The sequence below is a fragment of the Actinophytocola sp. genome, from assembly GCF_036555685.1.
GTDB lineage: Bacteria > Actinomycetota > Actinomycetes > Mycobacteriales > Pseudonocardiaceae > Actinophytocola.
The window spans coordinates 1-53019 of the sequence record NZ_DATBKY010000024.1; the positions used below are offsets into that span (position 1 = coordinate 1).

Annotated in this window: 47 protein-coding genes; 20 read left to right on the plus strand and 27 right to left on the minus strand. The window is 72.1% G+C overall.

Annotation, left to right across the window (positions count from 1 at the left end):
- Positions 1 to 67, minus strand: a 67-nt coding sequence (locus VH969_RS34435; RefSeq protein WP_414638414.1) for a hypothetical protein, incomplete at its 3' end; no start/stop codon positions are given.
- Positions 68 to 142: 75 nt separating this feature from the next.
- Between VH969_RS34435 and VH969_RS02350 the strand changes: the two genes are divergently transcribed.
- Positions 143 to 886 carry an Rv0361 family membrane protein gene (locus tag VH969_RS02350; RefSeq protein ID WP_331969557.1) on the plus strand — a complete coding sequence of 248 codons (744 nt, stop codon included), beginning with the start codon at positions 143 to 145 and terminating at the stop codon, positions 884 to 886.
- Here VH969_RS02350 and VH969_RS02355 read toward each other — a convergent pair.
- Positions 883 to 2004: a site-2 protease family protein gene (locus VH969_RS02355; protein ID WP_331969560.1), complete on the minus strand. Its 1122-nt coding sequence runs from the start codon at positions 2002 to 2004 to the stop codon at positions 883 to 885. The genes VH969_RS02350 and VH969_RS02355 overlap by 4 nt on opposite strands.
- A gap of 99 nt (positions 2005 to 2103) precedes the next feature.
- On the opposite strand from VH969_RS02355, the gene VH969_RS02360 reads away from it, so the two are divergent.
- Positions 2104 to 2982, plus strand: coding sequence for a RecB family exonuclease (locus tag VH969_RS02360; RefSeq protein WP_331969563.1), 879 nt, complete (start codon positions 2104 to 2106; stop codon positions 2980 to 2982).
- Between the two features lie 81 nt (positions 2983 to 3063).
- The gene (locus VH969_RS02365) at positions 3064 to 3843 is read left to right on the plus strand and encodes a thioesterase family protein (RefSeq protein ID WP_331969566.1); all 780 of its coding nucleotides are present in this window, start codon (positions 3064 to 3066) and stop codon (positions 3841 to 3843) included.
- 107 nt (positions 3844 to 3950) lie between these two features.
- Here VH969_RS02365 and hisG read toward each other — a convergent pair whose 3' ends face one another.
- Genes hisG through metH form a run of 4 tightly spaced genes read right to left on the minus strand, consistent with a single transcriptional unit; the run spans position 3951 to position 9329 of the window.
- On the minus strand, positions 3951 to 4796 hold the full coding sequence (gene hisG / locus VH969_RS02370) for an ATP phosphoribosyltransferase (RefSeq protein ID WP_331969569.1): 846 nt from the start codon (positions 4794 to 4796) through the stop codon (positions 3951 to 3953).
- A gap of 21 nt (positions 4797 to 4817) precedes the next feature.
- Positions 4818 to 5081: a phosphoribosyl-ATP diphosphatase gene (locus tag VH969_RS02375; RefSeq protein WP_331969572.1), complete on the minus strand. Its 264-nt coding sequence runs from the start codon at positions 5079 to 5081 to the stop codon at positions 4818 to 4820.
- A 19-nt stretch (positions 5082 to 5100) separates the two neighbouring features.
- Positions 5101 to 5781 (minus strand): HAD family hydrolase, encoded by a 681-nt coding sequence (locus VH969_RS02380; RefSeq protein ID WP_331969575.1) that lies wholly within the window; start codon positions 5779 to 5781, stop codon positions 5101 to 5103.
- Positions 5778 to 9329, minus strand: coding sequence for a methionine synthase (gene metH, locus VH969_RS02385; protein ID WP_331969578.1), 3552 nt, complete (start codon positions 9327 to 9329; stop codon positions 5778 to 5780). The genes VH969_RS02380 and metH overlap by 4 nt, the downstream gene beginning before the upstream one ends.
- 52 nt (positions 9330 to 9381) lie before the next feature.
- Here metH and VH969_RS02390 point away from each other — a divergent pair, with 52 nt between their 5' ends.
- Complete coding sequence (locus VH969_RS02390) at positions 9382 to 10290, plus strand: PAC2 family protein (protein WP_331969581.1); 909 nt, start codon at positions 9382 to 9384, stop codon at positions 10288 to 10290.
- A gap of 41 nt (positions 10291 to 10331) precedes the next feature.
- On the plus strand, positions 10332 to 11465 hold the full coding sequence (locus VH969_RS02395) for an MFS transporter (protein ID WP_331969584.1): 1134 nt from the start codon (positions 10332 to 10334) through the stop codon (positions 11463 to 11465).
- Here VH969_RS02395 and mshC read toward each other — a convergent pair.
- Positions 11445 to 12683: a cysteine--1-D-myo-inosityl 2-amino-2-deoxy-alpha-D-glucopyranoside ligase gene (gene mshC / locus VH969_RS02400; RefSeq protein WP_331969587.1), complete on the minus strand. Its 1239-nt coding sequence runs from the start codon at positions 12681 to 12683 to the stop codon at positions 11445 to 11447. The two genes, VH969_RS02395 and mshC, sit on opposite strands and share 21 nt — an antisense overlap.
- A gap of 122 nt (positions 12684 to 12805) precedes the next feature.
- On the opposite strand from mshC, the gene VH969_RS02405 reads away from it, so the two are divergent.
- Both VH969_RS02405 and VH969_RS02410 read left to right on the plus strand, forming a co-directional pair.
- Positions 12806 to 13972, plus strand: a complete 1167-nt coding sequence (locus VH969_RS02405; protein ID WP_331969590.1) for a S8 family peptidase — start codon at positions 12806 to 12808, stop codon at positions 13970 to 13972.
- Positions 13969 to 14205 carry a hypothetical protein gene (locus VH969_RS02410; protein ID WP_331969593.1) on the plus strand — a complete coding sequence of 79 codons (237 nt, stop codon included), beginning with the start codon at positions 13969 to 13971 and terminating at the stop codon, positions 14203 to 14205. The genes VH969_RS02405 and VH969_RS02410 overlap by 4 nt, the downstream gene beginning before the upstream one ends.
- Position 14206: 1 nt before the next feature.
- On the opposite strand, the gene VH969_RS02415 is transcribed toward VH969_RS02410, so the two are convergent.
- A complete protein-coding gene (locus tag VH969_RS02415) occupies positions 14207 to 15196 on the minus strand; it encodes an aldo/keto reductase (RefSeq protein WP_331969596.1) in 990 nt (329 codons plus the stop codon).
- Between the two features lie 67 nt (positions 15197 to 15263).
- Here VH969_RS02415 and VH969_RS02420 point away from each other — a divergent pair, with 67 nt between their 5' ends.
- On the plus strand, positions 15264 to 16013 hold the full coding sequence (locus VH969_RS02420; protein WP_331969599.1) for a DUF427 domain-containing protein: 750 nt from the start codon (positions 15264 to 15266) through the stop codon (positions 16011 to 16013).
- A 107-nt stretch (positions 16014 to 16120) separates the two neighbouring features.
- Here VH969_RS02420 and VH969_RS02425 read toward each other — a convergent pair whose 3' ends face one another.
- The 6 genes from VH969_RS02425 to VH969_RS02450 are packed head-to-tail and all read right to left on the minus strand — an operon-like array spanning position 16121 to position 24131.
- Positions 16121 to 16945, minus strand: a complete 825-nt coding sequence (locus tag VH969_RS02425; protein WP_331969602.1) for a peptidoglycan-binding protein — start codon at positions 16943 to 16945, stop codon at positions 16121 to 16123.
- Between the two features lie 57 nt (positions 16946 to 17002).
- Positions 17003 to 20902: an ATP-dependent RNA helicase HrpA gene (gene hrpA / locus VH969_RS02430; protein WP_331969606.1), complete on the minus strand. Its 3900-nt coding sequence runs from the start codon at positions 20900 to 20902 to the stop codon at positions 17003 to 17005.
- Positions 20903 to 20951: 49 nt separating this feature from the next.
- Positions 20952 to 21572 (minus strand): L-threonylcarbamoyladenylate synthase, encoded by a 621-nt coding sequence (locus VH969_RS02435; protein WP_331969609.1) that lies wholly within the window; start codon positions 21570 to 21572, stop codon positions 20952 to 20954.
- A gap of 10 nt (positions 21573 to 21582) precedes the next feature.
- Positions 21583 to 21969, minus strand: a complete 387-nt coding sequence (locus tag VH969_RS02440) for a DUF3037 domain-containing protein (RefSeq protein WP_331969612.1) — start codon at positions 21967 to 21969, stop codon at positions 21583 to 21585.
- Entirely contained in the window at positions 21953 to 22741 is a 789-nt protein-coding gene (locus tag VH969_RS02445; RefSeq protein WP_331969615.1) for a HipA family kinase, read from the minus strand. The genes VH969_RS02440 and VH969_RS02445 overlap by 17 nt, the downstream gene beginning before the upstream one ends.
- A 31-nt stretch (positions 22742 to 22772) precedes the next feature.
- Positions 22773 to 24131: an MFS transporter gene (locus VH969_RS02450; RefSeq protein ID WP_331969618.1), complete on the minus strand. Its 1359-nt coding sequence runs from the start codon at positions 24129 to 24131 to the stop codon at positions 22773 to 22775.
- 79 nt (positions 24132 to 24210) lie between these two features.
- On the opposite strand from VH969_RS02450, the gene VH969_RS02455 reads away from it, so the two are divergent.
- From VH969_RS02455 to VH969_RS02470, 4 genes are all read left to right on the plus strand, one after another.
- A complete protein-coding gene (locus VH969_RS02455) occupies positions 24211 to 24732 on the plus strand; it encodes a winged helix-turn-helix transcriptional regulator (protein WP_331969621.1) in 522 nt (173 codons plus the stop codon).
- Between the two features lie 217 nt (positions 24733 to 24949).
- Positions 24950 to 26368 carry an MFS transporter gene (locus tag VH969_RS02460; protein ID WP_331969624.1) on the plus strand — a complete coding sequence of 473 codons (1419 nt, stop codon included), beginning with the start codon at positions 24950 to 24952 and terminating at the stop codon, positions 26366 to 26368.
- 14 nt (positions 26369 to 26382) lie between these two features.
- On the plus strand, positions 26383 to 26967 hold the full coding sequence (locus VH969_RS02465; protein WP_331969627.1) for a TetR/AcrR family transcriptional regulator: 585 nt from the start codon (positions 26383 to 26385) through the stop codon (positions 26965 to 26967).
- Complete coding sequence (locus VH969_RS02470; RefSeq protein ID WP_331969630.1) at positions 26964 to 27419, plus strand: NUDIX hydrolase; 456 nt, start codon at positions 26964 to 26966, stop codon at positions 27417 to 27419. The genes VH969_RS02465 and VH969_RS02470 overlap by 4 nt, the downstream gene beginning before the upstream one ends.
- 163 nt (positions 27420 to 27582) lie before the next feature.
- Here VH969_RS02470 and VH969_RS02475 read toward each other — a convergent pair whose 3' ends face one another.
- From VH969_RS02475 to VH969_RS02495, 5 genes are all read right to left on the minus strand, one after another.
- Positions 27583 to 30012 (minus strand): NAD(P)/FAD-dependent oxidoreductase, encoded by a 2430-nt coding sequence (locus tag VH969_RS02475; protein WP_331969633.1) that lies wholly within the window; start codon positions 30010 to 30012, stop codon positions 27583 to 27585.
- Positions 30009 to 30881, minus strand: a complete 873-nt coding sequence (locus VH969_RS02480) for a ferredoxin (RefSeq protein WP_331969636.1) — start codon at positions 30879 to 30881, stop codon at positions 30009 to 30011. Before VH969_RS02480 ends, VH969_RS02475 begins: the two co-directional genes overlap by 4 nt.
- Positions 30878 to 31588, minus strand: coding sequence for a DUF4142 domain-containing protein (locus tag VH969_RS02485; protein WP_331969639.1), 711 nt, complete (start codon positions 31586 to 31588; stop codon positions 30878 to 30880). The genes VH969_RS02480 and VH969_RS02485 overlap by 4 nt, the downstream gene beginning before the upstream one ends.
- Before the next feature lie 48 nt (positions 31589 to 31636).
- Positions 31637 to 31822 (minus strand): hypothetical protein, encoded by a 186-nt coding sequence (locus VH969_RS02490; RefSeq protein WP_331969642.1) that lies wholly within the window; start codon positions 31820 to 31822, stop codon positions 31637 to 31639.
- 152 nt (positions 31823 to 31974) lie between these two features.
- Positions 31975 to 32421 carry an alpha/beta fold hydrolase gene (locus VH969_RS02495; protein WP_331969645.1) on the minus strand — a complete coding sequence of 149 codons (447 nt, stop codon included), beginning with the start codon at positions 32419 to 32421 and terminating at the stop codon, positions 31975 to 31977.
- Positions 32422 to 32472: 51 nt separating this feature from the next.
- On the opposite strand from VH969_RS02495, the gene VH969_RS02500 reads away from it, so the two are divergent.
- Entirely contained in the window at positions 32473 to 33792 is a 1320-nt protein-coding gene (locus VH969_RS02500) for a hypothetical protein (protein ID WP_331969648.1), read from the plus strand.
- On the opposite strand, the gene VH969_RS02505 is transcribed toward VH969_RS02500, so the two are convergent.
- Both VH969_RS02505 and VH969_RS02510 read right to left on the minus strand, forming a co-directional pair.
- Positions 33789 to 34718: a hypothetical protein gene (locus VH969_RS02505; protein WP_331969651.1), complete on the minus strand. Its 930-nt coding sequence runs from the start codon at positions 34716 to 34718 to the stop codon at positions 33789 to 33791. The genes VH969_RS02500 and VH969_RS02505 overlap by 4 nt on opposite strands.
- Positions 34719 to 34974: 256 nt before the next feature.
- Positions 34975 to 35319 (minus strand): hypothetical protein, encoded by a 345-nt coding sequence (locus tag VH969_RS02510; protein ID WP_331969654.1) that lies wholly within the window; start codon positions 35317 to 35319, stop codon positions 34975 to 34977.
- 398 nt (positions 35320 to 35717) lie between these two features.
- Here VH969_RS02510 and VH969_RS02515 point away from each other — a divergent pair, with 398 nt between their 5' ends.
- The 3 genes from VH969_RS02515 to VH969_RS02525 are packed head-to-tail and all read left to right on the plus strand — an operon-like array spanning position 35718 to position 39537.
- A complete protein-coding gene (locus tag VH969_RS02515) occupies positions 35718 to 36320 on the plus strand; it encodes a toll/interleukin-1 receptor domain-containing protein (protein ID WP_331969657.1) in 603 nt (200 codons plus the stop codon).
- Positions 36317 to 38377, plus strand: coding sequence for a hypothetical protein (locus VH969_RS02520; protein WP_331969660.1), 2061 nt, complete (start codon positions 36317 to 36319; stop codon positions 38375 to 38377). The genes VH969_RS02515 and VH969_RS02520 overlap by 4 nt, the downstream gene beginning before the upstream one ends.
- On the plus strand, positions 38371 to 39537 hold the full coding sequence (locus tag VH969_RS02525) for a hypothetical protein (protein WP_331969663.1): 1167 nt from the start codon (positions 38371 to 38373) through the stop codon (positions 39535 to 39537). Before VH969_RS02520 ends, VH969_RS02525 begins: the two co-directional genes overlap by 7 nt.
- Positions 39538 to 39555: 18 nt before the next feature.
- Here the strand turns inward: VH969_RS02525 and VH969_RS02530 are convergent, their stop codons facing one another.
- The 6 genes from VH969_RS02530 to VH969_RS02555 all read right to left on the minus strand — a co-directional run bounded on the left by VH969_RS02530 (position 39556) and on the right by VH969_RS02555 (position 45937).
- Complete coding sequence (locus VH969_RS02530; RefSeq protein ID WP_331969666.1) at positions 39556 to 40155, minus strand: dihydrofolate reductase family protein; 600 nt, start codon at positions 40153 to 40155, stop codon at positions 39556 to 39558.
- A 29-nt stretch (positions 40156 to 40184) separates the two neighbouring features.
- Positions 40185 to 40586: a VOC family protein gene (locus VH969_RS02535; RefSeq protein ID WP_331969669.1), complete on the minus strand. Its 402-nt coding sequence runs from the start codon at positions 40584 to 40586 to the stop codon at positions 40185 to 40187.
- 96 nt (positions 40587 to 40682) lie between these two features.
- Entirely contained in the window at positions 40683 to 42086 is a 1404-nt protein-coding gene (locus VH969_RS02540; protein WP_414638415.1) for a (Fe-S)-binding protein, read from the minus strand.
- 150 nt (positions 42087 to 42236) lie between these two features.
- A complete protein-coding gene (locus VH969_RS02545) occupies positions 42237 to 43391 on the minus strand; it encodes an FAD-binding oxidoreductase (RefSeq protein ID WP_331969675.1) in 1155 nt (384 codons plus the stop codon).
- A 1-nt stretch (position 43392) separates the two neighbouring features.
- On the minus strand, positions 43393 to 44886 hold the full coding sequence (locus VH969_RS02550; RefSeq protein WP_331969678.1) for an FAD-linked oxidase C-terminal domain-containing protein: 1494 nt from the start codon (positions 44884 to 44886) through the stop codon (positions 43393 to 43395).
- A 112-nt stretch (positions 44887 to 44998) separates the two neighbouring features.
- The gene (locus tag VH969_RS02555; protein WP_331969681.1) at positions 44999 to 45937 is read right to left on the minus strand and encodes a hypothetical protein; all 939 of its coding nucleotides are present in this window, start codon (positions 45935 to 45937) and stop codon (positions 44999 to 45001) included.
- Between the two features lie 233 nt (positions 45938 to 46170).
- On the opposite strand from VH969_RS02555, the gene VH969_RS02560 reads away from it, so the two are divergent.
- From VH969_RS02560 to VH969_RS02575, 4 genes are all read left to right on the plus strand, one after another.
- Positions 46171 to 46722 carry a dihydrofolate reductase family protein gene (locus tag VH969_RS02560; protein WP_331969684.1) on the plus strand — a complete coding sequence of 184 codons (552 nt, stop codon included), beginning with the start codon at positions 46171 to 46173 and terminating at the stop codon, positions 46720 to 46722.
- Between the two features lie 235 nt (positions 46723 to 46957).
- Entirely contained in the window at positions 46958 to 47968 is a 1011-nt protein-coding gene (locus VH969_RS02565) for an SDR family oxidoreductase (RefSeq protein WP_331969687.1), read from the plus strand.
- Between the two features lie 46 nt (positions 47969 to 48014).
- A complete protein-coding gene (locus tag VH969_RS02570) occupies positions 48015 to 51170 on the plus strand; it encodes an FAD-binding and (Fe-S)-binding domain-containing protein (RefSeq protein ID WP_331969690.1) in 3156 nt (1051 codons plus the stop codon).
- A 21-nt stretch (positions 51171 to 51191) separates the two neighbouring features.
- A complete protein-coding gene (locus tag VH969_RS02575) occupies positions 51192 to 52985 on the plus strand; it encodes a thiamine pyrophosphate-requiring protein (protein ID WP_331969693.1) in 1794 nt (597 codons plus the stop codon).
- Positions 52986 to 53019 lie beyond the last annotated feature (34 nt).

Below are 53019 nucleotides of genomic sequence, written 5' to 3' on the forward strand. Positions count from 1 at the left end.
CCTTGGGATCGGTCAGCTGAACGCGATCCCCCTCCCGGAACGGTCCGCTCGCCCTGACCTCCGTCACCCTGCTCCCTTCGCCAAAGTCCGCGTGACACTACTCTGTCGGCGGCGTGCCACTGTCGATCACACGGGGGAGATCATGACGTACCCGCCGCAACCGCCCGGACCACCCGGCCCGCAGCAGCCGCCCGGCCCGTACAACCAGGGCCCCTACAACCACGGCCCGTACCAGGGACCGCCGCCCGGGCCGCACTGGGGACCCGGCCCGCAGGGCGGCTACCCGGTCGGGCCACCGCCGAAGAAGCCCCGCAAGGGCCTGATCACCGCGCTGGTGCTCGTCGCGATCCTCGTCGTGGGCGGTGGTGGCGTGGGCGTCTACCTGCTGCTCACCCGCGACGACCCGCGCGGACAGGGCTCGGGTGGGGGCGGCGGTGAGGGCGGCGTCCGGGCCGCGGCCCAGACCTACGTCCGCGAGATGGAGAACGTGCTCAACACCCCGCTCGCCGACGTCGACCTCGGCAAGCTCGAACCGGTCACCTGCGCCGCCGACTTCTCGAAGATGGACGCCGAGATCAAGCAGGCGAAGGACTTCGGCGAGAGCAGCAGCGCCTCGCAAGGGGCCGGGGACCGGGTCCAGGTCCGGATGAAGAACTTCGAGCGCACGTCCGACGGCGCCACGTTCACGATGACCCGGCGCGAGGTCGGCGACGACGACGCCGACAGCGTCGACATGACGGTCGCCAAGGAGGGCGGCGACTGGAAGGTCTGCGGGGTCTACGAGGGCGAGAACGACAGCGGCCCGGGTGGCGACGGGCAGGACGGCGGCGAGGACGGCGGGCCCTCGAGCGGCGAGCTCCCGCCCAACCCCATCCCGACGACCTAGCCCAGCCGGCCGCTCAGCCCGGCCTTCAGGTCCTCCCGCCGGAGCACGCCGGCGGGACGGCCGTCCTGGTCCACCACCAGAAACTGCCAGGCGGCGGTCTCCTCGACGCGCTCGACGATGTCCTCCCCCGGCTCGGAGTCCAGCAGCACGGACTCCGGCCGGATCGGCTCGGCGGCCTGCTCGGCGGGTGCCATCGGGGAGCGTTCGGCCAGCCGCTCGGCGGCGTAGGGGTCGAGCAGGCCCGCGGCCACGCCGTCCGCGCGGACCAGCACCACTCCGCGGCCGGCGGCGGCGCCCAGCGCGTCGGCGACCGGGCTCTCCGCGGGCAGTTGCAGGATCGGCCGGGTCAGATCGGCGAGCCGGAGTCCCTCGGGCCAGCTGCGACGCTGGTCGGAGGCGAGCTCGCCGCGTGCCCCGGAGGCGACGAACCAGGCGGTCAGCGCGCACACGCCGAGCCGCAGCCAGCGGTCCGGGGTCTCGGTGGCGAGGCCCCACAGCGCCCACAGCATGAGCAGCCCGGCGACGAGCCAGCCGCCGACCACCGCGGCCTTCGTGCCGACGCCCCGCTCCCCCGACACCGCCCACACGCCGGCGCGCAGCATCCGCCCCCCGTCCAGCGGCAGGCCCGGGAGCAGGTTGAACACGGCGACCGCGACGTTGGCCACCGCGCACTCGAGGACCAGCAGCCAGAACGGCCCCTGCGCCGGCACGATCAGGAGGATGACCCCGCACAGGGCGGCGAGCACCGCCGAGACCGCCGGCCCGGCCGCAGCGATCACGCCCTCGTGCGCGGGCCGTCGTGGGGTACGCGTGATCTCGGCCAGCCCGCCGAGGAGGAAGAGCCGCAGCCGGCGCACGGGAATGCCCAGGTTCAGCGCGACGACGCAGTGCCCCAGCTCGTGGGCCAGCACGGACGCACCGAGCAGGATCGCGAACGCGGCCGCCAGCAGGATCGACACCACGGCGGTCGCGTGCGGCAGGAAGCGGTCCACGAGCGGCGCGTAGAGCACGACGACCGCGACCGAGCCGATCCACCACGACGGCGACAGGAGCACGGGTACCCCGCGGAACCGGAACAGCAGCAGGCCGCCGTCGCGGTCCGGGCTCCACGTACTCACCGTTGCAGGGTATGGGTCCCGGTGTGGGTCTGTCGTGATGGCCCGACACGCGTGCCGCGGCTCCCCGGAGTGTCGGTGCCCTCGCCTAGGGTCTGTGCCATGACCGAGACCGCCGAGCTCCCCGACACCGCCGACGTTCCGGCGCCACGGAGACCGGCCCTGTCGCCGTCCCGCGCCGGGGATTTCAAGCAGTGCCCGCTGCTGTACCGGTTCCGCGCGGTCGACCGGCTGCCGGAGACCCCGTCGCCGGCGCAGGTACGCGGCATCGTGGTGCACGCGGTGCTCGAGGAGCTGTTCGGCCTGCCCGCGGTCGAGCGGACGCCGGACCGGGCGCACACGTTGCTGTCGCCGGTGTGGCGGCGGCTGCGCGAGGAACGGCCGGAGCTCGCGGAGCTGTTCAGCGACGACGAGATCCTGGCGGGCTGGCTCGAGTCGGCCAGCCGGCTCATCGACGGCTACTTCACGCTGGAGGACCCGCGCCGGCTCGACCCCGAGGCGCGCGAGCTGCTGGTGGAAACCGAGCTGAGCTCGGGCGTGCTGCTGCGCGGGTACATCGACCGCCTCGATGTCGCGCCGACCGGCGAGATCCGGGTGGTCGACTACAAGACCGGCACGGCGCCGCGGGAGATCGGCGAGGCCAAGGCGCTGTTCCAGATGAAGTTCTACGCGCTGGTGCTGTGGCGGCTGCGGGGCGCGGTGCCGCGCCAGCTGCGCCTGATGTACCTGGCCGACCGCCAGTCGCTGACGTACACGCCGGACGAGGCGGAGCTGACCCGTTTCGAGCGGACGCTGGACGCGGTGTGGCAGGCGATCCTGCGGGCCGGGAAGAACGGCGACTTCCGGCCCAACCGCAGCCGGTTGTGCGACTGGTGCGCGCACCGGTCGCTGTGCCCGGAGTTCGGTGGCACGCCGCCGGCCTACCCCGGCTGGCCGGAGCCGGACGCGGGCGAGGAGACACCGCTGGACCGCGCGGACTGACCGTCTCCGCGGGATGCAAAGCGTGGGTTGCGAAGGGTGCGTGGCGTCCCGAGCCGCGAGACACCGGCTAGCTTGGCGTTCATGAGCGATGCGTTCTACGAGCCCCTCGGCGAGGGCCGGTTCACCTCGACGGTGCACTCGACCGGGCCGTGGTCGCCGCAGTCGCAGCACATGGGACCGCCGAGCGCGTTGCTGGTGCGGGCGCTGGAGCGGCTGCCCTCGGCCGCGCCGATGCTGCTGGCGAGGTTCACGGTGGAGATCCTCGGCCCGGTGCCGGTGGCCGAGGTCGCGGTGACGGCCGGCGTCGAGCGGCCGGGCCGGACCGTGGAGTTGCTGAGCGCGGAGCTGTCGGCGGGTGGCCGGCCGGTCGCCCGGGCCCGCGCGTGGCGCCACCTGCGCTCGGACACCTCGGCCGTGGCGGCTCGGGTCGACCCGCCGCTGGCGCCGCCGTCGGCGGGTGAGCCCATGCACCGCCCGGAGAACTGGGGCAAGGGCTACCTGGACGCGATGGAGTGGCGCGCGCTGTCCGGCCACCTGGGCGAACCGGGCCCGGCGACGGTGTGGGCCAGGCAGAACGTGGCGCTCGTATCGGGCGAGGAGCCGACCGGGCTGCAGCGCCTGTTCGTGGTCGCGGACTCGGGCAACGGCGTGTCGGGCCGCCTCGACCCGCACGAGTGGCTGTTCATCAACTCGGAGCTGACCGTCCACCTGCACCGCGAGCCGCGGGCCGAGTGGATAGCGCTGGACGCCGCGACGGCCATCGGCCCGGACGGGGTGGGCACGGCGTTCACCGTCCTGCACGACGCGGACGGTCCGGTTGGCCGGGGCGCGCAGGCGCTGGTGATCCGCCCGCAACGCTGAGGAAACTCCACTGTGGACCGCAGCCACGTGTGCGGCGGCGCGTCTCGAGCGAACAAGACCGGGCGGACCCACCGGGGAGACCGGCGCGGACGCCGGAGAACGGCCCCTCAGAGGCGGCAGGAGCGGATGTCCGACGCCAGGATCGCCTTGGCTCCCAGGGCCGCGAGCCGATCCATGACCACGTTCGCCTCGTTGCGCGGCACCATGGCCCGAACCGCCACCCAGTCCGGCTCGTTCAGCGGTGCCACGGTCGGCGACTCGAGCCCGGGAGTGACCTTGACGGCCTCCTCCAGGAGGGCCTTGGGGCAGTCGTAGTCCAGCATCATGTACTGCTGCGCGAAGACGACACCCTGCAGCCGCGCCGCCATCTGGTCCTTCGCCGGCGAGCCGTCGGCCGAGGTGCCGGTCAGCAGGACCGCCTCGGACTCGCAGATCGGGTCGCCGAAGGCCACCAGGTTGTGCTGGCGCAGCGTCCGCCCGGAGCCGACGACGTCCGCGACCGCGTCCGCCACGCCGAGCTGGACGGAGATCTCCACCGCGCCGTCCAGCCGGATGACCTCCGCCGAGATGCCGCGCTCGCGGAGGTCCTCGCGCACCAGCCGCGGGTACGACGTGGCGAGCCGCTTGCCGGCCAGGTCAGCCGGCGTCCACGAACGGCCGGCCGGCGCGGCGTAGCGGAAGGTCGACGTGCCGAAGCCCAGCGCGAGGCGCTCGGTCACCGGCGCGCCCGAGTCCAGCGCGAGGTCCCGGCCCGTGATGCCGAGGTCCAGCTCGCCCGACCCGACGTAGATGGGGATGTCCTTGGGGCGCAGGAAGAAGAACTCGACGTCGTTGCCCGGATCGAGCACGGTCAGGTCCCGCGAGTCGTGGCGGCCGCGGTACCCCGCCTCGGCGAGCATCTCGGCGGACGGTCCGGCCAGCGCACCCTTGTTGGGCACGGCTACCCGCAGCATGGTGTCTCCCAAATTTGAGGCTCAGAGGTGGCGGTACACGTCATCGAGGGCGAGGCCGCGGCCCAGCATCAGCACCTGCACGCGGTACAGCAGCTGCGACACCTCCTCGGCAAGGCGCTCGTCGGACTCGTGCTCGGCGGCGATCCACACCTCGCCCGCCTCCTCGAGCACCTTCTTCCCCTGCGCGTGCACCCCCGCGTCGAGCGCGGCGACGGTGCCGGAGCCCTCGGGCCGCTGCTCGGCCCGCTCGCGGAGTTCGGCGAACAGCTCGTCGAACGTCTTCACGGACGATGATCCTGCCATCTCACCGCGCCCGCGCCACCAGCGCGGTGAGCTCGGCCACCGTGAGCCCCGCCAGCGACGACCGGAAGAACCGCCGCTCCCCCGGCTCGACCTCGACCTCGCACGGCACGACGAGCACGGCGCACCCCGCGTCCGCAGCCGACGCCGTGCCGGTCGGCGAGTCCTCGATCGCCACGCACGCGGCCGGGTCGACGCCGAGCAGGCGCGCGGCCAGCAGGTACGGCTGCGGGTGTGGCTTGTTCAGACCGCCGACCTCGTCGCCGCACACGGTCACGTCGAACAGCGACCGGCCGATCGTGTCCAGCGCGATCTCGGTCAGGTTCCGCTCGGTCGAGGTCACCAGCGCCATCGGGAAGCCGGCCGCGCGGACCATGGCGAGCGCGGATCGCGCGCCCGGCCGCCAGGGCAGGTCGCCGCGGAACACCTCCGCCATCCGCCGGTCGATCCACGCCGCGCCGTCGGCCAGCTGTTCCGGGGTCGGCGCGTCGATGCCGACCTCGCCGTAGACCAGGTCCAGCGTCCGCTTCACGTTGGTGCCGACCATCGCCTGGCGGGTGGGCAGCGACAGCTCACCGCCCAGCTTCTCGGTCAGCTCGTACAGCGGGATGTCCCACAGCTTCTCGGAGTCCAGCAGCGTGCCGTCGAGGTCCCAGAGGACAGCGGCAGGGAGGGCAGGCGTCATGTGTTGAAGTACTTGGCTTCCGGGTGGTGCAGGACGATCGCGTCGGTCGACTGCTCGGGATGCAGCTGGAACTCCTCGGAGAGCTTCACCCCGATCGGCTCCGGGTCGAGCAAGGCCACGATCTTCTCACGGTCCTCCAGGTTCGGGCAGGCGCCGTAACCGAGCGAGAAGCGCGCGCCGCGGTAGCCGAGCTTGAAGAAGTCCTCCACATCGGACGGATCCTCGGCCGCCACCGCCGTGCCGGAGGCGAACGTCAGCTCCTGCCGGACGCGCCGGTGCCAGTACTCCGCGAGCGCCTCGGCCAGCTGCACGCCCAGGCCGTGCACCTCGAGGTAGTCGCGGTAGGAGTCGGCGGCGAACAGGTCCTGCGCGTACTCCGCGATCGGCTGGCCCATCGTCACGAGCGTGAACGCGACGACGTCGACCTCCCCCGCCCGCAGCGCCAGCGGCCGGGGGCGGAGGAAGTCCGCCAGGCACAGCCGCCTTTCCTTGCGCTGCCGGGGAAAGGTGAACCGAACCCGCTCGGCCGCGTCCGGCGACGGCGCGGCGAGCACCACGAGGTCGTCGTTCTCGGCCACGCACGGGAAGTAGCCGTACACCACGGCCGCGTGCTGCAGGATGCCGTCGGTGGTCAGCCGGTCCAGCCAGTACCGCAGGCGCGGCCGGCCGTCGGTCTCCACGAGCTCCGCATAGGACGGTCCGGACCCGCCACGCGCGCCGCGCAGGCCCCACTGGCCCATGAACGTGGCCCGTTCGTCCAACATGGACGCGTAGTCCGCGAGCGGTACGCCCTTGACGACCTGCCGGCCCCAGAACGGCGGCGCCGGCAGCGGCACGTCGGTGGCCACGTCCGAGCGCGCCGGCGCCGGCTCGTCTGGCTCGGCGGCGGCACGTCGCGCGGCCACCCGCAGGGAACGCTGCCGGCGGGCCTTGCGCTCGGTCACCTTGGCCTGCATCTCCTCGTCGAGCGCGACCGACTCACCGCGCTTCGCGGCCATCAGCCCGTCCATCAGCCGCAGCCCCTCGAACGCGTCGCGGGCGTAGCGGACGTCGCCGGTGAACATCTCCGTGAGGTCGTTCTCCACGTACGACCGGGTGAGCGCGGCACCGCCGAGCAGCACCGGCCAGCGCTGCGCCACCCCGCGGGAGTTCATCTCCTCGAGGTTCTCCTTCATGATCACCGTGGACTTCACCAGCAGGCCCGACATGCCGATGACGTCCGCGCGGTGCTCGGTGGCCGCGTCGAGGATCGTGGTGATCGGCTGCTTGATGCCGAGGTTGACCACGTCGTAGCCGTTGTTGGACAGGATGATGTCGACGAGGTTCTTGCCGATGTCGTGCACGTCGCCCTTCACGGTGGCGAGCACGATCCGGCCCTTGCCGTCGTCGTCGGTCTTCTCCATGTGCGGTTCGAGGTAGGCGACCGCGGCCTTCATCACCTCGGCCGACTGCAGCACGAACGGCAGCTGCATCTGCCCGGAGCCGAACAGCTCGCCGACCGTCTTCATGCCGGACAGCAACGTGTCGTTGATGATCTCCAGCGCGGGGCGCTCCGCGAGCGCCGCGGCCAGGTCGTCGTCGAGGCCGTTGCGCTCGCCGTCGACGATCCGCCGCTCCAGCCGCTCGAACAGCGGCAGCGCGGCGAGCTCGGCGGCCCGGGACTCGCGCGCCGACGACACGGTCGCGCCCTCGAACAGCTCCATCAGCTTCTGCAACGGGTCGTAGCCCTCGCGCCGCCGGTCGTAGACGAGGTCGAGCGCGACCGAGCGCTGCTCGTCCGGGATGCGTGCCATCGGCACGATCTTCGACGCGTGGACGATCGCGGTGTCGAGCCCCGCCTGCACGCACTCGTGCAGGAACACAGAGTTCAGCACCTGGCGGGCGGCCGCGTTGAGTCCGAAGGAGACGTTCGAGACGCCGAGCGTGGTCTTCACGTCCGGGTAGCGCCGCTTGAGCTCGCGGATCGCCTCGATCGTCTCGATCGCGTCGCGACGGGTCTCCTCCTGACCGGTGGAGATCGGGAACGTCAGCGTGTCGACGATGATGTCGTGCACCCGCATGCCCCAGTTGGCGACGAGGTCGTCGATGGTCCGGGCGGCCACCCGCACCTTCCACTCGGCGGTGCGTGCCTGGCCCTCCTCGTCGATGCACATGACGACGACCGCCGCGCCGTGCTCGCGCACCAGCTCCATCGTCCGCCGGAACCGTGACCCCGGGCCGTCGCCGTCCTCGTAGTTCACCGAGTTGACCGCGCACCGGCCGCCGAGCCGCTCCAGGCCGGCGAGGATGACCTCCGGCTCGGTCGAGTCGAGCATGACCGGCAGGGTCGAGGCCGTGGCGAAGCGGCCGGCGAGCTCGGCCATATCCGCGGCGCCGTCCCGGCCCACGTAGTCGACGCACAGATCGAGCAGGTGCGCGCCGTCCCGGGTCTGCGCGCGGGCGATCTCCACGCAGTCCTCGAACCGGCCCTCGAGCATCGCCTCGCGGAACGCCTTCGAGCCGTTGGCGTTGGTCCGCTCGCCGATCACCAGCACGCTCGCGTCCTGCGCGAAGGGCACCGACTGGTACAGCGACGACACGCCCGGCTCGGCCCGCGGCCGGCGCCGCGCCGGGGCCACGTCGCGCACGGCCGCGGCGACCTGGCGGACGTGCTCGCCGGCCGTGCCGCAGCAGCCGCCGACGAGCCGGGTGCCGAACTCGGCCACGAAGCCCGCGAGCGACGAGGCCAGCTCCTCGGGGGTCAGCGGGTAGACGGCGCCGTCCGGGCCCAGCTCGGGCAGGCCAGCGTTGGGCATGACCGACACCGGGACGCGGGCGTGCTTGGCGAGGTACCGCAGGTGCTCGCTCATCTCGGCCGGGCCGGTGGCGCAGTTGAGGCCGATAAGGTCGACGCCGAGCGGCTCGAGCGCGGCGAGCGCGGCGCCGATCTCCGTGCCGAGCAGCATCGTGCCGGTGGTCTCCACGGTCACCTGGGCGATGATCGGTACCCGCCGCCCCTCGGCGGCCATCGCGCGCTTGGCGCCCAGGATCGCCGACTTCGCCTGCAGTACGTCCTGGCAGGTCTCGACGATAACCGCGTCCACGCCGCCGGTGAGCAGCCCGCGCACCTGCTCGAGGTACGCGTCGCGCAGCGCGGCGAACGTGACGTGCCCGAGGGTGGGCAGCTTGGTGCCGGGCCCGACCGAGCCGAGCACGAACCGGGGCCGGCCGGGGTCGGCGAACTCGTCGGCCGTCTCGCGGGCCAGCCGGGCGCCCGCCTCGGCGAGCTCGAAGATCCTCCCGGCGATGTCGTACTCGCCGAGGTTGGCGAGATTCGCCCCGAAAGTGTTGGTCTCGACCGCGTCGGCGCCGGCCTCGAGGTACCCCCGGTGGACCGCGCGGACGACGTCCGGGCGCGTCACGTTGAGGATCTCGTTGCACCCCTCGAGCCCGGCGAAGTCGTCGAGCGTGAGGTCCGCGGCCTGCAGCATCGTGCCCATCGCCCCGTCGGCGACGATCACCCGGTCGGACACGGCCTCGAGCAGCCCGAAGTCGGCGTCGGCTGGCATGCGACCCAGCCTACGATCCCCCGCCACCCGGCACGGGTCGTAGGCTGGCCCGGTGACCGATCCCGACCAGGAGCCGACGAACCAGCCACCCGAGGACGATGGGCCCGAGCTCACCGAGCCCGTACTCGTGGCCGCCTTCGAAGGCTGGAACGACGCCGGTGACGCGGCCAGTGCCGCCATCGAGCACCTCCAGCTCACGTGGGAGGCGACCGAGCTGGCCGAGATCGACCCGGACGACTACTACGACTTCCAAGTGACCCGCCCGACCGTCCGCCTCGTGGACGGGGTGACGCGGCGGGTCGAGTGGCCGACCACCCGGCTGTCGGTGTGCCGCCCGCCCGGAGCCAACCGCGACGTCGTCCTCGTGCACGGCATCGAGCCGAACATGCGGTGGCGCAAGTTCTGCGACGAGCTGCTCGACCACATCGACCGGCTCGGCATCACCACGGTCGTAACGCTCGGCGCGCTGCTCGCCGACACCCCGCACACCCGCCCGGTGCCGGTGACCGGGACCGCCTACGACGCCGCGTCGGCCGCGCAGTTCGGGCTGGAGCGGTCGCGCTACGAGGGTCCGACGGGGATCGTCGGCGTGCTGCAGGACGCGTGCGTGCAGGCCGGCGTGCCGGCGATCTCCATCTGGGCCGCGGTGCCGCACTACGTCTCCCAGCCGCCCTCGCCGAAGGCCACGCTCGCGCTGCTGCACCGGGTCGAGGAGGTCCTCGACATGGAGGTGCCGCTCGGCCAACTGCCCGACCAGGCCGAGGAGTGGCAGCAGACGGTCAGCGAGATGGCCGCCGAGGACGAGGACGTGCGCAACTACGTCCGCGCGCTGGAGGAGCGGGGCGACGCGGAGACCGCGCTGAACGAGACCAGCGGCGACGCGATCGCCGCGGAGTTCGAGCGGTACCTGCGCCGGCGGCGTCCGGGTGGTCCCGGCCGCGGGTCCGCCGGCCCGTCCTGACGTTGGTCGGCCTCGGGAACCGGCGGCTCTCCCGTCGCGGGTTGGCCCGCGCCGGTGTGCACGCCGGCGGGTTCCTGGGGCCGTTCGGCGGCGGCGTCACCGCGGCGATGCTGCCGGAGCTGGGTGCCGACTTCGGCATATCCGCGCCCACCGCGTCGTGGACGATCACCGCGTACCTGGTGCCGTTCGCGGCGCTGATGCTGTTCTCCGGCACGCTCGGCGCGCGCTGGGGGCTGCGGCGCAGCATCCTCGGCGCATACGTCGTGTCGATCGTGGGCTCGCTGCTGTGCGTGGTGGCGGGGACGTTTCCGCTGCTGCTCGCCGGCCGGGCCGTGCAGGGCGTGGCGAACTCGTTCACGACTCCCCTGCTGCTGGCCACGATCGCGGCGACGACCCCGAGGGCGCGGCTGGGCCGCTCCCTCGGCCTGTTCGCGTCGCTGCAGGCCGCCGGCCAGACCTCGGCACCGCTGCTCGGCGGGATCGCGGCGGAGGCGACCTGGCGGCTCGCGTTCGTCGGCGTGGCCGTCGCGGCGGCGGCGCTCGCCGTGATCGGCCTGCCGCCCACGCCGGAGAGCCGGATGCGGGAGCCGGTGCGGCTGCGCTCGGCGTGGCGGCCGGACGTGCTGCGCGCGGCGGCGGTGGCGCTTGTCGGATGGGGCTGCCTGGGCGGCATGACGTTCCTCGTCGCGTTCCGCACCGACGACGCGTTCGGCCTGAGCGCGGGTGCGCGCGGGGTGCTGCTGACCGCGTTCGGCGTGGTCGGCATGCTGACCGCCGGGCTGGTCGGCCGGCTGATCGAGCGCACCGGCGCGCGGACGGGCGCACTCGTCGGCGGGGTCGCGGGCGCGGTGCCGGTCGCGCTGATCGGGCTGATCACGTGGCTGCCCGCGGTGGCGCTGGCGTGGGCCGTGGCCGGCTTCTTCGCCCAGTTCCTGCAGGTCGGCCTGAACGCGCTGGTGCTGACCGGCCCGGGACCGAACCGGGCGGGCGCGGTGTCGGTGGTGCAGGCGTTCCGGTTCGTCGGCGCGTCGCTGACGCCGATCGCCCTCACGCCGGTCTACCACCTCTCGGCGGCGGCCGGCTTCCTGCTGCCCGCGGCGTTGCTGATCACGGTCACGCCGCTGGCCCTGCTCGCCGGCAGGCGGACCGACGGCTCAGAGCAGCACGCCCAGTAGCGCGTCGACCGCGGCGCGGATCTCCACCGGTGCCGCGCGGTCGTGGCCGGAGCCGGACAGGGCGTCGTCGGCCCAGGCGTCCACCGCGCGCAGGGCCTGCGGGGTGTCCAGGTCGTTCGACAGGTGGTCACGCAGCCGCGTGATCGTGCCGGTCGCGTCCGGGCCCGACTCCTGCGCGGTCGCCGCGCGCCACCGGACCAGCCGGGCCTCGGCCTCGGCGAGCACCTCCTGCGTCCACGCGCGGTCCTCGCGGTAGTGGCCCGACAGCAGGCCCAGCCGCAGCGCCATCATGTCCACCTTGTCGGCGCGCAGCCGGGAGACGAACACGAGGTTGCCACGCGACTTGGACATCTTCTCGCCGTCCAGGCCGATCATCCCCGCGTGCGCGTAGTGCCGGGCGAACGGGTGCAGGCCGGTCAACGCCTCCGCGTGCGCGGCGCTGAACTCGTGGTGCGGGAAGATCAGGTCCGTGCCGCCACCCTGCAGGTCGAAGCCCATGCCGAGCCGGTTCTGCGCGATCACGCTGCACTCCACGTGCCAGCCCGGGCGGCCGGCGCCCAGCTCGGAGTCCCAGCTCGGCTCGCCCGGCCGCGCCACGCGCCACAACAGCGCGTCGAGCGGGTGCCGCTTGCCGGGCCGGTCCGGGTCGCCGCCGCGGTCGGCGAAGAACTCGCGCATCGTCGGGTCGTCGTAGTTCGACACCGAGCCGAAGCGGCCGGACGCGTCGTGGGCGAAGTAGATGTCCGGGTACTCGGGGTCGTCGGCGCGGTAGGCCATGCCGGCGGACAGCAGCTTCGCCACCGCCTCGACGATCTCCGGAATCGACTCGACCGCGCCGAGGTAGTTCCGCGGGGGCAGCACCCGCAGCGCCGCCATGTCCTCGCGGAAGAGCGCGATCTCCCGCATGCCGAGCACGACCCAGTCGCTCTGGTCCCGCGCGGCGCGCTCCAGCAGCGGGTCGTCGACGTCGGTCACGTTCTGCACATAGTGGACCTCGTGACCGTTGTCCAGCCACACCCGGTGCACCAGATCGAACGCGAGGTACGTGGCGGCGTGCCCGAGGTGAGTGGCGTCGTACGGGGTGATCCCGCAGACGTACATCCTCGCCGTGGCGCCGGGTGCGGTCGGGCGAATCTCCCCGGTCGACGTGTCGTACAGCCGCAGCGGGCGCGGCGTGCCGGGGACGCGCGGTACCGGATGGGATGGCCAGCTCTGCATGTATTCGACAGTAACGGCCGGTCGATCGGCCGGCCCTGGCCGTCCACATGTGACCCCCGTTACAGCCCGCGGAGCGCACGCGATTCTTCAGCTGCGGAGGGGCTCGAGCGGAAGAGGAACTCATGACATCGGCACAGAGCGGTACGACCGGCAGGTATCTGGTCCTGTTGGAGGACGACTGGAGCGGGGCGACCCGGGAGCTGAACCGGGTGGCCGGGATCCGCGCGGTGGACTCGGCGCAGGCAGGACTCGCCCAGCCCTTGTGGGAGGCCGAGGGGCTGGTGCTGCGCGAGCTGGGCGTGGCGCTGGTGTCCGCGAACCCCGACCAGCTGACCTCGCTGACCGCCGCCGTCGACCAGCCCGGACCGATCGCGCTGGTCGAACCGGAACGGTACGTCCAGGCCATCGCGGCGCCCACCGAGAAGGCGACCGAGGTCGACGAGACCACGTTCACCTGGGGGCTGCAGGCGGTGGGCGCGCCGCACAGCGCGGTGACCGGTGCCGGCGTCCGGGTCGCGGTGCTGGACACCGGACTCGACCTGACCCACCCGGACCTCGCCGGCCGGACGATCACGTCGAAGTCGTTCGTCGAAGGCGAGGAGGTGCAGGACGGCCACGGGCACGGCACGCACTGCGTCGGCACGTCGTGCGGCCCGCGCCGCCCGGCGAGCGGGCCCGGCTACGGCGTCGCGTACGAGGCGGAGATCTATGCGGGCAAGGTGCTCAGCAACGCAGGGTCGGGCGCGGACGGCGGGATCCTCGCCGGCATCGCGTGGGCGATCCAGAACGGGTGCCGGGTCGTGTCGATGTCGCTCGGCGCGGCCGTGCGGCCGGGCCAGCCGTACTCGCGGACCTACGAGCGGGTGGCGAGCCGGGCGCTCGCGCGCGGCACGCTCATCATCGCCGCGGCCGGCAACGAGAGCGACCGCGCGCACGGCGGCATCGCGCCGGTCGGGCATCCCGCGAACTGCCCGTCGATCCTCGCCGTCGGGGCGGTGGACGTGCGCGAGAAGATCGCCGACTTCTCCAGCGCCACGGTCGACGCGGTCGGCGCCGTGGACATCGTCGGCCCGGGGGTGGACGTGTACTCGAGCTGGCCGCTGCCCACGCGGTACCGGCGGATCTCCGGCACCAGCATGGCCACGCCGCACGCGGCCGGCATCGCGGCACTCATCGCGCAGTCGACCGGCGCGAGCGGCTACGAGCTGTGGGCCCGGCTGGCGCAGACCGCACGCCGGCTGAAGCTCCCGTCGACGGACGTGGGCTCGGGCATGGTCCAGGCCCCGTGATCGTTCCCGTACTCGTCTCGGTGGCGGACGACCGGCTCGGCGACCTGTCCGTAGTGGTCGACGGGCTTCGCGACGCCGGCCTGCGGGTGGGTGAGGTTCTCGCCGCGGCCGGCGTCGTCACCGGCACGGTCGACAGCGACCGGATCTCCACGCTGTCGACCGTGCCCGGGGTCGCCGACGTCGAGCCGCAGCAGTCGTTCGGGCTGGCCCCGCCGGACTCGCCGGTCCAGTAGGTCAGCCGAGCACCGCGGCGATCTCGGCCAGCTGCTCGGTACGCAGCGGGCCGTGCCGCAACGCGCCCGCGTTCTCCTCGGCCTGGGCCACGTTGCGGAAGCCCGGGATCGGGATCGTGCGCGGGCTGCGGGCCCAGATCCACCCGAGCGCGCCCTGGGCGAGCGTGCGGCCGTCGCTGGTGAGGATCTCGCGGACGGCGTTCACCCGCTTCGCCCACTCGGCCGTCGGCACGCCGTCTTCGAAGAACCGCAACCATTCCGGCGTGTCCGAGCGGATGTCGGTGCCGGTCGTCGGCGTGCCGGTCGTGCGGCGGCCGAGCAGGCCCATGGCGAGCGGCGTGCGGTTGACGCTCGCGATGTCGTACCGGTCGCACATGGCGAGCATCTCCGGGTCGTCGTGCAGGACGCTCAGCTCGTGCTGCACGGCGATCCCGTGCTCGCCGGCGGCGAACGACGCGGCGCGCTCGGGGTCGTCGACGCTCCAGGCGTAGCCGCGGATGAGCCCCTCGGCGACGAGCTTCTCGCAGGCGTCCACGAGTGGCGCGGCTTCCTCAATGGACGGTTGCGGGTGGAGCTGGTAGAGGTCGATGTGGTCGGTGCGCAGCCGGCGCAGCGACGCCTCCACGGCACGGCGGGCGTACGCCGGGGAGATGTCGTTCCCGTTGAGCACCTTGGTGTCCGGGTCGAACAGGTTGCCCCACTTGGTCGCGATCACCACCTCGTCACGGCGGCCGGCCAGCGCGCGGCCGAGCACCTCCTCGCTGTGGCCCGCGCCGTACACGTCGGCAGTGTCGAAGAACGTCACGCCGAGGTCGAGCGCGCAGTGCACCGCGCGGATCGACTCCTCGTCGTCGACCTCGCCCCAGCCGAGCGGCCGGCCGTCCTTGTCGGAGAACGGGCCGCCGATCGCCCAGCACCCGAAGCCGAGCGCGCTGACCTCGGCGTCTCCCAGCCTCCGCTTCCCCGTCCAGATGTTCGTCTGTGAAGTCATGTACCCCATCCTGGAACCTGGAGCGCGCTTCGGGTCCAGCCCTTTTTTTCGGAGTACTTTTGTGCGCATGGGTGAATCGCGTGGCCGGGTCAAGGTCGAGACGAGTCCGAAGCGTATTCGCGCGTACGTGGGCGGTCACCTCGTGGCCGATACGCGAAACCCGGCCCTGGTATGGGAAATCCCGTACTACCCGACGCTCTACGTGCCGCTCGCCGATCTCCACGCGAAGCTGGAGGCGACCGGCTCGACCGAGCACTCCCCCAGCCGCGGCGAGGCGACGCTGTACGACGTGGTCGTCGACGGCACGGTCGTGAAGACCGCGGCCAGCCGCTACCTCGCCTCGCCGATCCCGGAGCTGCGCGACCTGGTGAAGCTCCACTTCGACGCGATGGACGAGTGGCTGGAGGAGGACGAGCCGATCTACGTCCACCCGCGCGACCCGTACAAGCGGGTCGACATCCTGGCCAGCTCGCGGCACGTGGTCGTGGAGGTCGACGGCGTCACGGTGGCGGACTCGCACCAGCCGCGGATCCTGTTCGAGACCGGCCTGCCGCCGCGGTACTACCTGCCGCTGCCGGACGTGCGGATGGACCTGCTGCGCCCGTCCGACCTCCACACGCACTGCCCGTACAAGGGCACCGCGTCGTACTGGCACCTCGACACGGGCGAGGACGTGCACGAGAACATCGTGTGGATCTACCGCTCGCCCCTGCCGGAGAGCCAGAAGGTCACCGGCCTGGCGTGCTTCTACAACGAGAAGGTCGACATCACCATCGACGGCGAGCCGGTGTCACGCCCGCGCACCCCGTTCAGCTGACGCCGGTTGTCCACAGTGCTCAGCCACTCGCACCGATCTTGTCGGTGGTCGCCGGTAGCGTGGTGGTCGGGGGCCGGAGGCCGGCGTTCAACATGGCGTGTGGCGAGTCAGGCGCGCTGGTACTCCTCCCATGTCACCTTCGTGACCTGGGGGCCGTCGTCCGGGCCGTGGTTCGCCAGGCCGTTCAGGCCCAGGTAGTAGTCGCCGGCCTGATGTTGCGCGGCGGGCGACTGGTCGGTGTCGGAGATGGCGATCGCGTGGATGTGGAAGCCCCAGTCGCCCTGTGACGGGGTACGGCGCCAGGCGGCGAAGCCGACCTGGCGCAGCCGCCGCACGACCGTGGTCTGGGTGGCCTCCGACATGCCCGACACGGAGATGTCCAGCGCGCCGCCGCCGTCGTGCGTGCCGGCGGACGACGGGTCCCCGCCCGGGTTGTACGAGCCCTGCGTGATTCCCAGCTGCCGGCCGAGCAGGGTCTCCGCCTCGACCAGCATCGCCTTGGTGCGGGTGTTCATCGTGGCGCCGTGGTACGTGACGTGCGCACCCGGGGTGAGCAGGTGCGTCACCGTGAAGCGGCCCTCACCCAGCGTCTGCAGCGAGGTGCGACCGGGCAGGCCCGAGGCGTCGAGGCCGGTGTAGCCGAGCGAGCGCTGCCAGGCCGCGTACGCGTCGATGGTCTTCGTGCCGAAGTGCCCGTCCACGTACGTCGGGGCCAGCAGGTTCTTCGCGTCCAGCGCCTGCTCGACCAGCAGCACGCTGGCCTTCGCGCCGGTCGTCGGGGTCGTGTCCGGCCGGCGCGGGTCGATCTGGGCCGCCTTGATCACCGCCTCCATGTTCGCGGCCGGCAGCGCGGGTGCGGCGAACGCGGGCACCGCCACGGCGCCGGCGACCAGAGCGAGCAGGCTTGCGCCCACGACGAGGCGAACCCCCATGACAACTCCTCACCAAGAGTCGACGATCTAGGTCAAGAGTCAACCGTGGCGGGCGGGTTATGGCAAGAGGGAGTCAATCGCCTTGTAGAGGCGCTTCTCCGACACCGGGTACGCCGTTCCGAGGGTCTGGGCGAAGTAGCCGATCCGCAGCTCCTCGATCATCCACCGGATCGAACCGTCGTCGCCCGGGCGGCCGCGTACCTCCGCGTACGCCTGCTGCACGTCCTGCACCGCGTACGTCCACTCGAGATCCCGGTCCGGGCGCTCCGGCAGCTTGTCCAGCCGCCGCTCGATGCCCCGCAGGTAACGCTCCACATCGGACAAGCGAGCGAGGCCGGTCGCGGTGACGAAATCCTTGTACACCAAGGCGGCTCGCTGCGCCCGCATGTCCGCGATCGACTCGGCGAAGACCTGTCCAGTCATCCGGGACAGCGCGGCGTCCACCGACGCGTCGACGGTCAGCACGCCGCGCACCCGGTCCAGCGCCGTGTACACCGTGTCCGCGAGATCCGACCGGACCGCCGTACAGAGCGCCGCGAACTCCTCGGGTGTCCACACCGGACCACCCGCCGCGGCGATCAGCGCGTCGGCCGCCGCGTCGAGGCAGTCCGCCAGCAGGGCCGGCACGCTGCCGTGCGGGTTCGCCGACAGCGCGAGCTTCGCGGCGTTCGGCAACCGGCGGACGACCTGCTTCACCGGCGAGGGCACTGTGAGCAGCACCAGCCGCCGGGTCCCCCGCCACATCTCCCGCGCCTGCTCGGCCGGGTCGTCGAACAGCCGGATCGCGACCGACGAGCCGGTGTCGACGAGCGCCGGGTACGCGGTCACGTGCTGGCCCGCACGCTCAAGCGACACGCTGCGCGAGAGCGTGCCGAACGTCCACGCGGTCAGGCCCTCCTGTGTGATCCCTTCGGAGCCGGCGGCCAGCGACTCACGCACCTGCGTGGCGAGCTCCCGCTTGAGCGCCCCGAGGTCCTTGCCCTCGAGCACGGGCCGGTCGCCGTCCACGACCTGGAAGGTCGTGCGCAGGTGTTGCGGCACCGCCTCGAGCTGCCACGCGTCCGGCGGTACGACCACGCCGCTGAGCGCGCGCAGCTCGGCGGCGACCTGGTCCAGCGTCGGCTCGGCGACCGACGCGAGCCGGTCGCGGACGGCCGCGGCGAAGTCGGGCACCGGCACGAAGTTGCGCCGCAACGGCTTCGGGAGCGAGCGGATGAGCGCGGTGATCAGCTCGTCGCGCATGCCCGGGATCTGCCACGGCAAGCCGTCCGCGCTGACCTTGCCCAGCAGCGCCAGCGGCACCTGGACGGTCACCCCGTCGGTGGCCGTGCCGGGCTCGAACCGGTACGCCAACCCGAGCCGGATGTCGTTGTGGGACATGGCGTCCGGGTACGCGTCCGGGCTCACGTCGCCCGCCCCGGGATGCACCAGCATCGCCGGGTCGAACGTCAGCAGGTCGGGCTCGGTGCGCCGCGCCTTCTTCCACCAGGTGTCGAAATGCCGGCCGGACACGACCTCCGCGCCGACCCGCCGGTCGTAGAAGTCGAACAACGTCTCCTCGTCGACGACGATGTCGCGCCGCCGCGCCTTGTGCTCCAGCTCCTCGGCCTCGGCGAGCAGCTCGGCGTTGCGCCGCAGGAACCGGTGGTTCGAGTGCCACTCCCCCTGCACGAGCGCGTGCCGGAGGAACAGCTCGCGGGACACCTCGGGGTCGATCCGCCCGTAGTTCACCGCCCGGTCGACGACGATCGGCAGGCCCAGCAGCGTGACCCGCTCGGTCGCCATCACCGCCGCGCGCTTCTTCTCCCAGCGGGGCTCGCTGTACGTCCGCCGCACGAGGTGCCCGGCGATCGGCTCGATCCAGTCCGGGTCGATGCGCGCGACGATCCGGCCCCACAGCCGGGTCGTCTCGACCAGCTCGGCGGCCATCACCCAGCGCGGCTGCTTGCGGAACAGCGCCGAACCGGGGAAGATCCCGAACCTCGCGTTGCGCGCGCCGAGGTAGTCCTTGCTCGCCGGGTCCTTCATGCCGACGTGCGAGAGCAGCCCGGAGAGCAACGCCTGGTGGATCCGCGCGGGCTCGGCCGGCGTGTCGTTCGGCGTGACGTCCAGGCCCTTGGCCATCTGGCGCAGTTGCGCCGCGACGTCCTGCCACTCGCGCACGCGCAGGTAGTTGAGGAACTCCGCGCGGCACATCTTGCGGAACCGGTTCGCGGACAGCTCCTTGCGCTGCTCGGTCAGGTACCGCCACAGGTTGAGGAAGGTCAGGAAGTCCGAGTCGGGGTCACGGAAGCGGGCGTGCTGCTGGTCGGCCTGCGCCTGCTTGTCCACCGGCCGCTCGCGTGGGTCCTGGATGGACAGCGCGGCGGCGATCACGACGACCTCGCTGACCGAGCCGTTGCGGTCGGCGGCCAGCACCATGCGGGCGAGCCGCGGGTCGACGGGCAGCCGGGCGAGCTTGCGGCCCAGCGGGGTCAGGCGCGGCACCGTCGTCTGCGCGGTGTCCTTCGTGGCGCGCTCCAGCGCGCCGAGCTCGTTCAGCAGGTTCATGCCGTCGGCGATGTGCCGACGGTCGGGCGGTTCGACGAACGGGAACGCCGCAATGTCGCCGAGGTCGGCGGCGGCCATCTGCAGGATGACCGAGGCGAGGTTGGTGCGCAGGATCTCCGGGTCGGTGAACTCCGGGCGCGCGTCGAAGTCGTCCTCGGCGTAGAGCCGGACGCAGATGCCGTCCGAGGTACGCCCGCAGCGGCCGGTGCGCTGGTTGGCGGAGGCCTGCGAGATCTTCTCGATCGGCAGCCGCTGGACCTTCAACCTGTTTGAGTACCGGGAGATCCGCGCGAAGCCGGGGTCGATCACGTACTTGATGCCCGGCACGGTCAGCGAGGTCTCGGCGACGTTGGTCGCGAGCACGACCCGCCGGCCGCGGTGCGGCTGGAAGACCCGCTTCTGCTCCCCAGTGGACAGCCGGGCGTACAGCGGCAGGATCTCGGTGCCGGGCCGGTCCTGGGCGACGAGCGCGTCCGCGGTGTCGCGGATCTCCCGCTCGCCGGACAGGAAGACGAGGATGTCGCCGGGTCCCTCGGCGCACAGCTCGTCGACCGCGTCGAGGATCGCCTGGGTCTGGTCGCGGTCTGGGTCGGCGTCCGGGTCGTCGGGGTCCACGACCGGGCGGTAGCGCACCTCGACCGGGTAGGTGCGGCCGGATACCTCGACGATGGGGGCCTCGTCGAAGTGCCGGGAGAACCGCTCCGGGTCGATCGTGGCCGAGGTGATGATCACCTTCAGGTCCGGGCGGCGCGGCAGCAGCCGTTTGAGGTAGCCGAGGATGAAGTCGATGTTGAGGCTGCGCTCGTGCGCCTCGTCGATGATCAGCGTGTCGTACTGTCGGAGCTGGCGGTCGGACTGCAGCTCGGCGAGCAGGATGCCGTCGGTCATGAGCTTGACCAGCGTGTCGTCGCCGACCTGGTCGGTGAACCGGATCTTCCAGCCGACCGCGCCGCCGAGCGGCACGTCGAGCTCGTCGGAGATCCGCTCCGCGACCGTGCGCGCGGCGATCCGGCGTGGCTGGGTGTGTCCGATCTGACCACGCACGCCGCGACCGAGCTCCAGGCAGATCTTGGGCAGCTGCGTCGTCTTTCCCGAGCCGGTCTCGCCGGCCACGATCACGACCTGGTGCTCGGCGATCGCCTTGCGGATCGCGTCCCGCTTCTGGCTGATCGGCAGCTCTTCGGGGTAACTGATCACCGGTACCGCGGCCCGGCGGCGCTCGACGCGCGCGGCGGCCTTGTCGACCTCGGCGGCGATCTCGGCGGCCCGCTGCCGCTTCACCGAGTCGTCGCGGATCTTGCCGAGCCCGTCGAGCCTGCGCCGCAGCCGCCGCTCGTCGCGCAGCGTCAGCTCACCGAGGCGCTTGCGGAGGTCGGCCGGACTGGGGCTCGTACGTGGCACAGTCATACGTCTGCTCAGCGTAACGGCCGGCGCGACCTGGTTATTTCGGGCGCGCTTACTCGAACGGGGCCGGGTCCCCCGCGCCCTTGCGGATGATGACCGGCTCGTCGGTCGAATAGTCGACCACGGTCGTCGGCTCGGTGCCACACTCGCCGGAGTCGATCACCGCGTCCACGGCGTGGTCGAGGAGCTCCTTGATCTCCCAGCCCTGCGTCATCGGATCCTCCTCGCCGGGCAGCAGCAGCGTGCTCGACAGCAGCGGCTCCCCCAGCTCGTCGAGGATCGCCTGCGCCACCACGTGGTCCGGGATCCGCACGCCGACGGTCTTCTTGCGCGTGTTGAGCAGCCGGCGCGGAACCTCCTTGGTGGCGGGGAGGATGAAGGTGTAGCTGCCGGGCGTGGCGGCCTTGATCGCGCGGAAGACCGTGTTGGACAGGTGGACGAGCTGGCCCAGCTGCGCGAAGTCGTGGCACACCAGCGTGAAGTGGTGCCGGTCGTCGAGCTGGCGGATCTGGCGGATGCGCTCCATGCCGTTCTTGTTGCCGGCGAGGCAGCCGAGGGCGAAGCACGAGTCGGTCGGGTACGCGATCAGCCCGCCGTCCCGCAGGATCGCGACCACCTGGCCGATCGAGCGCCGCTGCGGGTTCTCCGGATGCACGTCGAAGTACTTCGCCACGCGATCGAGCCTAGGGGTGGTCGGGCGGCGCGAGTACCTGGGTACTCATGAGGTGGTCGAGCTCGCCCTGCGGGTCGTCGGTCAGTCCGCTGTGCGCGGGTGAGGTCTGGACGATCGTGCTGCGTGGCGCGGTCAGCCACCGGAACCGCTGGCCGAGCGAGCTGCCGGCCAGCGGCCCCGTGCCGTCGCAGGCCTGGCTCCACGAGCGCAGCGCGTCGCGGAGGACGTCGAGGTCCATCGCCGGGTCGAGGGCGCCCAGGCGCGCGGCGTCCACATGGGTCTGGCAGCGGAGGAACTCCAGTGGTGCGCAGTAGACGATCGCGCCCACGTTCATGAACTCGCCGCGCTCCTGCCGCGGGACCGCGCGCACCAGCGCGTACTCAAACACGTGCGGCACGGGCCTCCTCCAACGCCGGGACCCAGGCGTCCGCCCGCCCCAACCTGCTTTCGAAGAAGGCACGGTACGCGGCCCGCACCTCGGCGGGCGAGCCGAGCGCCGTGTCGAACCAGTCGTCCGGCACGAGCGCGAGGACCTCGTCGAGCACCTCGCCGGTGACGAGCGGGCGCAGCGCCCGGTCGGCGTCGGTGACCGACCCGGCGGCCGGCAGCATCACGTGGTCCCCCGCGTCGTAGCGGTAGTCCGCGGCCGGCTGCCAGCCCGGGCCCCAGCGGTGGTGGAAGTACAGCGACGCGCCGTGGTCGATCAGGTGGATCTCCCGGTGCCACAGCAGCATGTTCGGGTTGCGCCAGCTCCGGTCGACGTTCAGCACGAGCGTGTCGAACCACAGCAGCCGCGCGGCGAGCTCCGCGCCCGGGTCACGGACCCGGGGGTTGTAGTCGAACGAGCCGGGCAGGTAGTCGACGCCGAGGTTGACCCCGCCGCTCGCGTTCAGCAGGTCCTGGATCTCCTCGTCCGGCTCGGCCTTCGCGAGCTGCGGGTCGAGGCCGACCAGCACGAGCTCCGGCACCCGGAAGCCGAGCCGCCCCGCCAGCTCGCCGACGACGATCTCGGCCACGAGCGCCTTGAGCCCCTGGCCGGCGCCGCGGAACTTGAGCACGTACATGCCGAGGTCGTCCGCCTCGACCAGGCCCGGCAGCGACCCGCCCTCGCGGAACGGGGTGACGTACCGGGTGGCCGTGACGGTGCGCAGCCCGCTCCGCTGATCCACGCCAGCATCATGCCGCACCCGGACGCGGCGTTCACCCGACTTCCGCCGCGGGCACGCGGGCCCGCAGCCCGGTCGCGAGGACGGCGAGCGCGCCGGCCACGGAAAGCGCCGCCGTGACGATCGCCGCGGTGTCCCACCCGGACACGATCGCGGCCGGAGTGTCATGTGCGGCAAGCATTGTCACGATCGTGACGCCGACCGCGCCGCCGACGTAGCGGGCCGTGTTGTTGGCACCGCTGCCCACGCTGCTCTGTCCAACAGGGACACTCGCGACGGCGATCTGGCCGAGCGCCGCGTTGAGCACGCCGCTGCCGACGCCCGCCACGAGCATGCCGGGCAGCAGGTCGAGTGCGGACGCGTCGGGGTGCAGCCCGGCCAGCAGCGCGAGGCCCGCCGCGACCACGACCAGGCTCACCACTAGCCGGTACCGCACGGTGAACGCGGCGGGCAGGCGGCGGGCCAGCAGAGCCACCACCGCGCTCGTGCCGGACCAGGCGAAGATCATGGCCCCGGCCTGCAGCGTGGTGAAGTCGAGCGCGCGCTGCAGGAATGCCGGCGAGAACGACATCAGCCCGATCACGCCGGCACCGGTCGCGAGCGCGGCCGCGACGGAGGCCACGAACGCGGGCCGGCGGAACAGCGCGAGGTCGAGCATCGGCTCGCCCACCCGGCGCTCCCAGCGTCCGAAGGCGGCCACCAGCACCGCCGCCGCGACGAGCAGCCCGATCGGCACCGGCCCCCAATGCAGCCTGCCCTCGACCATGCCGGCGAGCAGCGCCATGAGCCCGCCCGCGAGCAGCAGCGCGCCGAGGAGGTCGACCCGCCGCGGGGCGGGTGCGCGGGACTCCGCCAGCAGCAGCCGGCCGGCCACGACGAGCGCCACCGAGCCGGCGGCGAGCAGCCAGAACCCGGCGCGCCAGCCGGCCGTCTCGTCCAGCCAGCCCATCACGAGCGGTCCGGCCGCGATGCCGGCGCCGACGGTCGCCCCCCACACGCCGGTGGCGCGGATGCGTTCCGGCCCCGCCGGGAAGGTGTGCCCGATCAGGCCGAGGCTGCACGCGATCACGGCCGCACCGCCGATCCCCTGCCCGATCCGCGCGGTCACGAGGATCAGGGTGTTCGGGGCGAGTGCCCCGGCCGCGGACGTGACCGCGAGGGCGGCCGCGCCGAACACGAGCATCCGCCGCCTGCCGTGGTCGTCGCCCACCGCGCCGGTGACCAGCAGCGCGACCGCGAGGCCGACGCTCATCGAGCTGAGGATCCAGGCCTGGCCACCGGGTCCGCTGCCCAGCTCGCGCGCCGTGCTGACGATCGTGGTCAGCGGCGTGGTGAAGGCGACGAGCACCAGGAACGTCGCCGATGCCGCCACGCCGAGGGTTCTGGTCCGCACGTCGTCTCCTTAAGTTCAGTCATTGAACTCTAACACTTGAAGTTCAGTGAATGAACCGAAGCGGGTAGACTCCCACGATGTGGCACTGGGACGGGACTACGAGAAGCAGAACTGCTCGCTGGCGCGCGCCCTGGAGGTGATCGGCGAGCGGTGGACGATCCTCGTGCTGCGCGACCTGTTCTACGGCATCCACCGGTTCACCGACCTGCAGGCGCACCTGGACATCCCGCGCGCCGTGCTGACCGACCGGCTCACGCGGCTCACGGCCGAGGGTGTGGTGCGGCGGAGCGAGTACCAGCGCGGGCGGTACGAGTACTCGCTGACCGCGCACGGCCGGGAGCTGTGGCCGGCCTTGTTCGCGCTGTCCCAGTGGGGCGACCGGCACAACGCACCGGAGGGACCCCGGCGGCTCTTCAGCCATGCGCCGTGTGCGACGGACCTGGCTGCCGGTGGGATGTGTCCGGGATGTGGGACGGTGCCGGCGCCGGAGGAGATCGACGTCCGGCCCGGGCCGGGGGCTCGGCCGGACCGGACCGACGCCGCCAGCGTCGCCTTGCGTTCTCGGCACCGGCTCCTGACGCCGCTGCTCACCGACGCCTGACCCGTTCGAAACGCCGCGGCGCGGGAGACCTGCTCCCGACCCCCGGCGGACGTCGCACCTCGCGTGCTCGCGCATCGGCGCTGACGCGCCGCGCACCGCTCGCTGAAATCTCGGTCACGTACGGGCTGTACCGGTTTGACCGGAAGGGGTGAACATCGGTTTACTCCTTGAGGTGAACAGTGGTTCACGGTCAGGGACAGATCGATCCCGCCGGCTCATGATCGTGCTCTGTGGTTGCGGTGTCACCGTCTCCCTGATGCACACGCTCGTGGTGCCGTTGTTGCCCGAGATCTCCCGCATGATGGGGCTTTCCCAGGACGCCGCGTCCTGGCTGCTCACCGTCACCATGCTCGCCGGCGCGGTGTGCGCGCCCGTTGCCGGGCGGCTCGGGGACATGATCGGCAAGCGGAAGGTGCTCGCCGTCGCGCTCGGGTTGATGACCGCCGGGTCGATGCTCGGCGCCATGAGCGGATCCTTCGCACTGCTGCTCGTCGCGCGGATGCTGCAGGGTGCCGCATTCGGCGTGCTGCCGCTCGGGATCAGCATCCTCAAGGACGAGCTTCCGGCCGAGCGGATCATGGCCGGCACCGCCACCATGAGCTCCACGCTCGGCGTCGGCGGCGCGATCGGGCTGCCGCTCGCGGGGGTGATCGCCCAGCTGATGAGCTGGCACGCGGTCTTCTGGGCGGCCACCGGCGCGTCGCTCGTCATGCTCGTGCTCGTCCTGGTCGTCGTGCCCGAGTCGCCGGTGCGGTCGGGCGGTCGGTTCGACGCGGTCGGCGCGGTCGGGCTCGCCACGTCGCTCGTCGCGCTGCTGCTCGCGATCTCCCAGGGCTCGCGATGGGGTTGGACGAGCGTGCCGACGCTCGGCCTGTTCGGCGGCGCCGTGGTCGTGTTCGTCCTGTGGTCGGCGCACCAGGCGCGGGTCCGCTCGCCGCTCGTGGACCTGCGGACGTCGACCCAGCCGGTCGTGCTGCTGACCAACCTCGCCACCACGCTCGTCGGCGTCGGGATGTTCGCGAGCTTCATGCTGACGCCACTGCAGCTGCAGGCCGCGACGGCCACCGGCTACGGGTTCGGCGTGTCGGTCATGGTGGCGGGCGTCTGCATGATCCCGATGGGCCTCGGGATGCTCGTCTTCTCCCCCGTCTCCGCCCGGCTGTCGGCCCGCCACGGCGCCCACATCACGCTGCTCACGGGCGCGCTGATCATGTTCTGCGGCAACGTCGGCGAGTCGCTGCTGCCCGGCGACCTCGTGGTCCTGCTGTGCGTGATGATGTCGCTCTCGATCGGCTCCGCGCTGTGCTTCTCGGCCATGCCGACACTGATCATGAACTGGGTGCCGGTGACCGAGACCGCGTCCGCGAACAGCCTGAACGCCCTCCTGCGCACGATCGGTACGAGCACCTGCGCGGCCATCGGCGGCACGTTCCTCGCCGCGTTCACCATCGACGTCGGCGGCCGGCCGGTCGCGTCGTCGACCGGGTTCGTGCTCACCTACTGGATCGCCGCGGGCGCGTCGCTCGCGGCGGCCGCGCTGGCGGTCGCGGTGACGGTCGTGGTCCGGCGCGCCGGCGGCCGGCTCGCCGAGGTGACCGAGCTCGACGGCGACACGGAAGTCGACCTCGTCGCTTAGTACGCTTGCCCGCCATGGGGACGGACCCGGCCGGCGCCGGCACGCCGGGCGCGGACCTGACGGGCGGCCTCCACACCCGGGACGCGATCCTGCGCGCGGCCCGGCGCCGCTTCGCCCAGCGCGGCTTCGCCGAGGTCGGGCTGCGCGACATCGCGTTGGACTGCGGGGTCAGCGCGGCGCTCGTGGTGAAGTACTTCGGTACCAAGGAGCACCTGTTCGCCGAGGCTGTGTCGTTCGAGGCCGAGGCGACCACGCTGCTGGACTGCCCGCTCGAGCGGCTCGGTGAGCATCTCGTCCGCACGCTGCTGGACCTGCACGACCGCGCCCACTCCGACCCGTTCCTGCGCGCGGTGCTGGCCGCGTTCCGGCCCAACGGCGCGGAGTTCGCCGCGTCGTTCCAGCGCTACTTCGCCAAGCCGCTCGCCGCGCGCCTGTCCGGCGGGGACGCCCAGCTGCGCGCGGAGCTGATCTGCGCGGAGCTGGTCGGCCTCGGCGCGGCCCGGTTGGCGATCGGGCTGCCGGCCGTATCCGCGCTGTCGGCCGAGGAGCTCGTCCAGCTCTACGGGCCGCGCCTGCAGCGCCTGGTCGATCCGGCGTGAGCGCCCGCGCGATGTTCGGCGCGGCCGTCTACGCCGTGCTGACCGACGGCGACCGGGTACTGCTCATGCGCCGCGCGGGGTCCGGCTACCACGACGGCGAGCTGAGCCTGCCGGCCGGCCACCTCGACGGCGGCGAGGACGCGCTGGCCGGCCTCGTGCGGGAGCTGCGCGAGGAGCTCACGATCGACGTCGACCCGCGGGCGTGCGCGCTCGCGACGGTCCTGCACCGCGCGCCCGAACCGCCCTACCACGTGGAGTACCTCGACCTCGTGTTCACCGTCGGCCGCTGGCGCGGCGAACCGGCGATCGGCGAGCCGGCGAAATGCAGCGAGCTGGTCTGGGCCGACCGGGACGGGCTGCCGGCGGACGTGATCCCCTACATCCGCGCCACGCTCGAGGCGGTGCGCACCGGCGAGCCGCTCGTGCTGATCGGCTGGGACGGCCGGCGGTAAAGGGCGATGCGCTCGCCGGGGCACGGTGGCGAGCGCATCGCTTCGGGCGGGAGCTGATTCGGTTTTCGGGGCTTTCGGGGCCGGCGGGCCTGACACTCGGGGTTCGGGTTGGGCGCCAGGCCCCGCCGGAGATTCTGTTGTGGGTTGCGGTTGTCAGTGGTTGTCAGTGCCGGCGCCGCTGCACGGGACGCAGCCTGCCGTCACTGTCCACCGGGCCCAGGGGGCCGCGGTGGGCCGGGGGGAACTGGTCGTAGGAGTCCTCCGGGCCGAACTGCCTGGCCGGCGGCATCCGGTCGTAGGAGTCCTCCGGACCCGGACCGCGGCGCACCGGACGGATCCGGCCGTAGCTGTCCACCGGACCGAGGTGAGCCGGGGGCATGCGGTCGTACGAGTCGGCCGGTCCGCGCTGCTGCGGACCCTCCCACGGCGCCGGGCGCACCGGGCCGCCGTCCCACCGCTGCTGGCGAAGCTGCGGGGGGTCGTAGGCCTGGTTGGTCACCGGTGGCAACCGCGTGTAGGAGTCGACCGGTGCCTGGCCGTACGCGGGCGGCAGCCGGTCGTAGGAGTCCTCCGGCCCGGGCCGGAATCCGTTCACCGGCCGCATGCGACCGGCCGAGTCCACCGGCCCCCGACCGTCCCTGTCCACCGGCGGAATCCGGTCGTACGAGTCCTCGGGGCCCCGCCGCGGGTCCACCGGCCGCATGCGGCCACTGGAGCCCGCCGGTCCCCGACCACCGCTGCCGGCCGACCGGAGCTGGTCGTTGATCGGCGGCACCGCCGGGATGCGGTCGTACGAGTCCTCCGGCCCGGGCCGACCACCGGGAACCATGCGGCCGCCGGAGGCTGCCGGCCGCATCCGGGCGTTGGACTCGGGCCCGTACCCGCCCGGCTGCGGCCCAAGGCCGCCGGGCCGTGCGGGCTGCATCCGGGCGTGCGAGGCGCCGGGTCCCATCGGGACTCCCGTACCCGCCGGCACGAGGTCGCCGCTTGCGTCGATCCGGCCGATCCGGCCGGTCGAGTCCGCCGGCCGCCCGTCCGAGTCGAACAGGTTGGGGCGCGGGTTGTTCAGGTCCGCCGACATCATCCGCGCGCTCGACGCGGACGGGTCGGCGAGGGCGGCCGCCGGGTCGACCGGTTCGCCCTGGAACGACTCCTGCGGGCGGCGCGGCTCCTTCGGGGGCAGCGAGTGGCGGCCGCTCTTCTTCCGCTCGGCGGTCGCGGCGAACCCGCGGGTGCGCTGCTGGCGGTCGCCGGTGGACACCAGCCGGTTGCCGGTGCTGGCGGGCCGCCGGTTGCGGGAGGTGGCGTTGCGCCGGGTGCCGGCGGCCGCGCGCCGGGTGCCGGCGTTGACGGACTCGCGCTCGGCGGGCCGCTCGGCCTCGGCCGGCTCCGGCAGAGCCTGGCCGGGGACCGGGTTCTGCCGCGCCACGCTCTCGGTCCACGCCATAACCGACGACGGGCAGTCGACGCCGACCACGCCCATCAGCCGGCCTTCCTTGGCGTAGCCGACGACCGTGCCGGTGCCGTCGGTCGGGCTGCCCAGCGCGACGATGTCCTTGCCCAGCTTCGGCACGCCGGCTGCCTGGATCCGCACGCCGTACTGCTCGGTCCAGAACCGCGGCATCGGCGTGAACGGCTTCGCCGCCGAGCGCCCGGCCAGCAGGTTCTCCGCCGCGGCGCGGCCCATCTCGATCGCGTTGAGCCAGTGCTCGATGCGGCGCGGCACGGTGTCGAAGCGGATGTTCGGCCACTGGGCGACGTCACCGGCGGCGACGATGTCCTCGGCGCCGACGACGTGGCAGGTCGCCTCGCACACGACCCCGTTGTCCAGCGGCAGGCCGGAGCCGCGCAGCCACGCGGTCGACGGCACGGTGCCGGTCGCCAGCATCACGCAGGCGGCGAGCATCGTGGAGCCGTCCGAGAGCTGCATCGCGATGCCGTCCTCGCGGGGAGCCCAGCGCTTGACCGAGTTGCCCAGCGCCAGGTCGACACCGTGCTCGCCGTGCATGTTGGTCAGCCACTCGCCGAGGTCCGGGCCGAGCACGTTGCCGAGCAGGTTCTTGCCCCGCTGGATCAGCGTCACCTCGCGGCCGAGATGGCGCAGGCTCGCCGCGAGCTCGCAGCCGGTGAACCCGCCGCCGACGACCGCGACCGGGCCGGTCCGGTTCTCGCTGAGCACCCGCTCGAAGTCGAGCGCGTCGGGCAGGGTGCGCATCACGCAGATCCGCGGGTCCTCGAAGGGCACGTCGTTCGCCCGGCGTGCCTCCACGCCGGTGGCGATGATCAACCCGTCGTACTTGAGCTCCTCGTCACCCGGCAGGCGCAGCGTGCGGCTGCGCGGCAGCAGGTACTGCACGGGGGTGTTCAGCCGCCACTTGGCGTTGACGTTCTGGTACGCGGGAAGCAGCAGGTCGTCCGGCCGCATGGAGCCCATCAGCAGCTGCTTGGACAGCGCCGGGCGGTGGTAGGGCGGGGTCGCCTCGTTGCCGACGATCACGACGTCGCCCTCGAAGCCCAGCTCGCGGAGCCGCTCGGCGGCCCGGAGACCGCACAAGCCGGCCCCCACCACGACGATCCGTTCGGGACGGTTCATCGGCTGCGTACCTCCTGCAACTGAATCGCTTGCATGGGGCAGGCCCGGGCGGCAGCCTGCGCTCCGGCGCGCTTGCCGTTCTCCGGATCGCGGACGTAGCGCAACCGCCCGTCCGCCAGGAGCTGGAACAGGTCAGGCGACTCCGCCTGGCAGATGCCGTAGCGCCGGCACCGCTGGTTGTCCACGCTCACCGTGACTTTCCGGCCGTTGCGGGCATGCCCGTTCGCCGACGCGCCGTTGGTCGCGCTCATCTCGGAGACCATCGGCGGCGCCGCCTTCGGCGCCGCCGAGAGGAGCCCCGCCTTGATCAACAGGCTCGGCGGGGTGATGCGCAGTGCGGTGAGGGTGATGGCCGGGGTCAGCACGGTCACGCCGGCGAGCCAGGTGACCGCGAGGTGGCCGTTGGCGATGGCGCCGAACCAGGAGTGGACGACGGTCATCGCGACGGCCGGGTACGCCAGCTGGTGGAACCGCAGCCAGCGCCGGTAGTTCACGAAGTTCTTGAGGCCCGTCGCGATCGTGATCGCGATGAAGAGCTCCAGGCCCAGGATGCCCAGCCCGTGCCGGAACCTGCCGCCGAACGGGATCATGATCCCGGCGACGTTGAGGCCCTGCTCGCGCAGGAGCAGGAAGACGATCGCGTGGGTGACGCCGGTCGCCACCGTGAGCGTCGCGAGGATCATGTGACCCGACCGGATCGCCTGGTGCCCGGTGAGGCGGCGGATCCATCCGGTCGCGGTGAAGATTCCCCAGCACAGCGTGAAGCACATCAGGACGTAGGCGGCACGGGCCGACAGTGCCGCCACCTCGCGCACGCCGATGTCGTGCTGCGGGAGGGCCAGGTTGATGACGGTCGAGGTCGCGGTCACTTGGCCGCTCCGCTCAGCGTCCGCACCCCGAGCACGGTGCCGCCCGCGACCACCAGGAAGATCACGCCGGCAACCAGCAAGGTGCTGTTGCTCAGCTGGTTCTCCGGGTAGGCCGTCGTCCGGGCCGCGGCCTCGGAGAACTCTCCGTGGTCGGCGCTGACGTAGCCGGTCGCCTCGAGCAGCGTCATGTGCCGCAGGACGATGGTGTTCGCCTGCGTGGCGAAGTCCCGGAGGGTCTTGTTGCGGGTACCCGCGCGCTCCTCGGCGACCACGTTGAACACGCTGCCGTGCGCGGCCCGCAGCCGGTCGGCGAAGGTCCTGTCGAAGTCCCGGCCCTGCTTGCTCGAGATCTCGGCGATCCAGGCCTGCTGGGAGGAGGTCGGCTTGTCCGGCAGCGGCACGCCGTACTTGTCGGCGAGCTGCTTCACGACCACGTTCAGCTTCGTGTGGTCGGCGAGCATCGTCGCTCCGGCGGTCTTGACCGCCTCCGTCGTGCCACGTTCGGTGGCGAGCTTGCCCATCGGGATTTCCCACAGGTTCGCGAACCGAATCAGCGTGAGAAATTCACGATCACGCGCTTCTAGCGTGTCGGAGTTCTGCGCCTGGGCTGCTCGCGCCTCCTGGGCCGCCTGCGGGCCGTTCTGGCTGGCGAGCGCCACTCCGGCGGCCGGGAACGCCGCACCGAGGACCACCAGCAGGCCCGCCATGACCCATCTAATTGTTCCGCGTCGCATTTTTGTGTGCCCCAAAACCCGTCAGAATTTTCTCACGTCCTGCCCGGGCAGATCTTTGGACAATTCGGTGAGTTTCTCCTTGGAATTCAGGCCGTACTCGCCGTACTCGCTCTTGGCGCCTTCCCGCAGCTCACAACCACTGAGCAGGACCGAGACCAGCAGCGCCAACGCCGCGAGCCCGACCACTCCACGGTTCCGAATCCGCATCTACGCACGTCTCCTTCAACGACAAGTACCAGGACGACCAGTTGCGTCAACGACGTTGTTGGACTACGGCTCGTCCATCGCCAACGCACCTATATACGTTGGATAACGGTTCGAACGTTCAGGTGATCCTCTTCGACTTGATGTGACAAGCGTCACATCTCGTATCTGAACCGCTCGGCTCCGCTGTCCGTAGCACTGGTGACGAGGTCTGCGTACGGTTCGGCCGCCTCGACCTGCACGAAGTGGCCTGCCTGCGGAAACGTGTGCACCCGGCCGCCGGGCACCCGCTCGCGGAACGCCGCGACCTGCCGCGGCCCGCAGATGAGATCGTGCCCGCCGCTGATCAACACGGCCGGCACGGCGAGTCCGCCGAGCATCGGCACCAACGACTCGAGGCAACCGTCGAGGGCCCGCTCGGCATGCGGGACCGTACGGGCGCGCAGGTCGTCGGGTACCTCGTTCTCGATCTCCAGCCAGCGCTCGAGCTGGTCCGGCCGGTGGAAGTAGAGGTCGTCGTACAGCAGCGGCGGGGCATCCGGGTGGCCGCGCTGGTCGAGGAGCAGCCGGGTCCCGTTCACCTCGACGAACCGCTGCGGCATGCCGACATCGTGCACTACCGCGCGGTGCGGTGATCGTGTGAGGCTTCGGGGGTGCTCGCCGAACTCCACCTCCACCTCTACGGCTGCATCCGCCCCGCCGACCTGCTGCGCCACCTGGCCGCGCGCAAGCGGATCCGCTGGGACTTCTACGAGGAGCACATGCGTGCGGCGTACGGGGTCGTGCCGCCGGTCCGGGAGGTTGTCGAGCGCTACCGGAAGGGTGACCCGGACGCCGAGGCGGAGTTCGCCGGCCTGTTCGTGTTCGGGGATGACGACGCCGGGGACTTCGACCGCTTCCAGGCCAAGTTCAACCTGCTCGGTGCCGGGTCCGCGCTGTTCGACAAGCGATCCGGGCTCGCCGACATCCGGACGGAGGTCGCCCGGTTCGCCGCGGGGATCCGCGCCGACCACGCCCGCAACGGCGTCCGCTACGCCGAGACCCGCCTGCTGCTCAGCCGGACGCTGGCCGGTCCGCGCGACCGCGCCGTGCTCGACACGCTGCTCGCCGCCTACGACGTGCCGCAGGCCGGGACCACCGAGCGGCTCGCGCTGTCGTTGAGCCGCAAGGATCCCTGGGCCGCCTGGGACCGCGTCCGCGAGCTCGCGCTCGGCCCGCACGGCGCGACCGTGACCGGGCTCGACTTCTGCTTCTTCGAGGAGGGCTTCCCGCCGAAGGACAAGGCCGGGTTCTTCGCCGCGGTCAAGGAGTTCAACGCCGCGCACCCCGACCGCGCGCTCGCGATCCTCTACCACGTCGGCGAGAGCTTCCGGGACAAGAGCCTGGAGAGCGCCGTGCGCTGGGTGCACGAGGCGGCGGAGCTCGGTGCGCACCGGCTGGGCCACGCGATCGCGCTCGGCATCGACCCCGACGTGTTCGGCACCCACACGCGCACCGAACCGGTCGCCGAGCGCCGCGACCAGATCGCCTACGACCTCGCCCACGCCGGTGGCCTGCGGGCGGCCGGCGTGACCGTCGACGAGGCCGTGCTCGAGGCCGAGCGCGCGTCGCTGCCCGCGGACGGCACGGTCACGATCGCGTACGACGCGGCACGGCTCGACGAGGTCCGTCGGCGGCAGGACTACGCGATGAGCCGCATCCGGGCGGCCGGCGTGGTCGTCGAGGTGTGCCCGACGTCGAACCGGCGTATCGGCGGCATCACCGACCCGGCGCACCACCCGGTCCACCGGTTCCTCGCGGCGGACCTGCCGGTGGTCGTGTCCTCCGACGACCCGGGCATCTTCGGCACCACCCTCGGCGACGAGCTCGACTGGGTCTGCCGGCACGCGGACGGCGGCGCGGAGCTGCGCGAGCACCTCGTCGAGACGGCGTGGCGCAGCCGCTCGGAGGTGCTGACCGGCCGGCACGCCTAGGGAGTCCAGCGCACGCCGTATGCGAGGCCCGGAGTCAGGTCCCGGAACACCAGGTGTACCTCACCCGCGGCGTCGACCGCGCGCGTCTCGCCGGACCGTGCCGTGCCGTCGCGGTCGCCGTTTATGTCGCCGTTGATGTCGCGGTCGATGTCGCGGTCGATGTCGAGGGCGGCACGCAGCAGGCGGATCCCTCGCGGTGGCCGCGCGCGGTCGAACCGCACCCGGAGGTCGAACAGGTCGCACGGCTGGTCGGGCGTGCGAACGACGTGCCGGACCCCGTAGTCCGGGAGCCGGTACTGGATCGCGAACTCGTGCTCCCCGCCGGTGGCCAGGGCGTGCGGCAGCGCCACCCGGCCGCTGCGGACGGCGGTCGCGCCGTAGAGCACGTCGGCCGCGGGGACGGGCAGGTCGACCCAGGCGAGCCCGTCGCGCCCGGCGACGATCCGGTGGAGCTCGACGACCTCGGGGCGGGCCCGGTCCAGCGCGACGATCACGCGCAGCTCGGTGGTGCGCCAGCCGGTCGCCGCGGCCGCGCCCGGCTCCCGGCGCGGCGCGGGTGGCCGGACCGTCGCGAGCTGGGCGATGTGGTCGATGGCCGCGTCGATCCGCCGCCGCGCGGTACGCGGGTCCCGGTTGAGCCGGCTGGCGGTCCACCGCACCCGGTCCTGGTAGAACGGCAACCGCGCATCGGGCGAGATCGCGAACGCCGCCAGCACCGCGATTCGCAGGTCGGCGGGCAGATCGCCGGCGAGTCCCTCCAGCCGCCGCGCGACCTTCTGCCGGATCAGCGCCGGCCCGTCGTCGTCGCTCACGTCGCAGATCGCGCGCAGCGCCGAGCCGATCCGCTCCCCGATGCGGCTCGCCAGCAGCCCGCGCCCCTTGCGCAGCGTCTTCAGCTCCGCGACCAGGTCCACCTGCGCCACCATCCAGGCCCTCCATGGCTGTCCGCGTACCCGACCCCTGCACAGGGTCGGTCTCGGCGGTGGACCACACCTGCATCGAGGCTGCATGCGCCGGCCCTCGCGTGGGCGTGGCGCGTGCCGGTCGCGCGGCCGGCCGGGCACCAGCGGCTCCATCGCCGCGATCCGGAACGCGCAGCAGACCGTCGCAAGTGGACGGAAAGGCCGCGGCGCCATGATGCGCCCGCGCACCAGCCAGACGTACGGACCCGCCGGAACACCCTCAGTCGGTGACCGTGAACCAGTCGATCTTCGAGGGCTTGAAGTCGAGCCCGTTGACAAGTCCGTTCCCGGCGAAGTCGGTCGTCAGCACCTGCCACGGCTTGGCGAGCCACTCGCGGAAGGTATCGCGCGCTTCGCACACGTCGCGCGCCCACCACCGGATCCACAAGACCTGGGAGCCCATCCCACACACCATGATGAACTCCTGCAAGCCGGCGAACTGCGCCGGGGCGGGGGGTTCGAGGATCGTGTCGGCACCGGTCCGCCGCTGGTAGGCGATGTAGCCGGGCTCGGTCCACCGGGGCATGAGAAAACCCCTTTCCCAGAACAGGTCTGAAGTGGACACGGCGCGGCTGTCCACTTTCCACCGAGTTGACGCACCTATAGTCGGCACCCACCCACGTGCGTTACAGCCGTCTGCGCCCAACCCGCGACAGGGCACCTGACGGACTTCACGGCACGATCCAGTCTGCCCGTAGGACTTGATCAGGCGTGCCAGTGGGCTCGACGGAGAATTCCTGCGCAGAATATCTCGGGCGCCGGGCGATCGGTAATTTGGGCGTTGGTCGAAATTCAGCATCAATGACCGCTCTTCGGTAACGCCGTGCTTGCCGAACCGATAAGCCTGCCGGGGCCAGCACGGTTCAGGGCCGATCCAGATCCGATGCGGGCTTCGAGTAGATCCTTGCCCTCGCACGCAGAGTCAGTCGAACCGGGAGACACGGCGAGCCAATGCGAGTCTTTGTGAACTACCGCACGGGTGATGGCGAGAGCGCCGCGCTGGCCGTTTCCCAGTTCCTGGCCGAACGACTCGGCACGGCGAACGTCTTTCACGACAGCCGAACCATCCGGCCGGGCGACTTGTTCGATCACGAGCTGCTGAGAAATGTCTGGCGTAGCGACGTGCTCGTCGCAATCGTGGGTCCGGGTTGGCTCAATGCCGGGAACAAGAAGGGGCGAGCGATCGACGACGAGGCCGACTGGACTCGCCGGGAGATAGCGGAGGCGTTCCGCCACCAGGTTCGGGTCGTTCCGCTACTGATCGACAATGCCGAGCTGCCCGGCGTCGTCGATCTGCCGGAGGCGCTCGCGGACCTGCCGCGGTGTCAGTTCGTGCGGCTCGACTTCCGAAGCCCGGACGCGGGATTGAACCGGCTGGCCCAGGTGCTGGACGTGCCGGACAACCCGGAGACACCCGCTCGCGGCCACGGCCAGCGAGGCGGAATCGGCAGTATCACCGCGAAGACAGTGACCGCGGTGACGGATGCGCGGGGACCGGTGCACATCGGCGACAGCATCGAGCTCATGCGGGATGACGGGACGCGCCGGATGCGAGACGACAGATGAGCGTGCCCGAGCTCGACACGAAGACGCCGGACGTGGAGTCCGAGGGCGAATCGATCGGCACGCAATCAGGTGGTATCGCGGACCTGCACGGCGACCGGGTCATCGGTATCACGGATCCGCGCGCGCCCGTGACGATCATGGAGCAGGTCGACTTCTACATCCAGGCGAGTCTCGGCAATGTCGATGGCGGAACCGCCACCGCACCTCGGCTGCTCCCGGCCGACATTCTCGCCGCACGCGAAGAGACATTCGTTTCCCCTCCCGGCTACGGCGATGTCGTCCGGCGTCTCAGAAATCCGGGTACGGTCGTAATCTCCGGCGCCCCGGGTTGCGGGAGAAGCACGGCAGCGCTGGTGGCGTTGCGGTACTCGGGTGATGGTTCGACCCGTTTCCGGGAACTCCCCGACGGCGGCACCGAGTATCTGCTCGACGAGCAGGCCATCGAGGAAGGCGAACGCCTGCTGCTGGACATGACCGCGGAAGCCGGCCCACTTTCCGCGCGATTCGTGGCGGACCTGCGGGCCTACCGGGCGATTGTGACCGAGCGGCGGGCCTACCTCGCGGTGGTGCTCCCGCCGCGACTGCGGCACGTGGCGGACGAGCTGGGCACCGGAGTCACGAACATCGGGCGGCCGGACGGTCCCGAGGTCTTTCGGCGGCACCTGTCCGTCCTCGGCGTCCCCACCCCGGACGGCGAGCACGCCGGCGAGGCATTGACCCGGCGCCTCGCACGCGACCCGATGGGCGAGATCGCCGCACTCGCGCAGCGGATCCGGCAGGCGCGAGACACCGCGGGCGGCGGCAGGTGGCCGGACTGGCTCGACGCCGCCATGCACCCCGACGCCGAGCTCGACACCGTGGCCAGGTTCGTGCGGGAGAACCGCGACGGACGGGTTCGGGCCCTGGTTCTCGCCGCCGCCATGTTCGAGAATGCCGCCCCGGACGCGGTCGCCGCCGCGGCGACGACGCTTTTGGACGTGCTGAACTATCCGGCCCCGGAAGCACACCGCCTGGATCTGCCCGATCTCGCCGAAGCGCTTGCCGAGGTGAAGGCGTCGATACAGGAACGAAGCGTGCAGTTCGGCACCGTGACCTACGGGCAGGCCGTCCGAACGCACTTCTGGCGCACCTTTCCCGACCTGCGCTTCAAGCTACGCCGATGGATCGACGTTTCCGCCCGGTCGCGCGACCTCCCTGCGACCGAGCGTGTCGAGGTGCTCCTGCGGTACACCGACCAGTGCCTGCGCACCGATCACCCGGAAGATCTGTGCGACCTGGTGAACGAGTGGTCCAGGCGTCCCGACACGAGTGTGGACCAGCTACTCGCCACCGGACCGGCGCTCACGCGAGGTCTGCTCGACGAACGGCACGGCGCGCGGTTCCGCAGGCGTGTCTACGACTGGTCGCACGACAGAAGGTTGCCGCCGAGTCTGGCGACCTTGTTGATCGGGCTCTGTGACAAGGTCATCGCACCGTATCAACCGGGGCAGGCACTGGTGCGGCTGCGTCACCTCGCACACCACCCGGACGAGAACGTCGTGCGGGAGGCCCGTACGACGCTCGCGAAGCTGGCCGTGGCCGGGGAGTTCGCCCGACGCATGTTGACCCGGGTGCATTCGGACCTCGTCGGCGAACGGCCCCGCACGATCGACTTCGACCTGTTCACCGACGTGGCGGTCCCGGCTCGGCTGACCGGCTCCGCACCGAGCAGCTACCCGCGGCTGACCGAGCCGGACGTGGCCGCGCAGGTCGCGGAATGCTGGGCCTCGTGGATGGACAACCAGCCCCACCATCGGTTCGCCGAGGCCGTACGGCCGTGGCTCGCCGGTGCGGTCGGTCGAACCTCGCTGCTCGACGTCCTGGCTGAGGCGACCCACGACCGGCCACGGCGGCGAGCAGCTCTCTACGCCGCGGCCCGGGACTGGGTCGCGCAAGCGCCCACACCGGCCGAGCGCCGCGTCCGCCAAGGCGTGGCCGTGCTTCTCCAGCGGAGCTCGCGGCCGAGCTCCCACCCCACCGAACCGCGTACCGAGGACGGAGTCACCGACCCATGCTGAGCGACAAGGTCTTCCTGGCCCTCACCACGACGGCGGCCGTGGTGTTCACCGTCCTGACCACGCTCGCCGGCTGGCAATGGTGGGTCGGCCTGCTGGTGAGCGCGCCCGTCGTCGCCGGTGGACTGTTCATCAAGCGTCTGTTGGAGGGCGACCGGCACTACGAACCCGCGCAACCGCTCCCCCAGGCGCCGCCACCGCCGCCGCCTCCGCAGCCCGCGAGCACGCGGATCCAGGGCTTGGCCCTGCCCAGCAAGGACCGCGACTACCGCTTCCTGTTGCACGCGACCGTGTTGTGGCTACCGTCGGCGTCCGCCACGGCCGGCGCGCAGCTCTCCCGTCAGGACCACCAGGTGGCCATCGACGCGATTCGGGAACGAGCGACCAGGCAGACCCAGGACCTGTCCGCGAGCGACCTCGATCTCGTCGGCCCGCGTATCGCGACCGAGCTGTCCTACCCCCTGGTGGACCGTAGCGGCGAGTTCGAGGTGTGGGCCCAGGATGTCGTGCTCACGCTTCCGGACCTCGATCTGGAGCGGCTGCGCGAGCTGGCCAGGCTCCGCAAGAACGCCGAACTGTGGGAAGCCCAGCGCCTCGAGCAACGGAACCTACGGGAGTACCTGCACGACGACGTGTTCACCAGCACCGGCAGCGCGGTGGTGTGGTGGCTTTCGCGCGATGTGACGAAGGTCGAGGAAACCGTCGCCTTGATCGGGAAGCTTGCCCAGCTGACGGCGACCGCGAACAACCGCGAGGTCGACGCGCTGTTCCGCCCGTTCGTGGACGGACCCGTCGTCCCGCACGCCGAGGTGGTGGCGCCCGCGTCGATCAGCCTCAACGGTGGTGGGCTGGAACCTGTTCGCCGGCTGATGGCCCAGACGCTCCCGGACAGCACCGAACCGGAACGGGCTCTCATGGCCGACCAGCTCGCCACCCTTGTCGCGAACCTGGGTGCCGACGAGCTCGCGCGGGAGATCCGGCTGGCGTTCAACGCACCGAGCTTCGCCGAGGTGGACACCGAGCCGGAGCCGGTGACGGCGGACCAGGCGGCGGAGTTCGACTTCGGTACGGATCCGGCGAGCCGTGCGGAACCGGATCCGATGCCGGACGCGGCCGATCCCGATACCGCCGACGGACCCCAGACCGACCAGCGGGGCTGGTAACCGTTCCCTTGCCGGAACTCAGGTCTTCGTGACGTCGTACACGAGGTGGGTCACGCGGTCGCCGCGGACGATCTGGGCCGGGTTGTCCAGCATGATCGGCTCGGGGAGGGAGCCGGTCGCGAAGAACGGGCGGCCCGAGCCGAACACGACCGGGACGATGTTGACGACGATCTGGTCGATGAGGCCGAGCCGCAGTGCCTGGCCCCCGATCTGGCCGGCGGCCACGTCGACGATGCGGTCGCCGGCGTACTCCTTCGCGGCGGCGATGGCCTCCTCGACGCCGCCCACGAAGGTGAACGGCGCGGAGTCCGCGAACTCCCAGTCGGTCGGTGGCTGGTGAGTGACCACGAAGACATGCTCGCCGGCGGCGGGTACGCCGTCCCAGCCGTTGGTCATGTCGAACACCCGGCGGCCGATGACCACGGCGGCGATGCCCTTGTATTGGGCGCGCATGAAGTCGGCCGACGCCCGCGTGGTTCTGGACTCGTCGGGGCTGCCCTCGAAGGACCAGCTCACGTCCCCGTTGCCCAGCCAGTCGAAGAGTGGTCCGACGCCGTCGTTGTCGTCGGCCATGAAGCCGTCCAGGGAGAGAACGGCTCCCATGATCGTCTTTGCCACGTGACGCTCCTCGGGTTGTGCCGCCTCAGTCAGCCGGCGGCGGTGATGCCGTCGGCATGCCCGGCCGGCCACTGGACCAGCTCGATCCGGTTCCCGTCCGGATCGGTGAGCCACGACGTGCGAAGGCCGTCCGGGTCGTCCGGCGACGTCGGCTCCTCGGCCTCGACGCCCTGAGCCGCGAGCTCGGCGATGGTGGTGCGCATCGACTCCACCTTGATGACGAAGTGGTTGAGCCCGGCGCCCACGTGCTCCCGGCCGGGATCGTGGACGAGCTCGATGGACACGAACTCGTCGCCCGGGAGTTGCAGCATGGTCAGGCTCCCGAAGGAGGTCTCCGGAACCGTGCCGATCACCCGGTAGCCCACGGCCGTGTAGAAGGCCAGCGACTTCTCGAGATCGGCCACCCGGAGCCCGAAGTGCAGCGTCCGCATCGCTCGCCTCCCCACCGCGATATCGAGCCGAACGATATTTGCGCAGCCGATTCGTCCGCAAGGTCCGGTTGCCGGCGGCGGATTCGTACGGTGCCGTCAGCGCCGCCGGCCGGGCAGGCGCCACCGCCGGGGCCTGGCTGAACCGCCGGTCGGCACGACCGTGCCCGGGCCGTCGAGCGCGCGGGCCAGCAACTTGTCCACCGGCACGCCGCGGATCGACGCGTCCAGCACCTGCACGGTGTGCGCCACGGGCATCCGCTTGCCCAGCCGCGCCAGCGTGGTCGCGACCTGCATCCAGCAGCCCGGGTTCGCCGTGACCATCAGCTGCGCGCCGGTGGCGAGCACCGCGTTCGCCTTGCGCTCGCCGAGCTCGCGGGCCGGTTCCGGGTGCAGCAGGTTGTACGTTCCCGCGCTGCCGCAACAGATCTCGGCCTCGCGGAGCTCCCGCAGCTCGACATCGGGGATGCCGCGCAGCAGCCGCCGCGGCTGGGCGCGCACGCCCTGCGCGTGCCCGAGGTGGCAGGCGTCCTGGTAGGCGACCGTCATCGCCAACGGGTGCCGTGGCGCGACCGGACCCAGCTCGTCGAGCAGCTCGCTGACGTCCCGCGCCTTCGCCGACAACGCGCGGGCGCGCGCGGCCCACGCCGGCTCGTCGCGCAGCTGGTGCGCGAAGTCCTTGAGGTTGGACCCGCATCCGGCCGCGTTCACCACCACGTTGTCGACACCGGCCGCCTCGAACGTCGCGATCACCCGCTTCGCGAACGCCAGCGCCTCGGGCTCGCGGCCGGCGTGCGCGGACAGCGCCCCGCAGCAGCTCTGCCGCCGCGGCACGACCACCTCGCAGCCCTCGGCGGCGAGCACCCGCACGGTCGCCGCGTTGACATCGGGGAAGAACGTGCCCTGCACGCAGCCGGTCAGCAGCCCCACCGTGCGGCGCTTGGTGCCGACGGCCGGCGTGCGCTCGGGCAGCTTGTCCACGTGCCCGAGCTTCGGCGCGAGGGATTCCATGGCCTGCAACGGCTCCGGCAGCCGGCGGAGCAACCCGCTGCGCGCGAGCAGCCGGCCGAGCCCGCTCGCCTGGTAGGCCCGCAGCGGGCCCCGCAGCACTCGAAGCCGCCGCGGGTACGGGAACAGGCCGTAGATCGCCTTGCGCAGCAACCGTTCCCGCCGCGGCCGCGCCACCCGCCGGTCCAGCTGGGCGCGGGTGGCCTCGATCAGCTTGTCGTACTGCACGCCCGACGGGCAGGCGGTCACGCACGCCATGCAGCCGAGGCACTGGTCGAGGTGCCGCACGCTGCTGGCGTCGAAGGCGTCGCCCTGCAGCCCGCCCTTCATGATGTCGATGCGGCCGCGGGGGCTGTCCATCTCCTCGCCCCACAGCACGTAGGTCGGGCACGTGGGCAGGCAGAATCCACAGTGGACGCAGTCACCGAGCAGGTCGGCGTCGGGCGGGTGGTGCGAGTCGAAGGCGCTGCCGGGCGGCGGGCCGCTGCCCGGCATCCCGAGCCCGACGGTGGCCGCGGCGGCGCTGGCCGCGATCGGCCCGCCCTGGCCGATGTCGACCGGCCTGCGGGCACCCACCGCCTCGGCGGCCGCCTGGTCGGTCGCCCGGCTCGCGCCCTCGGGCAGCCGCTCGGCGTCGGTACTCATCTAGAGCCCTCCCAACAGCCGGCCGGGCGAGAGCCGCCGGCCGGGGTCGAACTGGTCCTTCACCCGCGTCATCAGCCCGAACGAGTCGGGCGTCGGCCCCCAGTGGTCGATGCCCGACCGCACGTCGTCCGGGGCGGCGATGACGACGGCCGACCCGTCGTGGGGTGCGATCGCCGCGCGCAGCGCCGCCAGGTCCTCGCCCGGGTCACCGTCCGTGGGCACCGACATGTACGCCACCCCCGTGCACGCCGACGCCGTGCCGGACGAGCCGGCCGGCAGCGCGGAAAGCACCTGCGGCAGCGCCGCGGGCACATAGGCGATCCGCAGCACCATCTCCCCGGTGGGCCGCGAACCGAACCAGGACGGCGGCCCCGCCACGCTCTCGCCGCCGCCGAGCAGCTCGATCGCCGCGGCCGACTGCGCGTCGACGGACGCCTGGATGTTCTCGAACAGCAGGACCAGCTCGCCGGCCGAGCCGTCCCAGCGCAGCTCGACGGCGGTCGGCGTCAGCGTCGACCGCGCCACCCGGATCGCAAGCCGGCCGGCCGATGCCGCGTCGGGGACCGGGACGACGACCGCGCCGGCCGCGGCCGGGAGCGGGTGCAGCCGCCAGGTGGTCGACACCACGACGCCGAGCGCGCCGTGCGCGCCGGTGTAGAGCTTGCCCAGGTCGTAGCCGGCCACGTTCTTCACGACCTTGCCGCCCGAACGCGCCGTGGTGCCGTCGGCGAGCACGACCGTCACGCCGATGAGCAGGTCGCGCGCGGTGCCGTAGCGCAGCCGGCGCGGGCCGGACGCGTTCGCGCTGACGATTCCCCCGAGCGTCGCGCCGGGCTCGGGCGGGTCGAGCGCGAGCATCTGGTTGTGTTCGGCCAGCTGTCCCTGCAACGTCGCCAGCGCCACGCCGGCTTCCGCGACCACGACGAGGTCACCGGGCACGTGCTCGACCACCCGGTTCAGCGCGGTCGTGCGCAGCAGCAGGTCGCACGACGCCGGCAGCGCGGCCCAGCCGGTCTTGGTGCCCGCGCCGACGGGCACGACGGTGCCGGTGGTGGCGCGGAGGACCTCGGCGACCTCACCGGCCGAGGACGGCGTGACCTCGTTACCGGGGACGACGCCGGCGAGCACGGTGTTCTCGGAGTGCACGGCGGCCACGTCAGAACACCTCGCCCAGCGCGGGGTCGGGCGCCGACTCCACGGTGCGCACACCCGGCCGCTCACCGCACAGCCGCGGCGTCGGGAAGAGCTTGCCCGGGTTCGCGAGCCCCACCGGGTCGAACGCGCAGCGCACGAGCTGCATCGTGTCGAGGTCCTCGGCGGTGAACTGGCTGGCCATCTTGGACTTCTTCTCGAGGCCGACGCCGTGCTCGCCGGTGATCGACCCGCCCGCCTCGATGCACAGGTCGAGGATCGCGAAGCCGAGCTCCTCCGCGGCCTTCGGTGCGCCGGGCACGGCGTCGTCGAAGAGGATCAGCGGGTGGAGGTTGCCGTCGCCGGCGTGAAAGACGTTGGCCACGCGCAGGTTCGCCGCGTCGGCGAGCTCGCTCATCGCGCCGAGGATCTCCGGCAGCCGGGTGCGCGGGATGACGCCGTCCTGGACGTAGTAGGAGGGGCTGATGCGCCCGACCGCGGCGAAGGCGGACTTGCGGCCCCGCCACATCAGCGCGCGGTCCTCCGCGTCGGCGGCGATGCGGGTCTCGAAGGCGTGCCGGCCGCGGGCGAGCGTCTCCACGTGCTTGAAGAGCTCGTCGACCTCGACCTGCGGGCCGTCGAGCTCGATCACGAGCACGGCCTCGGCGCCCTCGGGGTAGTTGCACTGGACGGCGGCCTCGGCCGCCTCGATCGCGAGCGCGTCCATCATCTCGATGGCCGCGGGCACGATGCCGGCCGCGATGATGTCGCTGACCGTGCCGGCCGCGTCCGCGACCGAGTGGAAGCCGACCAGCATGGTCTGCACGGACTCGGGCACGCGGATCAGCCGGACGGTCACCTGGGTGACCACGCCGAGCGTGCCCTCGCTGCCGACGAAGGCGCCGAGCAGGTCGAGGCCCGGGCGCTCCGGCGCCGGGCCGCCGAGGTGCACCACCTCACCGTCGGCGAGCACCACCTCGGCACCCATCACGTGGTTGACGGTGAAGCCGTACTTCAGGCAATGCGCGCCGCCCGAGTTCTCCGCCACGTTCCCGCCGATGCTGCACACCTGCTGCGATGACGGGTCGGGCGCGTAGGCCTGGTCGTACGGGGCCGCCTCGCGGGTCACCCAGAGGTTGATCACACCCGGCTCGACCACCATCCGGGCGTTGTCCGGGTCGACGTCGACGATGTTGCGCAGCCGCGACAGCACGATGAGCACGCCGTCGGAGACCGGCACCGCGCCACCGGAGAGCCCCGTGCCCGAACCCCGTGCCACGAACGGGATCCCGGCCTCGGCACACAGCCGCACGGCCGCCACGACGTCGTCGCGGTGCTCGGCGAGGACCACGGCTCCGGGGCGGACGCGGAAGGCTTCGAGCCCGTCGCACTCGTAGGTCCGCAACTGTGCGGGGTCGGTGAGCACCTTCGCCGCGCCGATCCTGGCACGCAGCCGGTCGGCCAGCTCGAGGGTCCGCGGCGACGCCTGCTCCCGCTCGGCGGTCTGCTGGTCGGTCATGGCACCTCCTACAGCTCGTTGTCGAGCATGACAGCGACCGGCCGGAGATGTCGAACGCACGGCGCGGCCGGGCGGTCGTCCCGTTGGGACGGCCGCCCGGCCGGCCCGCGACTCACTTGCGCCAGATCACCGCGTGGGGCACCAACCCGTCCGGCGTCGTCGGGTTCGAGCCCGCGATCACGCCCAGTTCGTTGATGTCGTTTGCGGCTGCCGCCGGCGTCAACCCGGGCAGGATGGTCGTGCGGCCGCGTTCCCACACGAAGGCGCCGTCGCTGCTGGTGCCGACCACCTGCGTGCGGCTGTTGATGCCGGTGGGCTGGGTGAACGAGAAGATGGGCTCGCCGGGCGGCGCCGGCAGGTCGATGAACCTGCCGTGCTGCCACACGAAACCCGCGGTCGACCCGCCGAAGACCAAGCCGGTGACCGTGCCGGGCCGGTTGACTGCCGTGGCCTGGGTCGGCTCGGCGCTCAGCTGCGTCTCGTCGCCCCGGAACCACCGGACGGCGACCTGGTTGAGGCTGCCGGCGGCGCCCACGACCTGGCCGCGGTCGTTGACGTCACTCGCGAAGCTGACCTCGTCGCTGAGCGAGGTCGGCACGCCGCGCTGCCACGACGTCGCGTGCATCACGCCCTCCGGCGCCGCGCTCCACCCGACGACCTGACCGCGGTCGCTTACGGCGAAGGCAGCGCTCGAACCGCCCGGCGAGGTGGCGAGATCCGTGCGGACTCCGTGGCGCCAGAGCACCGCCTGGATGCCCGTCTCGGTCGGCCGGAACCCGGAGACCTCATCGAGGTTGTTGACGTCGGTCGGCGTGAAGGCGCCGAGGTCGGTGGTCCGGCCGTCCCGCCACAGGAACGCCCCGCCGTCGGCGCGGGTGCCGACCACGTGCCCGCGGTCGTTGATCGCCACGGCGACGCTGTCGTCGCCGATGCCGAGGTCGACCAACCGGTACGTCGGTGGCGCCGCGTTCGCCGCGGCCGGTAACACGAGCGGAATCACGACGGCGGCCGCGACCCCGGACGCGATCCGTCTGAATTTGATGCTGAACATGACGCACTCCCAATTCCCCGCGGCGTGCCCGCCGCTTTCCCGTAAAGGTGTTGTGAAGACGCGGTATGGCGCGGCGGGTTGGGCACCGCGGCGAACGTTGTCCGGCGGCACACGATCGGCTACTCGAGGTCACCGCGATTGGTCCTCGTTCCGGGCGCGGAAACGGACCTTATCGATCGGTGGGCCGGGATGTGAGAGTTGGCGCAAAGAACCGCCACACAAGGGAGATCCCGATGCGCCGCATCATCAACTCGACCTATGTCAGCCTGGACGGGGTCGTGCAGAACCCGCAGAACTGGCCGTCGCTCGGCAGCTTCTCCGCCGAGGGCGACGCGATTCAGAACGAGCTGCTGCAGTCCTGCGACGCGGTGGTGATGGGCCGGCACACGTACGACGGATTCGCGCCGGTGTGGTCGGCCCGTTCCGGCGACGCGTTCAGCGACCGGATCAACGCCATGCCGAAATACGTGGCGTCCAGAACGCTGCGCGATCCGCAGTGGGCCAACACGACCGTGTTCGCCGAGGACGCGGTCAAGCGCATCGCCGCGCTCAAGGAACAACCGGGCGGCGACATCGTCCAGTACGGCTTCGGCGAGCTGTCGTACGCGCTGATGGCCGAGGGCCTGGTCGACGAGTTGCGCCTGTGGGTGCACCCGTTCTTCGTCGGCGAGGCCACCACGGACGACCTGCTGTTCCGCCCGGGCCGGCCGGCGCTGTTCGACCTGGCCGACTCGTCCGTCCTCGAGTCGGGCGTCATCGTCGTCCGCTACACGGCCCGCCGTTAGGACCGGGCACGGCGGGTACCCCGAACGTGGGAAAGGGCCCGCGCGGGGTCGCCGCCGGGGGTCGTGAGTACCGGCGAGGCGACCCGGCGCGGGCGCTTCGGCGGGCGGCGCTGCGCACGCCGGCCGCCCGATGCTTGCGGCACGCAATCATGACTCGGGCACAGTACGCAAGAGGCACGGAACCGACTTCGGCCATCGATGTTTGCGTCGCGCAAATGATGGTAAGCCTCGACGAGTGAACGGTGAAGACCAGCGAGTCGTGGTGATCACGGGGGCCAGCGGCGGGATCGGCCGCGCGTCCGCCCGCGCCTTCGCCAGGCGCGGCTACCACGTGGCGCTGCTGGCACGCGGCGAGGAAGGACTGAAGGCGGCGGCCGGCGATGTCTCCGCGGCCGGAAGCGTCGCGTTGCCGCTCTCGGTGGACACCGCCGACGACGGTGCCGTCGACGACGCCGCGAGCCGCGTCGAGGACGAGCTCGGGCCCATCGACGTGTGGGTTAACGACGCGTTCACCTCCGTGTTCGCGCCGTTCGACGAGATCGGCGCGGACGAGTTCCGGCGGGTGACCGAGGTGGCATACCTCGGGTTCGTGAACGGCACCCGCGCCGCGCTCAAGCGCATGCGCCCGCGCGACCGCGGGGTGATCGTGCAGGTCGGCTCCGCGCTCGCCTACCGCGGCATCCCGCTGCAGTCGGCGTACTGCGGCGCCAAGCACGCGATCCAGGGGTTCACCGAGTCGCTGCGCTGCGAGCTGCTGCACGACAAGTCGCGCGTGCGCGTGACGATGGTGCAGATGCCCGCGGTGAACACCCCGCAGTTCGACTGGGTGCTCGCCCGGCTGCCCCGCCGCCCGCAGCCGGTGCCGCCGATCTACCAGCCGGAGATCGCCGCCGACGCGGTGCTGTACGCGGCCGAGCATCCGCGCCGCCGCGAGTACTGGGTCGGCGGCTCGACCGTGGGCACCCTGCTCGCCAACGCGGTCGCACCCGGACTGCTCGACCGCTACCTGGCGCGCACGGGCTACGACTCGCAGCAGACCGATCGGCCGCGCGACCCCGACCAGCCGGCGAACCTGTGGCGACCGGCCGACCGGGAGGGCGCCGAGGACTTCGGCGCGCACGGCGACTTCGACGACTCCGCCGTACGGCGCAGCCCGCAGCTGTGGGCGTCCCGGCACCACGGCCTGCTCGGCGCCATCGGCGTCGGCGCGTTGGCCGGTCTGCTGTGGATCGCCGGGCGGCGGTAGCCGGAATGGCGGTGGCAGGAATGGCGGTGGCAGGAATGGAGGTGCCGTGACCACTACCGACCTTCCCGACCCGGTGGTCAAGCACGAGGAGCCACGGGTGGACATCGAGGCCCTGGCCGACGCCTTGCGGAAACGGGTCGACGGCGAGGTCCGCTTCGACGCCGGGAGCCGTGCCGCGTACTCCACGGACGCGTCCAACTTCCGGCAGGTGCCGATCGGCGTCGTCGTCCCCCGGACGCCCGACGCCGCCGCGGAGGCGGTCGCCGTGGCACGGGAACACGGGGCGCCGGTGCTGTCGCGGGGCGGCGGCACGAGCCTCGCGGGGCAGTGCACGAACACCGCCGTGGTGATCGACTGGTCGAAGTACTGCCACCAGGTCGAGTCCGTCGACGCCGAGGCGCGGACCTGCGTCGTGCAGCCGGGGATCGTGCTGGACGAGCTCAACCGGCAGCTCGCGCCGACCGGCCTGCGGTTCGGCCCGGAACCGGCCACCCACATGAACTGCACGATCGGCGGGATGATCGGCAACAACTCCTGCGGGGCGACCGCGCAGCGCACGGGCAAGGTCGTCGACAACATCGCCGCGCTGGAGGTGCTCTGCTACGACGGCACGCGCTTCTGGTGCGGCCGCACGAGCGACGACGAGTACGCCGACATCGAGCGGCACGGCAACCGGCGGGCCGCGATCTACCGGCAGCTGCGCCGCCTGCGCGACGAGTACGCCGACCGCATCCGGGACGGCTTCCCGGACATCCCGCGCCGGGTGTCCGGCTACAACCTCGACTCGCTGCTGCCCGAGCACGGCTTCGACGTCGCCGGCCTGCTCGTCGGCAGTGAGTCCACTTTGGTCACCGTGCTGCGGGCGAAGCTCGAGCTGGTGCCCGTGGTGGCGCAGCGAACGCTCGTGGTGCTGGGCTATCCGGACGTCTACCGGGCGGCGGACGCCGTGCCGGCGATCCTGCCGCACGAGCCGATCGCCCTGGAGGGCCTGGACTCGAAGCTGATCCGGGACGAGCAGCTCAAGGACCTCAACCCGCAGGCGTTGCGGGACCTGCCGCAGGGGCGGGCGTTCCTGATGGTGCAGTTCGGCGGCGACACGGTCGACGAGGCGGACCAGGCCGCGCACCGGATGCTCGACGCGCTGCACGAGACCGAGCACCAGGCCGACGTCGCGTTCCTCGACGATCCGGCGGCCGAGGCGGAGCTGTGGCAGGTCCGCGAGGCCGGGCTCGGTGCCACCGCCCACGTCCCGGACCGGCCGGACACCTTCGAGGGCTGGGAGGACTCGGCGGTCGCGCCGGAGCGACTCGGGGAGTACCTGCGGCGGCTGCAGCGGCTCTACGAGGAGTTCGGCTACGCGGGCGACACCGGTCCCAGCCTGTACGGGCACTTCGGGCAGGGCTGCGTGCACACCCGCATCCCGTTCGACCTCTACACCGCGGGCGGCGTCGCCACCTACCGCCGGTTCCTCGAACGGGCCGCGGACCTGGTCACCGAGCTCGGCGGCTCGCTGTCGGGCGAGCACGGCGACGGGCAGACCCGCGGCGAGCTGCTCCCCCGCATGTTCGGAACGGCACTCACCCGCGCGTTCGGCCAGCTCAAGGCGATCTTCGACCCGGCAGACCGGATGAACCCCGGCAAGGTCGTCGCCCCCGCGCCGCTCGACGCGCACCTGCGGCTCGGCGGCGACTGGGCCCCGGCCGCACCCCAGGACCTGTACTTCCGGTACCCGCACGACGGCGGCTCGTTCGCCGAGGCCGCCAACCGCTGCGTCGGCGTCGGCCGCTGCCGCCAGCACACCACCGACGGCCAGGTGATGTGCCCGTCCTACCAGGTCACGGGCGAGGAGGAGCACTCGACGCGCGGCCGGGCCCGGCTGCTGTTCGAGATGCTCGACGGGCACGGCGACGGCCCGCTCACCGAGGGGTGGCGTTCGACCGAGGTCCGCGACGCGCTGGACCTCTGCCTGGCCTGCAAGGGGTGCAAGACGGACTGCCCGGCGAACGTGGACATGGCCACCTACAAGGCCGAGTTCCTCGCCCACCACTACCGGGGGCGCCCGTGGCGCCGCCCCAGGGCGCACTGGTCGATGGGCTGGCTGCCCGCGCTCGCCCAGGTGGTCGGCCGGTCCCGGCTCGCGCCGGTGGTCAACGCGATCACGCACGCGCCCGGGCTGCGGCGCCTCGCCGTGGCGGCGGCCGGCGTCGACGACCGGGAGATCCCGCTGTTCGCCGGGGAGACCTTGCAGCAGTGGTTCGCCCGCCGCGAGCCGGCGGGCGACGGTGCGCGCGGCGAGGTGCTGCTGTGGCCGGACACCTTCACCAACCACTTCCACCCGCACATCGGCCGCGCCGCGGTCGAGGTCGTCGAGGCCGCCGGCTGGCGGGTCGTCATGCCGGCCGAGCCGATCTGCTGCGGCCTCACCTGGATCTCGACCGGCCAGCTCGCCACGGCCAAGCGGATCCTGACGCGCACCGCCCGCATCCTCGCCCCCCACCTGCGCGCCGGCGGGCTCGTGCTGGGCCTGGAACCCAGCTGCACCGCGGTGTTCCGCTCCGACGCGGCCGAGCTCTTCCCCGGGGACCGCGACGTGCGGCGCCTCCGGGACCAGACGGTGACGCTCGCCGAGCTGCTCACCGAGCACTCGCCGGGTTACCGCCCGCCGAAGCTCGACGCGCGGCAGGCGACGGCAGTCGCGCAGGTGCACTGCCACCAGCACGCGGTGCTCGGCTGGGACGCCGACCGCGAGCTGCTGGCGCGGGCCGGCGTCGACGCCGAGCAGCTGGACTCGGGCTGCTGCGGGCTGGCCGGCAACTTCGGTTTCGAATCCGGCCACCGCGAGGTGAGTGAGGCCTGCGCCGAGCGGGTACTTCTCCCCCGCCTGCGCGAGGCCGACCCGGAAACGGTCGTGCTGGCCGACGGCTTCAGCTGCCGCACGCAGATCCACCAACTCGACAGCGGCGACCGCGACGGCGTCCATCTGGCCGAGCTGCTCGCGGCCGCGCACCGGCACACCAGCCCCGCGCCCGCGGAACGCCCCGAGGACGCGTACGGCAGGCGGCCGTCGCCGCCCGGTGCGCTCGCGAAGGCCGCGACGCTCGCCGGCACCGGCGCGATCGCCGCAGCCGCCGGCCTTGCCGGACTCCGGTGGCGGCAAGGCCGAAAGCGGGGACAACGGCGACAACGCGGGCAGCACAACTGACTTCGAGGTGAGGAGATCATCATGGCCCAGACCGTGGGTGACTACGTGTTGGCCCGGTTGCGGGACTGGCAGGTCGAGCAGGTCTTCGCCTACCCCGGCGACGGGATCAACGGCATCGTGACCGCGTTCGGCAAGGCGGACAACAAACCCCGCTTCATCCAGGCGCGCCACGAGGAGATGGCCGCGTTCCAGGCCGTCGGCTACGCGAAGTTCAGCGGGCACGTCGGCATCTGCATGGCCACCTCCGGCCCGGGCGCGATCCACCTGCTCAACGGCCTCTACGACGCGAAGCTCGACCACGTGCCGGTCGTCGCGATCGTGGGGCAGACCGCGCGCAGCGCGATGGGCGGCAGCTACCAGCAGGAAGTCGACCTGCAGTCGCTGTTCAAGGACGTCGCGTCCGACTACCTGGTCGAGGTCAACGTCGCCGAGCAGCTGCCCAACGCGCTCGACCGCGCGATCCGCGTCGCGCAGGCCAACCGCTGCCCGACCGCGCTGATCATCCCCGCCGACCTGCAGGAGGAGGAGTACTCCGCACCGCAGCACGCGTTCAAGCAGGTGCCCTCCAGCCCGCCGAGCCTGGCGCACACCCGGGTCGTGCCGGTCGCCGAGGACGTGCAACGCGCGGCCGACGTGCTCAACGCGGGCGAGAAGGTCGCGATCCTCGCCGGGCAGGGTGCCCGCAGCGCCGCGGCCGAGGTGCGGGAGCTCGCCGAGCGCACCGGCGCGGGAGTGGCGAAGGCGTTGCTGGGCAAGGACGTGCTCTCCGACGAGCTGCCCTACGTCACCGGCGCGATCGGCCTGCTCGGCACCCGGCCCAGCTACGAGCTGATGCGCGACTGCGACACCCTGCTCATCGTCGGGTCCAACTTCCCGTACACGCAGTTCCTGCCCGACTTCGGCCAGGCACGCGCGGTGCAGATCGACCTCGACGGCCGCTTCATCGGCATGCGCTACCCGACCGAGGTCAACCTCGTCGGCGACGCGCGCGCCACGCTGCAGGCGCTGCTGCCGTTGGTCGAGACCAAGCCCGACGGCAAGTGGCGCGAGACGATCGAGGGCAACGTGGCGTCGTGGTGGGAGACGATCGACCGGCAGGCACACATCGAGGCCGACCCGGTGAACCCCATGCGCATCGTCACCGAGCTGTCGACCCGCATCCCGGACGACGCGATCGTCACCGCGGACTCCGGCTCGGCCGCCAACTGGTACGCGCGCTGCCTGCGCATCCGCGCCGACATCCGGGGGTCGCTCTCCGGCACCCTGGCCACGATGGGACCCGGCGTCCCCTACGCGATCGGCGCCAAGTTCGCCCATCCGGACCGCCCCGTGATCGCGCTCGTCGGCGACGGCGCCATGCAGATGAACGGCCTCGCCGAGCTGATCACGATCAAGCACTACCACGAGCTGTGGAGCGACCAGCGGTGCGTGATCTGCGTGTTCCACAACAACGACCTCAACCAGGTCACGTGGGAGCTGCGGGCGATGGGAGGCGCGCCGAAGTTCGTGGAGTCCCAGACACTTCCCGACGTCGACTACGCCGCGTTCGCGCGCGGCATCGGCCTGGAGGCGATCAACGTGGACGCGCCGGACCAGCTCGGCCCGGCCTGGGACGCCGCCCTGTCCGCGACGCGTCCGGCGGTGCTCGACGTCCGCTGCGACCCCGAGGTGCCGCCGATCCCGCCGCATGCCACGTTCGAGCAGATCAAGGCGGCGACCGAGGCCGTGCTGAAGGGCGACCCGAACGCACTGCACCTGCTGACCGAGGGCATCAAGACGAAGGCACAGGAGATGCTGCCGGGCAGGAAGTCATGACCGGACCGGTCGGCTGGGCCGAACCGGACGGCCC

What these genes read in the sequence shown, in the direction of transcription:
- VH969_RS02405 (WP_331969590.1), top strand. Translation starts at nt 12,806, where the DNA reads ATGACATCGGCACAGAGCGGTACGACCGGCAGGTATCTGGTCCTGTTG.
- VH969_RS02505 (WP_331969651.1), bottom strand. Translation starts at nt 34,718, where the DNA reads ATGGTGGCGCAGGTGGACCTGGTCGCGGAGCTGAAGACGCTGCGCAAG.
- VH969_RS02525 (WP_331969663.1), top strand. Translation starts at nt 38,371, where the DNA reads ATGCTGAGCGACAAGGTCTTCCTGGCCCTCACCACGACGGCGGCCGTG.
- hrpA (WP_331969606.1), bottom strand. Translation starts at nt 20,902, where the DNA reads ATGACTGTGCCACGTACGAGCCCCAGTCCGGCCGACCTCCGCAAGCGC.
- mshC (WP_331969587.1), bottom strand. Translation starts at nt 12,683, where the DNA reads ATGCAGAGCTGGCCATCCCATCCGGTACCGCGCGTCCCCGGCACGCCG.
- VH969_RS02575 (WP_331969693.1), top strand. Translation starts at nt 51,192, where the DNA reads ATGGCCCAGACCGTGGGTGACTACGTGTTGGCCCGGTTGCGGGACTGG.
- VH969_RS02465 (WP_331969627.1), top strand. Translation starts at nt 26,383, where the DNA reads ATGGGGACGGACCCGGCCGGCGCCGGCACGCCGGGCGCGGACCTGACG.
- VH969_RS02560 (WP_331969684.1), top strand. Translation starts at nt 46,171, where the DNA reads ATGCGCCGCATCATCAACTCGACCTATGTCAGCCTGGACGGGGTCGTG.
- VH969_RS02535 (WP_331969669.1), bottom strand. Translation starts at nt 40,586, where the DNA reads ATGCGGACGCTGCACTTCGGGCTCCGGGTGGCCGATCTCGAGAAGTCG.
- VH969_RS02490 (WP_331969642.1), bottom strand. Translation starts at nt 31,822, where the DNA reads ATGCGGATTCGGAACCGTGGAGTGGTCGGGCTCGCGGCGTTGGCGCTG.
- VH969_RS02460 (WP_331969624.1), top strand. Translation starts at nt 24,950, where the DNA reads ATGATCGTGCTCTGTGGTTGCGGTGTCACCGTCTCCCTGATGCACACG.
- VH969_RS02540 (WP_414638415.1), bottom strand. Translation starts at nt 42,086, where the DNA reads ATGCCGGGCAGCGGCCCGCCGCCCGGCAGCGCCTTCGACTCGCACCAC.
- VH969_RS02365 (WP_331969566.1), top strand. Translation starts at nt 3,064, where the DNA reads ATGAGCGATGCGTTCTACGAGCCCCTCGGCGAGGGCCGGTTCACCTCG.
- VH969_RS02520 (WP_331969660.1), top strand. Translation starts at nt 36,317, where the DNA reads ATGAGCGTGCCCGAGCTCGACACGAAGACGCCGGACGTGGAGTCCGAG.
- VH969_RS02360 (WP_331969563.1), top strand. Translation starts at nt 2,104, where the DNA reads ATGACCGAGACCGCCGAGCTCCCCGACACCGCCGACGTTCCGGCGCCA.
- hisG (WP_331969569.1), bottom strand. Translation starts at nt 4,796, where the DNA reads ATGCTGCGGGTAGCCGTGCCCAACAAGGGTGCGCTGGCCGGACCGTCC.
- VH969_RS02550 (WP_331969678.1), bottom strand. Translation starts at nt 44,886, where the DNA reads ATGACCGACCAGCAGACCGCCGAGCGGGAGCAGGCGTCGCCGCGGACC.
- VH969_RS02475 (WP_331969633.1), bottom strand. Translation starts at nt 30,012, where the DNA reads ATGAACCGTCCCGAACGGATCGTCGTGGTGGGGGCCGGCTTGTGCGGT.
- VH969_RS02495 (WP_331969645.1), bottom strand. Translation starts at nt 32,421, where the DNA reads ATGCCGCAGCGGTTCGTCGAGGTGAACGGGACCCGGCTGCTCCTCGAC.
- VH969_RS02380 (WP_331969575.1), bottom strand. Translation starts at nt 5,781, where the DNA reads ATGACGCCTGCCCTCCCTGCCGCTGTCCTCTGGGACCTCGACGGCACG.
- VH969_RS02555 (WP_331969681.1), bottom strand. Translation starts at nt 45,937, where the DNA reads ATGTTCAGCATCAAATTCAGACGGATCGCGTCCGGGGTCGCGGCCGCC.
- VH969_RS02415 (WP_331969596.1), bottom strand. Translation starts at nt 15,196, where the DNA reads ATGACTTCACAGACGAACATCTGGACGGGGAAGCGGAGGCTGGGAGAC.
- metH (WP_331969578.1), bottom strand. Translation starts at nt 9,329, where the DNA reads ATGCCAGCCGACGCCGACTTCGGGCTGCTCGAGGCCGTGTCCGACCGG.
- VH969_RS02420 (WP_331969599.1), top strand. Translation starts at nt 15,264, where the DNA reads ATGGGTGAATCGCGTGGCCGGGTCAAGGTCGAGACGAGTCCGAAGCGT.
- VH969_RS02350 (WP_331969557.1), top strand. Translation starts at nt 143, where the DNA reads ATGACGTACCCGCCGCAACCGCCCGGACCACCCGGCCCGCAGCAGCCG.
- VH969_RS02485 (WP_331969639.1), bottom strand. Translation starts at nt 31,588, where the DNA reads ATGGCGGGCCTGCTGGTGGTCCTCGGTGCGGCGTTCCCGGCCGCCGGA.
- VH969_RS02425 (WP_331969602.1), bottom strand. Translation starts at nt 16,945, where the DNA reads ATGGGGGTTCGCCTCGTCGTGGGCGCAAGCCTGCTCGCTCTGGTCGCC.